Annotated in this window: 48 protein-coding genes and 1 tRNA gene (2 of these 49 only partly in view); 19 read left to right on the top strand and 30 right to left on the bottom strand. The window is 68.8% G+C overall.

All coding sequences use genetic code 11. From position 1 onward, the window contains the following. The 4 genes in view from HRJ34_RS25745 to HRJ34_RS25730 are tightly spaced (at most 55 nt apart) and all read right to left on the bottom strand, a layout consistent with a single transcriptional unit that may run on beyond the window. Positions 1-308, bottom strand: the start of a protein-coding gene (locus HRJ34_RS25745; protein WP_208632844.1) for a PQQ-dependent sugar dehydrogenase. It extends 1,285 nt beyond the left edge of the window; 308 of the gene's 1,593 nt are visible here — the first part of the coding sequence; the start codon lies at positions 306-308; its stop codon lies off the left edge, out of view. Beyond that, positions 305-2,431, bottom strand: a complete 2,127-nt coding sequence (locus HRJ34_RS25740) for an outer membrane protein assembly factor BamB family protein (protein WP_208632843.1) — start codon at positions 2,429-2,431, stop codon at positions 305-307. The genes HRJ34_RS25745 and HRJ34_RS25740 overlap by 4 nt, the downstream gene beginning before the upstream one ends. Next, positions 2,428-3,480 carry an alcohol dehydrogenase family protein gene (locus tag HRJ34_RS25735; RefSeq protein WP_030090383.1) on the bottom strand — a complete coding sequence of 351 codons (1,053 nt, stop codon included), beginning with the start codon at positions 3,478-3,480 and terminating at the stop codon, positions 2,428-2,430. Before HRJ34_RS25735 ends, HRJ34_RS25740 begins: the two co-directional genes overlap by 4 nt. A 55-nt stretch (positions 3,481-3,535) precedes the next feature. Continuing rightward, a complete protein-coding gene (locus HRJ34_RS25730; RefSeq protein ID WP_226948953.1) occupies positions 3,536-6,100 on the bottom strand; it encodes a TonB-dependent receptor in 2,565 nt (854 codons plus the stop codon). A 450-nt stretch (positions 6,101-6,550) separates the two neighbouring features. Here HRJ34_RS25730 and HRJ34_RS25725 point away from each other — a divergent pair, with 450 nt between their 5' ends. Both HRJ34_RS25725 and HRJ34_RS25720 read left to right on the top strand, forming a co-directional pair. Continuing rightward, positions 6,551-7,801, top strand: coding sequence for an LLM class flavin-dependent oxidoreductase (locus HRJ34_RS25725; RefSeq protein ID WP_226948952.1), 1,251 nt, complete (start codon positions 6,551-6,553; stop codon positions 7,799-7,801). Further along, complete coding sequence (locus HRJ34_RS25720; protein ID WP_208632840.1) at positions 7,798-8,586, top strand: alpha/beta fold hydrolase; 789 nt, start codon at positions 7,798-7,800, stop codon at positions 8,584-8,586. Before HRJ34_RS25725 ends, HRJ34_RS25720 begins: the two co-directional genes overlap by 4 nt. A gap of 53 nt (positions 8,587-8,639) precedes the next feature. On the opposite strand, the gene HRJ34_RS25715 is transcribed toward HRJ34_RS25720, so the two are convergent. Beyond that, positions 8,640-9,494 carry a helix-turn-helix transcriptional regulator gene (locus HRJ34_RS25715; protein WP_011952288.1) on the bottom strand — a complete coding sequence of 285 codons (855 nt, stop codon included), beginning with the start codon at positions 9,492-9,494 and terminating at the stop codon, positions 8,640-8,642. A gap of 164 nt (positions 9,495-9,658) precedes the next feature. On the opposite strand from HRJ34_RS25715, the gene HRJ34_RS25710 reads away from it, so the two are divergent. Next, positions 9,659-10,585, top strand: a complete 927-nt coding sequence (locus tag HRJ34_RS25710) for an alpha/beta hydrolase (RefSeq protein WP_208632839.1) — start codon at positions 9,659-9,661, stop codon at positions 10,583-10,585. After that, positions 10,578-12,368 carry an AMP-binding protein gene (locus HRJ34_RS25705; RefSeq protein ID WP_208632838.1) on the top strand — a complete coding sequence of 597 codons (1,791 nt, stop codon included), beginning with the start codon at positions 10,578-10,580 and terminating at the stop codon, positions 12,366-12,368. Before HRJ34_RS25710 ends, HRJ34_RS25705 begins: the two co-directional genes overlap by 8 nt. Here the strand turns inward: HRJ34_RS25705 and paaK are convergent. The 4 genes from paaK to HRJ34_RS25685 form a co-directional block, all read right to left on the bottom strand. Beyond that, positions 12,271-13,560, bottom strand: a complete 1,290-nt coding sequence (gene paaK / locus HRJ34_RS25700; RefSeq protein ID WP_016744773.1) for a phenylacetate--CoA ligase PaaK — start codon at positions 13,558-13,560, stop codon at positions 12,271-12,273. The two genes, HRJ34_RS25705 and paaK, sit on opposite strands and share 98 nt — an antisense overlap. Before the next feature lie 238 nt (positions 13,561-13,798). After that, a complete protein-coding gene (gene dmeF / locus HRJ34_RS25695) occupies positions 13,799-14,761 on the bottom strand; it encodes a CDF family Co(II)/Ni(II) efflux transporter DmeF (protein WP_208632837.1) in 963 nt (320 codons plus the stop codon). 8 nt (positions 14,762-14,769) lie between these two features. Then, positions 14,770-15,015 carry a metal/formaldehyde-sensitive transcriptional repressor gene (locus HRJ34_RS25690; protein ID WP_157783495.1) on the bottom strand — a complete coding sequence of 82 codons (246 nt, stop codon included), beginning with the start codon at positions 15,013-15,015 and terminating at the stop codon, positions 14,770-14,772. Positions 15,016-15,224: 209 nt separating this feature from the next. Then, positions 15,225-15,301 (bottom strand) — tRNA-Pro (locus HRJ34_RS25685). A 132-nt stretch (positions 15,302-15,433) separates the two neighbouring features. Here HRJ34_RS25685 and yajC point away from each other — a divergent pair. From yajC to HRJ34_RS25665, 4 genes are read left to right on the top strand one after another with little or no spacing between them, the layout of a single operon-like run. Further along, positions 15,434-15,772, top strand: coding sequence for a preprotein translocase subunit YajC (gene yajC, locus HRJ34_RS25680; protein WP_011952294.1), 339 nt, complete (start codon positions 15,434-15,436; stop codon positions 15,770-15,772). Between the two features lie 7 nt (positions 15,773-15,779). Continuing rightward, positions 15,780-17,375: a protein translocase subunit SecD gene (gene secD, locus HRJ34_RS25675; RefSeq protein WP_011952295.1), complete on the top strand. Its 1,596-nt coding sequence runs from the start codon at positions 15,780-15,782 to the stop codon at positions 17,373-17,375. Between the two features lie 14 nt (positions 17,376-17,389). Further along, positions 17,390-18,355 (top strand): protein translocase subunit SecF, encoded by a 966-nt coding sequence (gene secF / locus HRJ34_RS25670; protein ID WP_011952296.1) that lies wholly within the window; start codon positions 17,390-17,392, stop codon positions 18,353-18,355. Next, positions 18,355-18,732, top strand: a complete 378-nt coding sequence (locus tag HRJ34_RS25665; RefSeq protein WP_208632836.1) for an Mth938-like domain-containing protein — start codon at positions 18,355-18,357, stop codon at positions 18,730-18,732. Before secF ends, HRJ34_RS25665 begins: the two co-directional genes overlap by 1 nt. 135 nt (positions 18,733-18,867) lie before the next feature. Here HRJ34_RS25665 and HRJ34_RS25660 read toward each other — a convergent pair whose 3' ends face one another. Continuing rightward, a complete protein-coding gene (locus HRJ34_RS25660) occupies positions 18,868-20,043 on the bottom strand; it encodes a glycosyltransferase (protein WP_208632835.1) in 1,176 nt (391 codons plus the stop codon). A 91-nt stretch (positions 20,044-20,134) separates the two neighbouring features. Between HRJ34_RS25660 and HRJ34_RS25655 the strand changes: the two genes are divergently transcribed. From HRJ34_RS25655 to HRJ34_RS25640, 4 genes are all read left to right on the top strand, one after another. Further along, on the top strand, positions 20,135-20,920 hold the full coding sequence (locus HRJ34_RS25655; RefSeq protein WP_011952299.1) for an outer membrane protein assembly factor BamD: 786 nt from the start codon (positions 20,135-20,137) through the stop codon (positions 20,918-20,920). Positions 20,921-21,254: 334 nt separating this feature from the next. Next, positions 21,255-22,250 (top strand): flagellar motor switch protein FliM, encoded by a 996-nt coding sequence (locus tag HRJ34_RS25650; protein ID WP_011952300.1) that lies wholly within the window; start codon positions 21,255-21,257, stop codon positions 22,248-22,250. Further along, positions 22,247-22,570 carry a flagellar motor switch protein FliN gene (gene fliN / locus HRJ34_RS25645; protein ID WP_030090391.1) on the top strand — a complete coding sequence of 108 codons (324 nt, stop codon included), beginning with the start codon at positions 22,247-22,249 and terminating at the stop codon, positions 22,568-22,570. Before HRJ34_RS25650 ends, fliN begins: the two co-directional genes overlap by 4 nt. After that, complete coding sequence (locus HRJ34_RS25640; RefSeq protein ID WP_011952302.1) at positions 22,567-22,854, top strand: flagellar biosynthetic protein FliO; 288 nt, start codon at positions 22,567-22,569, stop codon at positions 22,852-22,854. The genes fliN and HRJ34_RS25640 overlap by 4 nt, the downstream gene beginning before the upstream one ends. 167 nt (positions 22,855-23,021) lie before the next feature. Here the strand turns inward: HRJ34_RS25640 and dxs are convergent, their stop codons facing one another. From dxs to HRJ34_RS25555, 17 genes are all read right to left on the bottom strand, one after another. Beyond that, entirely contained in the window at positions 23,022-24,941 is a 1,920-nt protein-coding gene (gene dxs, locus HRJ34_RS25635; protein WP_208632834.1) for a 1-deoxy-D-xylulose-5-phosphate synthase, read from the bottom strand. 47 nt (positions 24,942-24,988) lie between these two features. Further along, on the bottom strand, positions 24,989-25,465 hold the full coding sequence (locus HRJ34_RS25630; protein WP_011952304.1) for a Fur family transcriptional regulator: 477 nt from the start codon (positions 25,463-25,465) through the stop codon (positions 24,989-24,991). Positions 25,466-25,503: 38 nt separating this feature from the next. Beyond that, positions 25,504-25,881 (bottom strand): MerC domain-containing protein, encoded by a 378-nt coding sequence (locus HRJ34_RS25625; RefSeq protein WP_011952305.1) that lies wholly within the window; start codon positions 25,879-25,881, stop codon positions 25,504-25,506. Positions 25,882-25,961: 80 nt separating this feature from the next. Beyond that, positions 25,962-26,630 carry a response regulator transcription factor gene (locus HRJ34_RS25620; protein WP_029994812.1) on the bottom strand — a complete coding sequence of 223 codons (669 nt, stop codon included), beginning with the start codon at positions 26,628-26,630 and terminating at the stop codon, positions 25,962-25,964. After that, on the bottom strand, positions 26,627-29,314 hold the full coding sequence (locus tag HRJ34_RS25615; RefSeq protein WP_208634426.1) for a sensor histidine kinase: 2,688 nt from the start codon (positions 29,312-29,314) through the stop codon (positions 26,627-26,629). Before HRJ34_RS25615 ends, HRJ34_RS25620 begins: the two co-directional genes overlap by 4 nt. After that, positions 29,311-29,880, bottom strand: a complete 570-nt coding sequence (gene kdpC, locus HRJ34_RS25610) for a potassium-transporting ATPase subunit KdpC (RefSeq protein WP_226948951.1) — start codon at positions 29,878-29,880, stop codon at positions 29,311-29,313. Before kdpC ends, HRJ34_RS25615 begins: the two co-directional genes overlap by 4 nt. A gap of 167 nt (positions 29,881-30,047) precedes the next feature. Beyond that, complete coding sequence (gene kdpB / locus HRJ34_RS25605) at positions 30,048-32,078, bottom strand: potassium-transporting ATPase subunit KdpB (protein ID WP_208632832.1); 2,031 nt, start codon at positions 32,076-32,078, stop codon at positions 30,048-30,050. Between the two features lie 17 nt (positions 32,079-32,095). Next, positions 32,096-33,799, bottom strand: a complete 1,704-nt coding sequence (gene kdpA, locus HRJ34_RS25600) for a potassium-transporting ATPase subunit KdpA (protein ID WP_208632831.1) — start codon at positions 33,797-33,799, stop codon at positions 32,096-32,098. 18 nt (positions 33,800-33,817) lie between these two features. Next, positions 33,818-33,907, bottom strand: a complete 90-nt coding sequence (kdpF, locus tag HRJ34_RS25595) for a K(+)-transporting ATPase subunit F (RefSeq protein WP_016746708.1) — start codon at positions 33,905-33,907, stop codon at positions 33,818-33,820. Between the two features lie 228 nt (positions 33,908-34,135). Next, positions 34,136-35,851: an acyl-CoA dehydrogenase gene (locus tag HRJ34_RS25590; protein ID WP_208632830.1), complete on the bottom strand. Its 1,716-nt coding sequence runs from the start codon at positions 35,849-35,851 to the stop codon at positions 34,136-34,138. 101 nt (positions 35,852-35,952) lie between these two features. Further along, positions 35,953-36,492, bottom strand: coding sequence for a molybdenum cofactor guanylyltransferase (locus HRJ34_RS25585; protein WP_208632829.1), 540 nt, complete (start codon positions 36,490-36,492; stop codon positions 35,953-35,955). Then, positions 36,489-37,274, bottom strand: a complete 786-nt coding sequence (gene fdhD / locus HRJ34_RS25580; RefSeq protein WP_208632828.1) for a formate dehydrogenase accessory sulfurtransferase FdhD — start codon at positions 37,272-37,274, stop codon at positions 36,489-36,491. Before fdhD ends, HRJ34_RS25585 begins: the two co-directional genes overlap by 4 nt. 1 nt (position 37,275) lies before the next feature. Beyond that, on the bottom strand, positions 37,276-37,527 hold the full coding sequence (locus HRJ34_RS25575; protein WP_011952314.1) for a formate dehydrogenase subunit delta: 252 nt from the start codon (positions 37,525-37,527) through the stop codon (positions 37,276-37,278). Continuing rightward, positions 37,524-40,367: a formate dehydrogenase subunit alpha gene (gene fdhF / locus HRJ34_RS25570; RefSeq protein ID WP_030092713.1), complete on the bottom strand. Its 2,844-nt coding sequence runs from the start codon at positions 40,365-40,367 to the stop codon at positions 37,524-37,526. Before fdhF ends, HRJ34_RS25575 begins: the two co-directional genes overlap by 4 nt. 4 nt (positions 40,368-40,371) lie before the next feature. After that, positions 40,372-41,922: an NADH-ubiquinone oxidoreductase-F iron-sulfur binding region domain-containing protein gene (locus HRJ34_RS25565; protein WP_208632827.1), complete on the bottom strand. Its 1,551-nt coding sequence runs from the start codon at positions 41,920-41,922 to the stop codon at positions 40,372-40,374. Continuing rightward, a complete protein-coding gene (locus HRJ34_RS25560; protein ID WP_016746715.1) occupies positions 41,919-42,398 on the bottom strand; it encodes an NAD(P)H-dependent oxidoreductase subunit E in 480 nt (159 codons plus the stop codon). The genes HRJ34_RS25565 and HRJ34_RS25560 overlap by 4 nt, the downstream gene beginning before the upstream one ends. A 69-nt stretch (positions 42,399-42,467) precedes the next feature. Then, a complete protein-coding gene (locus HRJ34_RS25555) occupies positions 42,468-43,370 on the bottom strand; it encodes a LysR family transcriptional regulator (protein WP_016746716.1) in 903 nt (300 codons plus the stop codon). Between the two features lie 205 nt (positions 43,371-43,575). Between HRJ34_RS25555 and HRJ34_RS25550 the strand changes: the two genes are divergently transcribed. Continuing rightward, a complete protein-coding gene (locus HRJ34_RS25550) occupies positions 43,576-46,287 on the top strand; it encodes an adenylate/guanylate cyclase domain-containing protein (protein ID WP_208632826.1) in 2,712 nt (903 codons plus the stop codon). 9 nt (positions 46,288-46,296) lie between these two features. On the opposite strand, the gene HRJ34_RS25545 is transcribed toward HRJ34_RS25550, so the two are convergent. From HRJ34_RS25545 to HRJ34_RS25535, 3 genes are read right to left on the bottom strand one after another with little or no spacing between them, the layout of a single operon-like run. After that, positions 46,297-47,358, bottom strand: a complete 1,062-nt coding sequence (locus HRJ34_RS25545) for a phosphotransferase (protein WP_030092047.1) — start codon at positions 47,356-47,358, stop codon at positions 46,297-46,299. Then, positions 47,355-48,518, bottom strand: coding sequence for an acyl-CoA dehydrogenase family protein (locus HRJ34_RS25540; RefSeq protein ID WP_030092048.1), 1,164 nt, complete (start codon positions 48,516-48,518; stop codon positions 47,355-47,357). The genes HRJ34_RS25545 and HRJ34_RS25540 overlap by 4 nt, the downstream gene beginning before the upstream one ends. 13 nt (positions 48,519-48,531) lie before the next feature. Beyond that, positions 48,532-49,287, bottom strand: coding sequence for an SDR family NAD(P)-dependent oxidoreductase (locus HRJ34_RS25535; protein WP_208632825.1), 756 nt, complete (start codon positions 49,285-49,287; stop codon positions 48,532-48,534). Between the two features lie 68 nt (positions 49,288-49,355). Between HRJ34_RS25535 and HRJ34_RS25530 the strand changes: the two genes are divergently transcribed. From HRJ34_RS25530 to HRJ34_RS25505, 6 genes are all read left to right on the top strand, one after another. Next, positions 49,356-50,039 carry a GntR family transcriptional regulator gene (locus HRJ34_RS25530; RefSeq protein WP_030092050.1) on the top strand — a complete coding sequence of 228 codons (684 nt, stop codon included), beginning with the start codon at positions 49,356-49,358 and terminating at the stop codon, positions 50,037-50,039. Positions 50,040-50,083: 44 nt separating this feature from the next. Then, entirely contained in the window at positions 50,084-50,782 is a 699-nt protein-coding gene (locus HRJ34_RS25525; RefSeq protein ID WP_208632824.1) for a TorF family putative porin, read from the top strand. 12 nt (positions 50,783-50,794) lie between these two features. After that, positions 50,795-51,589, top strand: a complete 795-nt coding sequence (locus tag HRJ34_RS25520) for a hypothetical protein (RefSeq protein WP_011952324.1) — start codon at positions 50,795-50,797, stop codon at positions 51,587-51,589. Between the two features lie 235 nt (positions 51,590-51,824). Further along, a complete protein-coding gene (locus HRJ34_RS25515) occupies positions 51,825-54,158 on the top strand; it encodes a TonB-dependent receptor (RefSeq protein WP_208632823.1) in 2,334 nt (777 codons plus the stop codon). Continuing rightward, on the top strand, positions 54,148-55,620 hold the full coding sequence (locus HRJ34_RS25510; RefSeq protein ID WP_208632822.1) for an esterase-like activity of phytase family protein: 1,473 nt from the start codon (positions 54,148-54,150) through the stop codon (positions 55,618-55,620). Before HRJ34_RS25515 ends, HRJ34_RS25510 begins: the two co-directional genes overlap by 11 nt. Positions 55,621-55,626: 6 nt before the next feature. Next, positions 55,627-57,471, top strand: the 5' portion of a protein-coding gene (locus HRJ34_RS25505) for a hypothetical protein (protein ID WP_208632821.1). Its footprint extends 27 nt past the window's final position; the window shows 1,845 of its 1,872 coding nt (coding positions 1-1,845); it begins with the start codon at positions 55,627-55,629; the stop codon falls past the right edge of the window.

Genomic DNA, 57,471 nt, shown 5'->3' with positions numbered 1-57,471 from the left:
GGCATCCCCTTGTCGGGCACGCCCTCCGCGATCGTCTTCAGGATCGCGGCATCGTCCCCGCCGTGGATCCATGTCGCATCGATCAGCGAGGGGCCGATCCCGCCGGTCATGTCGGCGCCGTGGCAGCCCACGCAGCTCTTCTCGAAGATCTGGCTGGTCAACGGCACCGGCGATCGCGCGTCGAGGCCGTAGACCGCCGCCTGCTCGTCGACCGCCTGCGCGGACAGCAGCGCCGGAACCGCCGCCGCCCCGATCAGCAGCGCGAGGAGGCCCCAGGAACGGGCGGGCCGGGAGGGAGGACGGGTCATCGGGGCGATCTCCGGTCGGATTTGAGCCTGAACGCCCACAGCCGCACCCCGCCCGCGGGCGCGTCGATCTCCGGGGTGAGCGCGCGGGCGGTGACGTCGTTCGGGCTGCCGCCGCCGGTGGTGACGGCGAGATACTGGACGCCCCCGGCCATGAAGCTGATCGGGCTCGCGCTCGGCACCTGGTCGAGCTTCAGCGCCCAGAGCGTGTCGCCCGAGCGGCCGTCGACCACCCGGAAAATACGATCGCGCGCGCCATAGGCGACGATGCCGCCCGCCGTCGCCAGCACCGAGCCCGCCGACGGCGCGCGCTGGCGGCGGACCCATTTCACCTTCATGCCGTCGGGGTCGATCGCGGCGAGGCCGCCCAGATTGCCGTCGTCGGCGCGGGGCGGCGTCATCCCGAACGCGATGTCGAAGCCTTCGCCCTTCCGCCAGGAATAGTGCATGCACGACAGGGTGAAGGGCACGTAGATCAGCCTGCGGCCGGGATCATAGGCGGTCGATGGCCAGTTCCTGACCCCGGTGGCGAAGGGGCAGATGAACCTGGACCGGTCCGGATCGGGATCGAGCGCCGGATCGGTGATCTTCCGGCCGGTGCGGGGATCGATCGCCTTGACCAGATTCTGGAAACCCATGTCGACCGATCCGACATAGGCGCCGGTCTTCGCATCGAGCAGGTCGAGGATTCCGATCTTGCCGATCGTCGCCACCACGCGCCGCTCGCCGGTCCGGGTGCGCAGCGGGATGACCTGCCGCTCGAACGCCCAGTCGAAGTCCCACACCTCGCGCGGCATGTGCTGGTAGAACCAGACGAGCCGGCCCCTGTCGGGATCGAAGGCGAGCGTCGAATTGGTGTAGAGCGCGTCGTTGGTCGTGCCCGCGCGGGCCGGTTTCCGCATCAGCGGGGCGATATGATAGGTCTGGCCGGTCCCGATCAGGATCAGGTCGTCCTCGGCATCATAGGTGGCGGTGGCCCAGATCGACGCGCCGAACCGCTCGGCGCGCGGAGCTCCGTTCCAACTGTCGGGCTCGCCGGTCGCTATCGTGTCGAAGCGCCACAGCTCCTTGCCGGTCTCCGCATCGAGCGCGACGACGAAGCAGCCGTTCGGCTCGCCGACGCCCGCGCAGCCGGCCATGCCCTGGATGATCTTGCCGCGCACCGCCAGCGGCCCCGCGCTGATCATCAGCGTGCCGCTGCTGCTGGCGATCAGATGGTCCCACAGCAGCTTGCCCGATCGCATGTCGAGCGCGAGCATGTGGTTGTCGGAGGTCGGCACGTAGAGCCGGTCGCCATAGATCGCCATGCTGCGCGGCTGGCTGATCGGCAGGCCGGGCGGCGACGGGCGGCTGAAGGTCCACAACGGATCGCCGCTGGCGGCGTCGATCGCGAGGACGGTGCCGGAGCTGTTGACGAACATCACCCCGTCATGGACCAGCGGGGTGATGCCGTTGGTGCCGTTCGGCAACGCCAGGCTCCAGGCGACCTCGAGCTGGGATGCGTTGGCGGCGGTGATCTGCGTCAGCAGGCTTGCGCCGGCGCCGTCATAGCTGCGGCGCCAGTGCAGCCAGTCGCCGGGCGCGGGCGCGCGGAGATCGGCGTCGGACACCGTCCGCAGCGCGGCCAGCGTCTCGCGGCGCTGCCGGACCACCTGCTCATAATAGCGATCGTAATTCGGCTCGGGCTGGTCGAGGTTGCGAACCTCGGTCGCACTGGCATCGGCAGCCTTCGCGGCGCCGGCCTTCGCACCGCCCGCCGGATCGAGGCCATTGGCGCGGGCGATCGACGCGACGATCCCGGCATAGGCGTCCGGCGGCAGCGAGCCGGGATCGCTGGGCGGCATGGTCTCGCTTATGTGGACGGCGAGCCGGTCCATCCGCGACGCCCATTTCGCGACGAAGGACGCGCCCTTCAGCGCCGGGCCGAAACCGCCCTGGAAGTCCTGGCCATGGCAGGCGGCGCAATGGACCGCATAGGCCGATCGCGGCTCGGGCGCGTCGGACGCCCGCGCCCGGCCCGCCGGCGCGACGGCCATGATCGCCCCGGCGGCGATCACGCACAGGGCGGGAAGGACCGCCGGCGCAGCCCGCCGCGCGGCCGGGATGGAGCCGTGACGCACGGTCATCGCGTCGGATCGAAGACCACCTTGCCGATGCCGCCTTCGCGCGCATCGAACCGGGCATAACCCTCGGCGCCTTCGGACAATCCCATGCGATGCGTCACCAGCGCCTCGAGCGCGCCGGTGTCGATCCGGCCCGCCTCGATCGCGCCGAACAGCGCGGGCAATTCGGCCTGGACCGAACAGACGCCGATATGGAAATCGAGATTCTTGAGCATGCTGCCGATGATCGGAAAATCGATCTGCGGGCTTTCGCTCAGCCCGACGACGGACACCCGCCCGCCCTTGCGGACCATGCCGATCGCAAGGCCGATCGTGACGGCGCTTCCGTTCGCATCCAGCACGACATCCGGGCCGTCGCCGCCGGTCAACTCGATCGCCGCCTGCACCACGTCCGCCGCCTCGATCGGCTCCGCGCCCAGCAGGGCCGCCGCCGCCCGCCGGCTCTGCAACAGGTCGATGCCCAGGACGCGTTCGGCGCCCATCGCCTTCGCCGCCATCACCGCCTGCTGGCCGACCGGCCCCAGGCCGATCACCGCGACGACGTCGCCGGGCCGGACCCGCGCGCGGCGGGCGCAGAACCAGGCGGTCGCCAGATTGTCGGTCAGCATGATCCCGACCTCGTCCGACAGGCCCGGCGGCAGCCGCCACAGGTTGCGGTCGGCATTGGGCACCGCCACGGCCTCGGCCTGGCTGCCGCCGATGCCCGGGAAACCCTGCCCGTAGATCATCGGGGCGCTCTGCGTCCGGCACAGATAGACGTCGCCCGCCCGGCAGGGATCGCACCGTCCGCACCCCAATATGGCGGGGAGCAGGACACGGTCGCCGACCCGGAAGTCGCGCACCTCCGATCCGACCTCGACCACCTCGCCGACCGCCTCGTGGCCGATGCAGTAGGAACCATGCGCGGGTGCGCCATGGTAGAGGTGCAGGTCGCTGCCGCACAGGCCGCACATCGTCGTCCTGACGAGCGCGCCCTGCCGGTCGGGCAGGATCGGATCGGGAACCGATTCATAGCCGATCCGCCCCGGCCCCAGATGGATGAGCGCCTTCATGAAATCCTCCAACCGGGCCGCGCGCCCGCGACCGTTCCGTTCCCTGCCCCCCGTTTCACCGAATGCGAACCCGCAGCATCACGCCATAGGTCGCCGGGGCGCCCGCCGTCTGGAAGTTGGTATCGAGCCCGATATTCCTCGCGACGACATAATATTTGTTGAAGACGTTCCGGCCGAAGGCGGTCAGCTTCCAGCTGCCGTCCTCGGCGCCCAGGCCGAGCCGGACGTCGACCGTCTCATAGCCGGGGATCCTGAAATCGCCGGCCAGCAGGATGCGGTTCTCGAAGGTCGCGTTCGATCCGCCCTGATAGCGGATGCCGGCGCCGACGAACGGCTTCAGGCCGCCCGCCGTCCATTCATACTGGACGTCGGCATTGGCGCTGAACTTCGGCGTGAACGGCAGCGCAGATCCCTTGAAGTCGCCGGTATAGCCCTGGTTGTTGTAGACCGGCAGGCCGTCCGCCGTGGTCCGGAAGGTGCCGGACACCCTGGACTTCAGATAGGTCGCGCTGCCGTTGAGGGTCAGGCCGTCGACCGGCTCGGCGAACAGCTCGCCCTCCAGGCCCCAGACATAGGATTTGGGAACGTTGACCAGCTTTTCGAGCAGGCCGAAGATCGGCACCAGCAGCCGGGCGCGGACCTGCTTGTTGGTATAGTCGTAATAGAAGGCCGCGCCGTTGACGCGCAGGCGCCCGTTCAGCAGCGGCGCCTTGAAGCCGGCTTCATAGGCGATCACCTTTTCCTGGACGGCGGGGTCATATTCGTCGGTCACGGTCGCGCCGATCGCCGAGAACAGGCCGGCCTTGTAGCCCTGCTTGATCGTCGCATAGATCAGCGTGCCCTGGTCGAACTTGTAGTTGGCGCCGAGGTGGAACGACCAGTTGTCCTGGTTCAGCTTCAGGTTGAGGCGCGAAATCTGCGGGGCGTTCAGGGTCGTGCCGTTCTGGCCGTCGCCGAGCGGGAGGCAGTCGCCCTGCCGGACCTGCGTCGTGAAGGGCGGCAAGCCGCGCAGCACGTCGGACAACAGGCCGAAGGTCGTGGTGAAATTGGGCGTGGTGACGAAGGACGGCTCGAAATAGCAATAGGACCCGGTCAGCTTGTTCTTCGTATAGCGAAGGCCGGCCTGCACGGTCAGGTTGCCGGCCACCTCATATTCGACATTGCCGAAGGCGGCATAGGTCTTCTGCGAGGTGCGGATGTCGCCCTGGGTATATTCGATCGGCAGGCCGACCGGCGCATTGAGCGTGCCATGGGCGAAATCGTAGAGGAAACCCTGCGACGCCCGGATATTGTCGTAGGTGGCGCCGGCGATCCAGTGGAGGGCGTCGGTCTTGCCGGCCAGCCTCAGCTCCTGGTTGAAGCTGCGGACATTGCCGGTCAGGATCGAATCGATGCCACGCGCGGCGGTCGCATCGAGATCGGCCACATAGTTCATCTTCTGCTTGGCGAGCGCCGAGAGCGAGGTGAGCGCGATATCGTCGGTCAGGTCATAGTCCGCCCGGACGATCCCCTGATAATAGTCGTTATGGTTGCGCCGCAGGAAGCCCGGCGTCCATTCCGCCTGGCGCGCATTGGTGGCGAGCGGCGTGCCCAGCAGCTCGCGCGAGCCCTCCGCCAGATCGGGGATCGACGGGATGGGAGCAACGCCGTTCATCCGCGCGACGATCAACGCCTGGCGGCCCAGGAAGCTGGCGTCATAGTTCGGCGAGCCCGGGGTGGTGATCCCGGCATAGCGCGCCTCGTCGACATAGCCATAGGGGTTGGCCGTCGCCGGGTCGGCATTGGCTGCCGCCAGCGCGGAGGCGCTGTAGATGTTGAAATTGGTGCCGGCATATTGCGACGCGATCGGATCGGAACGATCGCGGACGCCGGTCAGGCTCGCCTGCACCCGCAGCCGGTCGACCGGCTTCCAGTCGATCGAGAAGCGGCCCTGGAGCCTGCGGGTGGCGCCATTCTCGTCGTCGGGCCGGGAGATGCTGCGTTGCCAGGCGCCGCCCTGGACCGCGCCGACCGCCAGCCTGGCCTTGAAGCTGTCGGTCAGCGGGCCGCTGACGAAGCCGCTCGCGCTCATCTTGCCGAAGCGTTCATAGCCCAGATCGCCGCCGGCTTCGAAATGGTCGGTCGGCTTGGCGACGATATAGTTGATCGCGCCGCCGGTCGCGCTCTGCCCGAACAAGGTGCCCTGCGGTCCCTTCAGCACCTCGACCCGCTCGAGGTCGAGGTCGAGCGCGCCCGACATGATCGGGACGTTGCGGGGCACCTCGTCGGTATAGATGGCGACCGCAGGGGCGCCGCCGAAGGCGGATTCGAACAGGCCGATCCCGCGCAGCGTATAGACCGGGGTCGCGTAGATGCCCTCGGTATAGGTGAAGCCCGGCACGATCTTGACGAGATCGGCGGGCCCCTGGACGCCGCGGTCGCTGAGCGTCGCCGCGCTCGCCGCCTGGATGGTCATGCCGACATTGGCCAGCGACTGCTCGCGCTTCTGGGCGGTGACGACGATGTCGCCCAGTTCGGGCCTGTCGGCATGGGCGTCGTCGGAGGTCGGCTGCACGGCCTCGGCCCTGGGCTCGGCCTGGGCCAAGGCGGCGGCCGAAAAGGACAGCGTGACGAGAGACACTGTACAGAATAATACCGATGTCCGCATAAATCCTCCCATTGATATTACGTCTTGCGCCCATTTCCCGAAGTCGTCGATCGGTCGCCGGACAGTCGAGCAAATGGCCGATCATATGGATTGCCTTGGCCGGCCGCATGCGGCGGTCGTGCAATATCGTCTATTCTTGCGACATCCTCCCTCAAAGGGCGCCGGCCGTCTGTCCCCGACATCGGGGACGGTGCCGCCGGCATCGGTCATGCCGCCGGGAAGTCCCCGATAGAGGGGGCATATTCCAGTCCCGGCGTGACTAGGCTGAGGGTCGAGGTTTCCGATTCAGCGGCGGTTCGAACCAATACCGGCGCCGGCACCCTACGACCTTCCGTCATGAAAGGGACGACGCCATGCATGGAACGCAAGACATATGCCGGTGACGTCATCCGTCCTGTCGGAATCCTCAAGGAGGATGTTCTGATGAAAAGTATCTTTTTCCATATGCAGGGGTATCGCGACATGCCCCGTGACTTCGCGCAGCGCTATGAAAGCGTCTGGATCACGCCGCCGAGCGACGAACTCTGCGATCCGGAAACCGCCGGCAAATATTTCCGGTGGAACATGGAGGAACTCGAACTCGCCGACGAGCTGGGCTTCGACGGGCTGGGGATCAACGAGCATCACCAGAACGCCTATGGCTTCCCGGTCTCGCCCAATCTGATGGCGGCGATCCTCGCCCGGCGGGAATCGAACGCGGCGATCATCAACCTCGGCAACACGCTGCCGCTCTACAATCCGCCGATCCGCGTCGCCGAGGAATTCGCGCTGCTCGACTGCCTGAGCGGCGGGCGGCTGGTCGCCGGCATCCCGGTCGGCACGCCGATGGACACCGTCGGCTGCTACGGCCTGCCGCCCACCCAGATCCGCGCCCGCTATTATGAGGCGCACGACCTCATCAAGCAGGCCTGGACCCGGCCGGGGCCCTTCCCGTTCAACGGCCGCTTCACCAAGCTGCGCTACGTCAACCCCTGGCCGAAGCCGATCCAGAAGCCGCACCCGCCGATCTGGCTGGCCGGCGGCGGGTCGATGGAGACCTGGAAATTCGCGACCGACAACAATTATGCCTACAACTTCCTGAGCTTCGGCGGTCCGCTGGCCGCCAAGGCGATGATGCAGGGCTATTGGGACCAGGTCGAACGGGCCGGGCTCGACGACAATCCCTATCGGGCCGGCTTCGCGCAGATGGTCGTGGTGGGCGAGACCGATGCCGAGGCCGAGCGGCTCTACCTCGATCATCTGCGGAACTTCTTCGCGATCTCGATGCACACGCCGCCGCATTTCGCGGGCATCCCCGGCGTGATGACGACCGACAGCATCCGGAATCTCGTCAAGAAGAACGTGAACCTGACCTACAAGCAATATGAGAATCCCTATGAGACGAGCTGGAAGGACATCGTCGAAAGCCGCCGCGTGATCGGCGGAAGCCCGGAGACGGTCGCCGACGTCCTGGAGGAGTCGATCCGCGACCTGCGCGTCGGCCATCTGATGTTCATCCTGCAGATCCAGTCGATGGATCGCGAACTCACGGAATATAATATGCGCCTGTTCGCCGAGAGGGTGATGCCCCGGATCCGTCGCATCTGGGACGACGAGGGCCATGTCGATCACTGGTGGCCGGCCCGCGCCACCGCCCAGCGGAAAAGCGCCGGAACCCTGGAGGTGGTGGCATGACCATGGCGACGATCGAACCGATCGAGATCAATGCGCGCTTCGTGCCCAATCCGGTCCTGGTGAAGGGAGAGGGTCGTCCCCTCGTCTATCTGCACGGCCTGATCGGCCAGGAATGGCCGGACCTGCTCGATCGCCTGTCGGGCCGGTTCAGGGTCCACGCGCCGGCCCATGCCGGCAGCACCGATGCGCGCGACCTGGAATCGCTCGACGGCTTCTCCGACCTCGTCCTCTATTATGACGACCTGTTCGACCGGCTGGGCCTCGACCAGTTCGACCTCGTCGGCCACAGCTTCGGCGGCGCCGTCGCCGCCGAATATGCCGCGACCTTCAACCGCCGCGTCCACAAGCTGGTGCTGATCGACGCGCTCGGGCTGTGGGACGACGATCATCCGGTCGCCGATCACCTGCTGGCGCCGGAAGCGACACGACGCGGCCTGCTCTATCACGATCCGGAGTCGCCGGCGGCGCTGGCCCGCCACAAGCTGCCGGAGGGACAGGAGGAGATGCTGGCCGCGATGATCGGCGACATCACGGCGCTGGCGAGCACCGCGCATTTCTTCCACCCGATCCCCGAGCGCGGCCTCGACCGGCGCCTGCACCGCATCACCGCCGAGACGCTGGTGATCTGGGGCGAGGCCGATCGCCTGGCGCCGCCCTTCTACGGACGCGCCTTCGAAACCGGCCTGCAACGCGCGCGGCTGGCGATCGTCCCGGATGCCGGGCATTCGCCGCACATCGAGCAGGCGGCGCAGGTCGAGGCGCTCATTTCCGACTTCCTTGCCTGAATGACGCCGCCAGCGGTCGATGCCCCTCCAGGCATCGGCCGCCGCCCCTCCGTTCAGTTGCCGGGATGGGCGAGCCGGGCGATCGGGCCGCTGATCGCCTCCAGCCCGGAAATCGACCTTATGTACCACAGGAACAGGTCGTAGCGGTTCGCCAGTCCCAGCCGGCCATAGGCGCGCTTGCGATAGGTGGTGACGGTCTCCAGCCCGACATTGAGGTCCAGCGCGATCCCCTCGACCGAGAGGCCCGCCAGGATGCGGGCGCAGACCTCCACCTCGCGCCGGGGCAGGCCCTCGTCGGCCTGTCGGATATTCTCCTCGATCACCTCCTTGCGGGTCAGCGACCGCAATAGATGGTCGGTCTTGTCGAGCAGCATCGCATGTTTGGCGATCGCCGAGATCAGGCTTGCGCCGACATGGCAGAGATGCGCGACGTCGGCGTCGTGGAACTTGCCCCGGCCGGGCGTCCGGAACAGGCCCAGCAGGATCGGCCTGCTCTGCGCATAGCCCGCGAACAACAGGCGATCGACCACCTCCGACCGATAGATCTCCGTCGCCAGACAGGGGTCCAGCTCGTCGCGCGGCATGTGCAGCAGGATCGGGTCGCTGTTGCCCAGATGGGAATTGGCGATCTTGATGCCGGGATCGATCTTCCAGTGCTGGCCTTCGACATAGGGCGAATAGCCCTCGCGGGCATGACGCTTTCCCTGGAGGCTCGACAGGCCGATGGTCTTCGGCCGCTCGGCCGAAAGCTCGACGAAGATGCAGCTTTCGGCCCCGAAGGCCTGCGCCGTATAGTCCATCAGGATGTCGGTGAAATCATTCGCGCCGACAGCGTCTATCACGGGCGCGAGCGACGCCCCGGCAGAGGCGCCGACCAGGTCCACGGTCCATGAGTCGCGATGGTGCATTGTTGCGTCTCTCCCGAATGTCGGCCTTGGACCGGCCGGCAAAACCCGGATTCGACCTCCCGTCCCAGATGCCGGGGACTTCGGCCGATCCCGCAAGCGACTACCCTGCGCCAGACGAGACACCGACGCCACCCCATCCGATATGGGGCCCGCATGGAGGACATATGGCCCTTGACCCCGAAATCGCCGGCTTCCTGGAACAGATGCAGGCGGCAGGCTTCCCCGCCTTCGGAAGCATAGCCGCGCCGGACCTGCGGCGCTTCCTGAAGGGCCTGGCCGAGATGGCGCCAGCAGGGCCCGCCATGGCGACGGTCCGCGACGTCATGGCCGAAGCCGGCGGACAACCGGTTCCCGTCCGCCTCTACGTCCCACGGACCGCGCCGCGCGCGCTGATCCTCTTCTTTCATGGCGGGGGCTGGACGATCGGCAGCGTCGCGGAAAGCGACGGCTTCGCCCGCCTCCTCGCCAGCAGCCTCGGCTGTGCGGTGGCCAGCGTCGATTATCGGCTGGCGCCCGAGCATCCCTTTCCGGCGGCGGTGGACGACGCCTTCGCCGCGCTGCGCTGGATCGCCGATCATGGCGCGGAACTGCTCGGCCAGCCATGCCCGCTGCTGCTGTTCGGCGACAGCGCCGGCGCCAACCTGGCCGCGGTCGCCACCCTGCTGGCGCGCGATGCGGGCGGGCCGGCGATCGCCGGGCAGGTCCTGCTCAACCCGTCGACCACCGCCGACGCCGACAGCCGCCCGGCCGGCGACATCGACTCCCCCTTCATCACCCGCGACGAGATCGCCTGGCTGTTCGATCAATATGTCCCCGATCCCGCGACGCGGCGGGACCCTCGCTTCGCACCGCTCGGCGCCGCGAGCCACGCCGCCCTGCCCCCCGCCCTCATCCTCACCGCCGAGCACGACCTGCTGCGGACCGACGGCGAGGCCTATGCCGAGACGCTCGCCAGCGCCGGCGTCCGGGTAGTGGCGAAACGCTATCCCGGCGCTATCCATAGCTGGCTCACCCTCAACCCCGCCTTCGCCCTCAGCCAGCAGGCCCTGGCCGACATCGGCCGCTTCGTCGACGAACTGCTCGATGGCTGAGCCGAGCCATGTGCATGGCGCGGCCGAGCCGGCGCTATGGGAGATGACGATCGGCGAAGCGCTGGACGCCGCCGCCCGGCGCTGGCCCGAGCGCGAGGCGCTGGTCGATTGCGGGCAGGCGGTGCGGCTGAGCTGGCGCGATCTCGCGCGCCGCGCCGGGGATTTCGCCGCGGGCCTGCTCGCGCTCGGCCTCGCGCCGGGCGACCGGATCGGCATCTGGTCGCTCAACCGGGTCGAATGGGCGATCACCCAGTTCGCCGCCGCCAAGGCCGGGCTGGTGCTGGTGACGATCAACCCCAACTACCGGCTGTCGGAGCTCGAATATGCGCTCCGCTCGGTCGGCTGCGCGGCGGTGGTGACGGCGTCCGCCTTCAAGTCGAGCGACTATGTCGGCATGCTGCGGACGCTGATGCCGGAAATGGCGGCGGGCCCCGGCTTCGTCGCGGAACGGCTGCCCGCGCTGCGCCACGTCATCCAGATGGACCCCGAGCCGGTCGCGGGGGCCGTGGCCTTCGCGACGGTTGAAGCGCTGGGACGCGACGCCGGACCGGCGCGGCTCCGCGCGCTGGAGGGTGTCCTCGGGTCCCGCGACCCGGTCAACATCCAGTTCACCAGCGGCACCACCGGCCTGCCCAAGGGCGTGACGCTCAGCCATCGCAACATCCTCAACAACGGCTATTTCACCGGCCTGAAGCTCAAACTGACGGCACAGGACCGAATCTGCATCCCGGTACCGCTCTATCATTGCTTCGGCATGGTGATGGGCAATCTCGCGGCCGTCACCCATGGCGCCGCGATGGTCTATCCCGGCGAGGGCTTCGATCCGCTCGCCACCCTCGCCGCCCTGTCCGGCGAGCGCTGCACCGCGCTCTACGGCGTGCCGACCATGTTCATCGCCCAGCTCGAGCATCCCGCCTTCGCGGCGCACGACCTCTCCAGCCTGCGCACCGGCATCATGGCCGGATCGCCCTGCCCGATCGAGGTGATGCGCAAGGCGATCGACCGGATGAACCTGCGCGAGATCACCATCTGCTATGGCATGACCGAGACCAGCCCGGTCAGCTTCCAGAGCGAGACCGACGACCCGGTCGAGCTGCGCGTCGGAACGGTCGGCCGGGTCCACCCGCATCTCGAGGTCAAGATCGTCGATGACGCGGGGGAGACCGTGCCGCGCGGCGTGGCGGGCGAGTTGTGCACCCGCGGCTATTCGGTGATGCTCGGCTATTGGAACGACCCGGAGCAGACCGCCGCCGCGATCGACGATGCGGGCTGGATGCACAGCGGCGACCTCGCGACGATCGACGAGGACGGCTATTGCCGGATCGTCGGCCGGATCAAGGACATGGTGATCCGGGGCGGCGAGAATCTCTACCCGCGCGAGATCGAGGAGTTCCTCCATACCCATCCGGCGATCCGCGACGTCGCGGTCTTCGGCGTCCCCGACCCGCATTATGGCGAGGAGCTATGCGCCTGGATCATCCGCCACGACGGCGCGCCGATCGACGAGACCGAGGTCCGCGCCTTCTGCCGGAGCCACATCTCGCACCAGAAGATTCCCCGCCACATCCGCTTCGTCGACGCCTTCCCCCTCACCGTCACCGGCAAGGTCCAGAAGTTCGTCATGCGCGAACAAATGGTCCGGGATGGCGAGGACGCCTCGACGCGGGGCCGGGAGCCCGATCACGTCACGCCGGCGCGCGATCCCGCAGGTCGCGCACCCGCGCCGCCTTGCCCGACGAACGCGGCAGGGCGCCCGATTCGACGATCCGGGTCCGGGCGCTGATGCCGATCACCTCCTTGACGTAGCCGGCCAGGCGGGCGCCCTCGGCGCTGCCGCGGGTCTCGTCGCAGTCGAGGCGGCGCTCGACGATGATCAGCACCTCGTCCATCCGGCCCGGGCGGGTGATCTCGACCTCGAAATGCGGGGCGAGGCCCTCGCACTTGAGCACCTGCTCCTCGATCTGGGTCGGGAAGACGTTGACGCCGCGGATGATCAGCATGTCGTCGCTGCGGCCGGTGATCTTCGCCATGCGGCGCATCGGCACCTCGATGCCGGGCAGCAGCCGGGTGAGGTCGCGGGTGCGGTAGCGGATGATCGGCAGCGCCTGCTTCGTCAGCGAGGTGAAGACCAGTTCGCCCTCCTCGCCGTCGGGCAGCACCTCGCCGGTCGCGGGGTCGATCACCTCGGGGTAGAAATGGTCTTCCCAGATGGTCGGCCCGGCCTGCGACGCCACGAACTCCTGCGCGACGCCGGGGCCCATCACCTCGGACAGGCCGTAGATGTCGCATGCCTTGATGTCGAACGCCTCCTCGACCTCGCGGCGCATCGCCTCGGTCCAGGGCTCGGCGCCGAAGATGCCGTATTTGAGCGAGCTCGCGCGCGGATCGATGCCCTGGCGGCGGAACTCGTCGAGGATCGCCAGCATGTAGCTCGGCGTCACCATGATGATGTCGGGCTTGAAGTCGCAGATGAGCTGCACCTGCTTCTCGGTCTGGCCGCCCGACATCGGGATGACGGTGCAGCCCAGCGCCTCCGCGCCGTAATGCGCGCCGAGGCCGCCGGTGAACAGGCCGTAGCCGTAGGAGATCTGGGCCTTCATGCCCGGCCGGCCGCCGGCCGCGTGGATCGAGCGCGCGACCAGGCTCGCCCAGGTCTCGATGTCGCGCTTGGTATAGCCGACCACCGTCGGCTTGCCGGTCGTCCCCGACGAGGCGTGGATGCGCGACACCTGCTCCTGCGGCACCGCGAACATCCCGAACGGATAGGTCGCGCGCAGGTCGGCCTTGGTGGTGAAGGGGAAGCGGGCGAGGTCCGCGAGCGTGGTCAGGTCGTCGGGGGTCACCCCGGCCGCGTCGAACGCCTTCGCATAATGGGGCGAGTTGGCATAGGCATGCGCCAGCGTCGATTTCAGCCGCTCGAGCTGGAGCGCCCGCAGTTCCGCCAGATTCGCGGGGCCATAATCGACCTCAGCCATGATCCTCTCCCTCCATTCCTGCGCACGACCCACGGCGGCCGGAGCGATGGCATGGCGCCCATAGTGGACCGTGCCGACGTTCCCGACAACCGGACGAAACCCCGAAGCCGAGCAGGCGTGGATGACGAGAATCGCCTGTCCGCCCACCGCTCCGACGCCCCGCTGATATAATTAAACGTCTGGTCGATCAATATATGAAACGCCCGAAAATCGGGATCGGAATCGAGTTTCGGCCGGATCAGCGGCGCTCGATCGTCAGGTGGACCAGCTCATGGACGGGTTCGAGCCGCTCGCGGATCGCCGCGGCCGGCGCGGCGCCGACGATGTCGACGATCGCGGCATGGGCGCCCGGCCCGACCTGCCAGACATGCAGGTCGACGATCCGCGCATCGCCCGGCCGCTCGACGCAATCGCGGATCTCCGCGACCAGATGTGCGTCGGCGGTGTCGAGCAGGACCCCGGCGGTATCGGCCATCAGCGTCCAGGCCCAGCGCGCGATCACGGCGGCGCCGACCAGCCCCATCAGCGGATCGAGCCACAGCCAGCCGAGATAGCGCCCGGCGAGCAGCGCGACGATCGCCAGCACCGAGGTCAGCGCATCGGCGAGGACATGGACATAGGCGGCCCGCAGATTGTTGTCGCCGCCGCCATGACGGTGGTGATCATGATGCCCGTGGCCATGATCATGCCCATGCCCATGCCCATGCTCATGGCCATGATCGTGGTGATGGTGATGCCCGTGCCCACCCGACAGCAGCAGCGCGCTGACCAGGTTGACGCCCAGCCCCAGCACCGCGACCAGGATCGCCTCGTCGAAGGCGACCTTGGCCGGCTGGGCGAGCCGGACCGCGGATTCGATCGCGATGCCGAGCGCGACGATGCCGAGCACCAGCGCCGAGGCGAAACCCGCGAGATCGCCGACCTTGCCGGTCCCAAAGCTGTAGCGCGGGTTGGCGACGTGCCGCTTGGCATAGCCATAGGCGATCGCGGCGACGCCCAGCGCCCCGGCATGGGTCGCCATGTGGAACCCGTCGGCGAGCAGCGCCATCGATCCGGTCAGATAGCCGGCGACGATCTCGCCGACCATCATCGCCGCGGTGAGCGCCACCACCCAGGCGGTTCGCCGGGCATTGTCGTCATGCGCGGCGCCCAGATAGTCATGGGCGTGCGCCTGGGCTTCGATCTCGAAACGGCTGGCCATGGCGGCTCCTAACGAAAGTGACGGCGCAGGACGGTCGAAAGCTCGTCGGCCCCCGCCTTCCGCTCCTCGTCCGACAACCCCTCGGCGGCGACGTGCTCGCGCAGGTGCTCCTCGACCAGTTCGTCCATCAGCCCGGCGACCGCCCCGCGCACCGCCGCGACGAGATGGAGCGTCTCGCTGCACCCCGCCTCGGCCTGGATCGAGCGTTCGACCGCCCCGACCTGCCCGGCGATCCGCCGTACCCGGGCGATCAACTGATCACGATTCTTTGCGACATGTCCCATAGCATAGGGGGGTACCCTATATCGACGATGGGCGCAATCGATCGCCGACCGCATGATCGCGTTCGATTCGGCGAAGCCGGGATGATGGTGCGGAAGGAGGACGGGCGGCGATCGGCCGCCGCCTTCCGTCCTCGATTTCGCCGGGCCATCTGGGGGAATGGCGTGGTTCCGGCAAGTGATGGTCGGGGCGACAGGATTCGAACCTGCGACCCCTTGACCCCCAGTCAAGTGCGCTACCAGGCTGCGCCACGCCCCGACCAAGGCTGCGCGCTTTAGGGAGGGTTTTGCCGCTTGGCAAGCGCGCGGTTGCCCTTGACCTGCGGAACGTGATAGGCGCGCGCCACTTCGGGGTCCCATCGGGCCCGCTTTTTCCGGGATACCAGATAAGATGTTCGCTTCTCCCGCATACGCACAGGCCGCAGGCGCCGCCGGGTCCTCCTCCGGCAGCACGATCTTCATGCTCGGCCAGTTCGTCCTGATCGGCGTCATCTTCTATTTCCTGCTGATCCGTCCGCAGCAGAAGCGGGCGAAGGAGCATCGCGCGACGATCGACGCGGTCAAGAAGAACGACGTGATCGTCACCGCCGGCGGCATCGTCGCCAAGGTGGTGAAGGTCGACGAGACCGAGGTCGAGGTCGAGATCGCCCCGAACGTCAAGATCAAGATCGTCAAGGCCACGATCGCCGATGTCCGCACCGCGGGCGCCGGCAAGCCCGCGAACGACTGATCCGCACATGCTCGATTTCCCGCGCTGGAAGGTCTGGTCGATCTGTCTGCTGCTGGCGGCGGGCATCCTGCTGTCGCTGCCCAGCTTCATCCCCGAATCGACGATCGAGCGCGCCGGCCTGCATGGCCTGCCGCGCATCAACCTCGGCCTCGACCTTTCGGGCGGCAGCCACCTGATGCTGGAGGCGGACACCACCGACCTCGCCAAGCAGAACATCGCGAAGATGGAGGAGCAGGTCCGCACCGAGATGCGCCGCGCCGATCCGCCGATCGCGATCGGCGACATCTCGACGACGGGCGGCCGCCTCTCCTTCTTCGTGCGCGACGCCAGCCGGATCGACGCCGCGGTCGAGCGGATCCGCACGCTGACCCAGCCGTCGGGCATGACCGGCCAGCGCGACTGGGACGTGCAGGTGGTCGATTCGACCCGCATCGTCCTGACCCCGACCAAGCAGGGCCTGGCCCAGGCGACCGACAGCGCGATGCAGGTCGCGACCGAAGTCGTCCGCAAGCGCATCGACGAGATGGGCACCCGCGAGCCGACGATCATCCGCCAGGGCGCGGAGCGCATCGTCGTGCAGGTGCCCGGCCTCCAGAACCCGGCGGCGCTCAAGGCGCTGCTCGGCCGCACCGCGAAGCTCGAATTCAAGCTGGTCGACCTGACCGCCGATCCCGCCGCCGTCGCGCAAGGGCGCGCGCCGGTGGGCAGCGAGGTCGTCGCCTATGCCGAGCCCGGCCAGGCGCCGATCGCGGTCAAGCGCCGCGCCATGCTGAGCGGCGACGAGCTGATCGACGCCAAGCTGAGCTACAACAGCCAGACCAACGAGCCGGTCGTCTCGATCACCTTCAACAGCGAAGGCGGTCGCAAATTCGCCCGCGTCACGCAGGAGAATGTCGGCAAGCCCTTCGCGATGATCCTCGACGGCAAGGTGCTGTCGGCGCCGAACATCAACGAGCCGATCCTGGGCGGACAGGCGCAGATCTCCGGCCGCTTCACCACCGACAGCGCCAACCAGCTCGCCATCGCGCTGCGCTCGGGCAAGCTGCCGGTCGCGCTCAAGGTGGTCGAGGAACGCACCGTCGGCCCGGATCTCGGCGCCGATTCGATCCGCGCCGGTACCCTCGCCAGCGTGATCGCCGTGGTCGGCGTCGTGATCTTCATGCTCGTCAGCTACGGCCGCTTCGGCTTCTACGCCAACCTCGCCGTGGTGATTAACGTCTTCGTGATCCTCGGCATCATGGCGCTGCTCAACGCGACGCTGACCCTGCCGGGCATCGCCGGCTTCGTGCTGACGATCGGCACCGCGGTCGACGCCAACGTGCTGATCAACGAACGCGTCCGCGAGGAGCTGCGCCGTGGGCGCTCGCCCACCCAGGCGGTCGAGCATGGCTATAAGGAAGCCAGCCGGACGATCTTCGAGGCGAACGTCACCCACGCCATTGCGGGGCTGATCATGTTCGTGCTCGGCTCGGGCCAGGTGAAGGGCTTCGCGGTCGTTCTGCTGATCGGCATCGCGACCTCGGTGTTCACCGCCGTCGTCTTCACCCGCATGCTCGTCGCGCTGTGGCTCCGCCACAAGCGGCCCACCAGCATCCATATCTGATCGGAAACAGAGCCATGCGTCTGCTGAAACTTGTTCCCGACAACACCAATATCGGCTTCGTCCGGGTCCGCTTCATCGCCTTCGTCATCACCGCGCTGCTGACCATAGCGTCGCTCGCGGTGGTCGGCGCGCGCGGCCTCAACATGGGCGTCGACTTCGTCGGCGGCCTGATGATCGAGGCGAAATTCCAGACCGTGCCGCAGCTCGACGCGGTGCGCAGCAACATCGACGGCCTCGGCGTCGGCGTCAGCTCGCTCCAGCAGTTCGGCGATCCCAAGACGGTGTCGATCCGCCTGCCGATCCCCGAGAGCAGCGACGAGGGCGCGACCAACGCCGTCGTCAGCAAGGTCTCGGCCTCGCTGGTCAAGCAGTTCCCCGGCGTCACCTTCACCCGCTACGACACCGTGTCGGGCAAGGTGTCGGAGGAGCTGATCCAGAACGGCGTGCTCGCGGTCATCCTCGCGGTGCTCGGCATCGCGATCTTCTCCTGGCTGCGCTACGAATGGCAGTTCGGCGTGTCGACCTTCGTCGCGATCGTCCACGACGTGCTGATGACGCTGGGCTTCTTCGCGCTGACGCAGCTCGAATTCGACCTCAACATCGTCGCCGCGGTGCTGACGATCATCGGCTATTCGATCAACGACAAGATGGTGATCGACGACCGCATCCGCGAGAACATGCGCAAATATCGCCAGATGGACATGAAGGCGCTGATCGACCTGTCGGTCAACGAGACGCTGCCGCGCACCGTCATGACCTCGGTCACGGTGATGCTGGCGCTCGGCGCGCTGCTGCTGTTCGGCGGCCATGTGCTGCGCGGCTTCGCGGCGGCGATGATGCTCGGCATCGTCGTCGGCACCTATTCGTCGGTCTACGTCTCGTCGTCGCTGCTGATCACCCTCGGGCTCGAGCCGCAGCGCTTCTCCGCCAAGCCCAAGGAAAGCCGGCCCGACGCCGAGCGCGTCGGCCCGCAGCCCTGATGGTCAGCTTCGACCGGGAGGAAGCGCCGGGCGGCCCCACCATCCGGGGCTTTTCCGGCACCGCCTTCCGCGTCGCGGACCGGATCGTGCCCGGCGGGCTGTGGCTGACGCCGGACAATGCGCTCGACTGGGCCCCGCCGGCGTTCGAAACGCTGAGCGTCGACGACGTGGCGGGGCTGGTCGCGATCCAGCCGCCGCCCGAATTCCTGCTGCTCGGTACCGGACCGACGATGCGCCGCCCCTCCCCCGCCTTCGTCGCGGCGATCGAGGCGCTCGGCTTCGGGGTCGAACCGATGGACAGCCGTGCCGCCGCCCGCGCCTGGAACGTACTGCGCGGCGAGGACCGCTGGATCGTCGCGGCGTTCATGCCGTTGTGATCACACGCTGAACCCTAACAGCCGTCATACTTTTTAGCCGTCATGCCAGCGAAGGCTGGCATCCATGTCTGTCTCCTTCTCAGATGCCGTCTGGCTGATGAGAGACATGGGCCCCTGCCTCCGCAGGGGCGACGGTCAGCGGTGCTTCTCCACAAGCCCCGCGAGATGCTCGTACAGCGCCGCGCTGTTCCGCTCCCAACTGAACCGCGCCGCCGCCTCGGCGACCTCGGCCTGCGGGCGCGGATCGGCCAGCACCGCGCGGATGCCCTCGGCGATCGCCGCTGGGGTCCGATCGACCAGCCGTCCGGCAGCGGGGCGGTCGACCACCTCGCGCGCGCCGCCGACGTCGGTGATCACGATCGGCGTGCCGCAGGCGATCGCCTCGACCCAGACATTGGCGAGCCCTTCCGATGCGGAGGGCGCCGCCATCACGTCAGCCGCCGCGAACAGCCCCGGCAACTCGTCATGCGGCAGCGCGCCGAGCAGCCTGACCCGATCGTCGAGCCCGGCCCCGGCGATCCGCGCGGCGAGCGCCTCCCGCTCGGGCCCGCGCCCGGCGATCAGCAGGGTGACGCCGGGCAGCTCCCTCATCGCGTCGACGAGCAGCGCATGGCCCTTGAGCGGGATCAGGTTGCCAGCGCTCGCCACCAGCGGCCCCGTCACGCCCAGCGCGGCCTTCGCCGCCGCCCGGTCGCGCGGGTGGAAGGCCGATGCATCGACGCCGGTATGGTGGACGCGGATGCGCTCCCCCGGCAGGCCGAGCGCGATCATGTCGTCGCGCAGCGCCGCCGACACGGCGAGCATCCCGTCCGCCGCCCGTCCCGCCGCGACGATCTTCGCCCGGCAGGCCGGCTTCGCGCCCCAAAGGTGAATGTCGCTGCCGCGCGCCTTGATCGACACCGGCACGCCGAGCCGCGCGCCCAGCCGCACCGCCGCTGGGCCGTCGGGATAGAAGAATTCGGCATCGATCACGTCGAAGGGGAAGGTCACCCGGATCGAATCGAGCAGCGGCGCCACGCTGCGCGCCAGGCTCCACGGATTGATCCGGCCCCCGATCATCGGCAGCGTCGCGAAGCGCGGACGATGGACCTCCAGCCCGTTCCACATCTCGCGTTCGGGCAGCTCGGCGAGCGCGCGATAGGCCGGATGACGCCGCGCCCAGCGGGTCGGCGGCAGCGCGAAGGGCGCGACCACCCGCACCTCGACGCCGGGCAGCGCCGCCAGCGCGCGGCTCTGCCGCTCGACGAAGCCGCCGAAGCCGGGCCGGGTGCGATCCGGATAGAGGGTGGACAAGGTCAGGACCCGTAACATTGCCCTTACATTAACGTGTTGCCGACGCCGCGCACCCCCTCTCTTCGCGGCCATTGCGGCCGGAAGATTTGCCCCGTAAAGAGGCGATCCTATGCTGCGTAAAGTCTCCCGCCCGATCGCGCTGATGATCGCCGCCGCCACCCTGGTTCCGCTGGCCGGCTGCGCCACCAGCAAGAACAAGGGCGACACCAAATATGTCGCCCGCGACGTGGACACGCTTTACAACGCGGCCAAGGAGCGGCTCGACCGGCACCAGTACAAGCTGGCCGCCGCGCTGTTCGACGAGGTCGAGCGCCAGCACCCCTATTCGGTCTGGGCCCGCCGCGCGCAGCTGATGAGCGCCTTCTCCTATTATCTGGCGCGCCAGTACACCGAATCGATCGCCTCGGCGCAGCGCTTCATCTCGATCCATCCGGGCAACCGCGACGCGCCCTATGCGCTCTACCTGATCGCGATCGACTATTATGAGCAGATCCAGGACGTCACCCGCGACCAAAAGCTGACGCAGAACGCGCTCGACGCGCTCAACGAGCTGATCCGTCGCTATCCGGATTCGCGCTACGCCGCCGACGCGCGCGTCAAAGTCGACCTGGTCAACGACCATCTCGCGGGCAAGGAGATGGAGATCGGCCGCTTCTACCAGCGGCGCGGCGACTGGCTCGCCTCGGTCGTCCGCTTCCGCACCGTCGTCGACAAATACGACACCACCAGCCACACGCCCGAGGCGCTGATGCGGCTGACCGAAAGCTATCTGGAACTGGGCGTCCCCCAGGAGGCCGAACGCGCCGCCGCGGTGCTGGGCGCCAACTATCCGGGCAGCAAATGGTACCAGCACTCCTATGAGCTGCTGCGGAAGAAGGGTATCTCGGCGAGCTGAAGCTTGCTTTTGTTTGAGCCTCAGGCGCCGGCGGTCGCATCCGCGACCTTGGCTATCCTCGCATAAGCTCGGGCGCGCGTTCGCGCTTGCGGAGCCCTCACAGGCTCCGACTACCAGCTCTTGCGATGGAACGGCCCCGCAGGGGCCGCAAGGCCGAACGGCCGCCCGAGCTTATGCGAGGATAGCCAAGCCGGGCGGAGGCCCGCCGCCCGGCGCCTGAGGGCTAAACAAACAAACTCCCTCTCCCCCATCATCAATTCGTTAACCACCTTCGATCTATAGCGAATCCCGCCGGCAGCCCCGGCACGGACCGTTCGGGATATTCGCTGATTCGATGACGCGCGCAGCTTCCAGTCTTTCGGGTGACGAGGTCGCCGCGCTGATGGACGAGCTCAGCGACATCTCCTTCGACCAGGAGGGCGTCGAGCCGCCCAAGGTCCGCCAGGTCCGCGACGTCGAGCCCTATGCGCTCGGCCAGCGCAAGGACCGGCCGGTCGCGCATCTCGCCCATCTCGAGCGGATGAACGAGCGGATCGCGCGCCGCCTGCGCGACGTGATCGAACCGATCGCCCAGACCCGCAGCAAGGTCGATCCGATCCCGCTGGAAACCCGCCGCTTCGACGAGTGGCAGCGCAACCAGGCCGACCATATGAGCCTCAGCCTCTTCCGGGTCCGCCCGGTCAAGGGGATGATGATGGTCGCGGTCGAGCCGAGCTTCGTCACCAACATGGTCGACGCCTTCTATGGCGGCACCGGCAACGGCCTGACCACCAAGGGCGGCGAGTTCACCCCCTCCGAGCAGCGCCTCCAGCGCCGGCTGACCGACGCGATCGTCGAGGTGCTGACCCGCGTGTGGAGCGACACCTTCCCGCTCCAGTTCGATTTCTCGACCCACGAGACCAACGCCGCCTTCGCCAACATGGTCCGCGCCGACGAGCCCGTCGTCGTCCAGAGCTTCACGATCAAGCCCGGCATGTCGCGCTCCACCCGGGTCGAGATCCTCTACCCGCTGTCGCTGCTCCAGCCGATCGAGGACCAGATCGCCGCGCGCACCCAGGCGGGCGCCGACGGCGACGATCCCGAATGGAAGGGCAAGCTGCTCACCGCGCTCGACGCCGTCGCCCTGCCCGTCCGATCGGTGCTGGCGCGGCCGGAGATGAGCGTGGCGCAACTGCTCGCGCTCAAGCCCGGCGACGTCATCCCGGTCAATCTCTCGCAGACGGTTCCCCTTCTCGTCGGCAACCGCCGCTTCGCCGAGGGCACGATCGGCGAGCAGGACGGCCGCGCCGCGCTGATGATCGAAAGCCTCAACAAGGAAGTGCTGAAATGACCGACATGTCCGACGTTCCCGCGGTTCCCGGCGCCGCCGACCTCGCGGGGCGCGACAATCTGCGGCTGCTGGCGGATATCCCGCTGCGCCTGTCGGTCGAGGTCGGCAGCACCTCGCTCCGCCTCGCCGAGCTGATGGACCTCAACGCGGGCAGCGTGGTCGAGCTCGACCGCCAGGCCAATGAATTGCTCGACATCATGGTCAACGGCACCCTCGTCGCGAAAGGCGAGGTAGTGACAGTGAACGGAAAGTTCGGAATAAGGGTGGTCGACATCGTCGCCGCCGACGCGCGGCTACCGGGAATCGAACGCCGCCAATGATGCTGGATTACCTGTTGCGATTGCTGCTGCTCGTCCCGCTGGTCGCGGGGCTCGCTTATGGTTCGCTGTGGCTGTGGCGCAAGCTCCAGCCCGGCATCGCCATCGGCAACAGGAACAGGGCGATCCGCATCGTCGACGCGATCCCGATGGGCGCCACCGGCCGCCTCGCGGTGGTCGAGTTCGCCAACCGCCACATCCTCGTCGCCGTCTCGCGCGGCCGCATCGAGAAGATCGCCGAGGCCCCCGCCGACGGGGCCTTCGTGCTGCCGGACGAGGATATCTAGGCCTCCCCTCCCCTTTTTCGTCATGCTGAACTTGTTTCAGCATCCACCAGAAAGCGGGAACAGGTTCCGAGGCTTCTGCCGCCACGGCCCGATCACCGCCTGTTCTGTCTCCAGCCTCCCGGTGGATGCTGAAACAAGTTCAGCATGACGACGGGAGTGGGAGAGGGTCAGGCGCTCTCTTCGAGGCCCTTGCTGTTCCGGTGCAACGCCGCGAGCACCGTCGCGACGATCGATTCGGCATCCAGACCCGCCTCGGCATATTGCTTCTCGGGCTTGTCATGCTCCTGGAAGGCGTCGGGCAGGCGCATCGTCCGCAGCTTCAGGCCGCCGTCGATCAGGCCGAGGTCCGACGCGAGGGTCAGGACATGCGCGCCGAGGCCGCCGATCGCGCCCTCCTCGATCGTCACCGCCACCTCATGGCTGGTCAGCAGCGTCTGGATCATCGCCTCGTCGAGCGGCTTGGCGAAGCGCAGGTCGGCGACCGTCGTCGACAGGCCCAGCGCATCGAGCTGATCGGCGGCGCGCAGTGCCTCGCCCAGCCGGGTGCCGAGCGACAGGAGCGCGACCGTCTTGCCCTCGCGCACGATCCGGCCCTTGCCGATCGCGAGCCGCTCGGGCGCGGCGGGCAGCGCGACTCCGACGCCGTTGCCGCGCGGATAGCGCAGCGCGATCGGGCCGCTGTCGTGGACGGCGGCGGTGTGGACCATGTGGACCAGCTCCGCCTCGTCGGCCGCCGCCATCACCACCATGTTCGGCAGCGTCGCCAGATAGGTGATGTCGAAGCTGCCGGCATGGGTCGAGCCGTCGGCGCCGACCAGGCCGGCGCGGTCGATCGCGAAGCGCACCGGCAGGTTCTGGATCGCCACGTCGTGGACGACCTGGTCATAGGCGCGCTGCAGGAAGGTCGAATAGATCGCGCAGAAGGGGCGATAGCCCTGCGCGGCGAGGCCGGCGGCGAAGGTCACCGCATGCTGCTCGGCGATGCCGACGTCGAAGCTGCGTTCCGGGAAGGCCTTGCCGAATTTGTCGAGGCCGGTGCCCGAGGGCATCGCCGCGGTGATCGCGCAGATCCGGTCGTCGCGCTTCGCCTCGGCGACCAGGGCGCCGGCGAAGACGCCGGTATAGCTGGGCGGGCCCGGCGGCGCCTTGGCCTGCACCCCGGAGACGACGTCGAACTTCTGGACGCCGTGATATTTGTCGGCCGCCGCCTCGGCCGGGGCATAGCCCTTGCCCTTGTTGGTGACGACGTGGATCAGGATCGGGCCATGGTCGCCGTCGCGGACATTCTCCAGGATCGGCAGCAGATGGTCGAGATTATGGCCGTCGACCGGGCCGACATAATAGAAGCCCAGTTCCTCGAACAGCGTGCCGCCGGTCGCCATGCCGCGGGCATATTCCTCGGACCGCTTGGCGAAGTCGTGGATCGGCCGGGGCAGCTTCTGCGCCACCCGCTTGGCGAAGCCGCGCATCGACAGGAAGGGGCGCGAGGAGACGATCTTGGCGAGATAGGCCGACAGCGCGCCGACCGGCGGGGCGATCGACATGTCGTTGTCGTTGAGGATGACGATCAGCCGGTTGCCCGCCTGCTTGGCGTTGTTCATCGCCTCATAGGCCATGCCCGCCGACATCGCGCCGTCGCCGATCACCGCGATCGCGCGGCCTTCCTTGTTCGCCAGCTTGTTGGCGACGGCGAAGCCGAGCGCGGCCGAGATCGAGGTCGAGCTGTGCGCCGCCCCGAACGGATCATATTCGCTCTCGGACCTCTTGGTGAAGCCCGACAGCCCGCCGCCCTGGCGCAGCGTGCGGATGCGGTCGCGCCGGCCGGTCAGGATCTTGTGAGGATAAGCCTGATGGCCGACGTCCCAGATCAGCACGTCGCGCGGCGTGTCGAAGACATAATGGAGCGCCACCGTCAGCTCGACGACGCCGAGCCCCGCGCCGAGATGTCCGCCGGTCACCGACACCGCCGAAATCATCTCCGCGCGCAGCTCGTCGGCGAGCTGGCGCAAATCCGTCGGCTTGAGGCGCCGCAGGTCTTCGGGCGTGCTGACGGTGTCGAGAAGCGGCGTTGGAGGACGGTCGTTCATCCTGCTCGCCTTAGCCCCATTGAACCCTCGTAGCCAGCGCAGATGCGTCAGGCCGCGTCGCCTTCCGAACATTGCGCGCAGCATCCGCGCACCTCGATCACCGGGCGGAGATTGGTGAAACCGGCCTTCTCCGCCGCGCGCCGAACCGATCCGGTCAGCGCGTCGTCGTCGACATGGCTGGCCTGCCCGCAGCTGTCGCAGACCAGGAAGATGCAGTCATGCTGGCACTCGGGATGGGCGTTGACGATATAGGCGTTGGCGCTTTCCACCCGCCGCGCCAGATTGGCCGCCACGAACACGTCGAGGATGCGATAGACGCTGTTGGCGGCGACCCGCCGGCCGGTCGATCCCGACACCGCCTCGGCCAGGTCGTAGGCGGAAGCGGGCTTGGTCGCGGCGCTCAGCGCGGCGAAGATCTCGGCCCGCATCGGCGTCCACTGCTCGCCCGCGCGCTCGAAAGCGCGCTGCGCGGCATCGGCCAGCGACTGGCCCTCGTGGAGCCGGTGATCATGCGCGGTTGCCATGTCGGTAATCTAGGCCCCGTCAGGGGGGCATACAAGCCTTACCAGGCGTGGGCGCGCCGGTTCAGGAAGTGGGCGCCCGCGACCGCGGCGACGCCGGCCATGGTGAAGGCCGCCTCGATGACGCCGTGCGGCACGGTCAGCGCGGCCGCCATCAGCGTGATCCCCATGGCGCCCAGCATCACCGGAATCGGCCGACGATGCTGGGTGAAGCCCCGGCCGAGGCCGACGATCGCGAGGAGGATCGCCAGCACCAGCCCGCCCTCATGGATCGCGGGATGCAGCAGGAAGCCGCCCGCCGTCGCCAGTACCGCGACCAGCAGCACGCTCGCCGCGCAATGCACGAAGCACAGCGCCGACAGGCCTATGGCCAGTCGGTCGAACAGGTCGCGGGCGGGGGTCGGGCGAGTCACGGACATACTCCTCTCCCGCCGCAAATGGCATGTTCACGCCGAAGATACAATATATCATTGCCATTCGGACGGAGATTTTCTTCCGCTCAGCGCGCGAGGCGGTAGCCGACCCCCGGATCGTTGACGATCAGCGACGGCCGCGCCGCATCCTCCTCCAGCTTCTGCCGCAGGTTGCGAACGACGACGCGCAGATATTCGATGTCCTTCTCGTGCGCGGGGCCCCAGATCGTCCGCAGCAGCTGGCCATGGGTCAGCACCCGGCCGGGATGGGCGGCCAGTTCGGCGAGCAGCGCGAACTCCTTGCGGGTCAGGTGGACCTCCTCCCCGCTCCGCTCGACCCGGCGCGCGGCGAGGTCGATCATGATCTCCCCGGCGCTCAGCCGCTCCTCCCCGCGCCGCCCGGCATGGCGCGCGGCGGTGCGCAGCCGGGCGAGCAGTTCCTCGCTGTCGAACGGCTTGGTGACATAATCGTCGGCGCCGAGGTCGAGCGCGGCGACCTTCTCGTCGGTCGCGTCGCGCGCCGACAGGATGATCAGCGCGGGATCGCCGTCGGTCTTGAGCAGCGGGATCAGCTCGATCCCGTCGCGGTCGGGCAGGCCGAGGTCGAGCAGGATCGCCGCCGGCCGCTCCGTCCGGGCGAGGCGCAGCGCCGATGCGGCGTCGCCGGCCTCGGCCACCTCATGCCCCGCCCGCTTGAGCGCGACGCCGAGCAGGCGGCGGATCTGCGGCTCGTCGTCGACGATCAGGACCTTCATGCCAGCGCCTCCGGATCGATCCGGACGACCAGCCGGTCGGGCCAGGACAGGGTGAAGCGCGCGCCCTGCGGATCGGCGCAGCGCTCCGCCCGGATGTCGACCTCCATCGCCGCGGCGAAGTCGCGCGCGATGGCGAGGCCGAGGCCGGTGCCGCCCCGCGCGCGGTCCGATCCGTCGAAGCGGGTGAAGGTCTCGAACACCGCCGTCTCTTTGCCTTCGGGCAGCCCCGGCCCCTCGTCGCGGATCGCCAGCGACAGGCCGTCGGGCCCGCGCCGCGCGCCGATCCGCAGCGGCGTGCCGGAATGGGCGTAGCGGCCGGCATTGTCGAGCAGGTTGATCAGGACATGGTGGAGCAGCTGCGGGTCGGCGCGGACCATCGGCAGCTCGGGCGGGATGTCGAGCAGGATATCGTGCCCGTCGAGCGTCTTGCGCACGGCATGGACCGCGCTCGCCACCGCATCGGTCAGGTCGATCGGCTCGATCGCCAGGGTGATCGCCCCGGCCTGCGCGCGCGCCATGTCGAGCAGGTTGCCGACGAAGCGGTCGAGCCGCTCCACCTCGCCGTCGAGCGCGTCGACGATCGCCGCATCCGTCGGGGCGAGCGCCGATTGCCCGAGCTCGCCGATCGCCGAGCGGATCGTCGTCAGCGGCGTGCGCAGGTCGTGCCCGACCGAGGAGAGCAAGGCGGCGCGGAGCCGGTCGCGGCTGCGCACCACGTCGAGCTCGCGCATCGCCTCGGCGAGCTGCATCCGGTCCATCGCCAGCGCCGATTGATGGGCGAGGCTGAGCAGCAGCGGCAGCTCGTCGGAGCGGATCGCCGCGCCATCCGGATCGACATGCGCGACCGCCAGCGCGGCGAGGGTCCGGTCGCCCTTGGCGATCGGCTGGAACAGCCAGTCCGACGCGGTCAGCGTGTCGGAGCCGCGCCCGGCGGGCTTGCCCTTCTCCAGCGTCCAGTTGGCGGCGGCGAGGTCAAGCTGGTCCGGCTCATGCCCGGTCGGGACCGCCGCGACCAGCGCCGCGCCGGCCGGCGACGGCATGAACAGCATGGCGTTGACGTTGAACAGCCGGGCGATCTCCCCGCAGATCGCCTGGGCCAGCTCGTCGGGATTGGCGGCGTCGGCAATGCGCTGCGCGAAGCCGGCGAGCGCCGCGTTCTGCCGCGCCGAGCGGTTGGCGAGCTCGGCCTGCGCCCGCATCCGCGCGGCGAGCTGGCTCGTCACCACCGCCACGATCAGCAGCACGAAGAAGGCGATCACGTTCTCGGGATTGCTGATCGACAGCGTGTAGAGCGGCGGCAGCAGGAAGAAGTTGTAGGCGAGCGCCGAGACCAGCCCCGCGAACAGCCCCGGCCGCAGCCCGAAGCGCCCCGCCGCCGCGAGCACCGGCAGCAGGAACAGCATCGCGACATTGTTGAGGTCGAGCAGCTGGCGCAGCCCGACCGCGCTGGCGACCGTCGCCGCGACCATCGCCAGCGACCAGAGGAAGGGACGCGCCTCCAGTCCCTCGCGCCAGGTCCGCCGCGCCGCCAGCCCCGCCCCGGCCTGCCCCGCGATGGGCAGGACATGGACGGCGACCCCTTCGGCGCTGCGCACGATCCGGTCGACCACCGATCCGTGGCGCAGCTCGAACCACCAGCTGCGCGACGACTTGCCGAGCACCAACTGGGTCGCGCGATAGTCGCGCGCATAGCCGGCGAGCCCGCTCACCACGTCGGTCGCCGGCACCGATGCCGTCCCGCCGCCGAGCTGCGCGGCGAGCGCCAGGGTGCGCGCCAGCCGCTCGCGCTCGGCCGCGCCGAAGCCCGACGAGCGGCCGGTCTCGACATGGATCGCGGTCCAGGGCGCGCGCAGCGCGTCGGCCAGCCGCTTGGCGGCGCGGACCAGGGCCTCGGCCTCGGGCCGCTCGCTGACCGCGACCAGCACCCGATCGCCGCCCGCGAAGGTGCCGCCCAGCGCATGGGCGCGCAGATGATCGAGCATCTGCGCATCGACCGCCTGCGCCGCGCGCCGCAAGGCCAGTTCGCGCAGCGCCGACAGGTTCGACTTGGAGAAGAAATGGCTGAGCGCCCGGCTCGCCTCCTCGGGCACATAGACCTTGCCGTCCTTCAGCCGCTCGATCAGCTCGTCGGGCGGGATATCGACGATCTCGATCTCGGCCTGCTCGAGGACGTGATCGGGCACCGTCTCGCGCACCCGGACGCGGGTGAAGGAGGCGACGACGTCGTTGAGGCTCTCGACATGCTGGATATTGATCGTCGAATAGACGTCGATCCCGGCGGCCAGCAATTCCTCGACGTCCTGCCAGCGCTTGGGGTGGCGCGATCCGGGGGCGTTGCTGTGGGCGAGCTCGTCGACCAGCACGAGCTGCGGCGCGCGGGCGAGGATCGCGTCGATGTCCATCTCGCTGAGCGGGCGGCCATGATGCTCGGACACGCGGCGCGGGATGATCTCGAACGGCCGGGTCAGCGCCTCGGTCTCGCGGCGGCCATGCGTCTCGACGACGCCGACGACGACGTCCTCGCCCTCGCGCAGCCGCGCCGCGCCCTCGGACAGCATCTCATAGGTCTTGCCGACCCCCGGCGCCGCGCCGAGGAACAGCTTCAGACGGCCGCGCGCCTCCCGCGCGGCGGCGCGCAGGAGGGCGTCGGGATCGGCTCTGGCAGGTTCGGACGGGTGGATCAGTCGCTCCTCTGGCCATCGAGCCGACGGTTGAGCGCGAGGACGTTGACCCGCGCATCGCCGATGAAGCCTAGCACAGGCCCCCGCGTTTCGGAGGCGATAATCCGCCGCACCGCCGCCGGCGCGATGCCCCGCGCCCTGGCGATCCGGCCGACCTGCCATTCGGCCGCCGCGGGGCTGATGTCGGGATCGAGCCCCGATCCGGAGGCGGTGGCGAGGTCGGCGGGCACCGCTCCGGTACCGAGCGCGGCGACGTCGGCCTTCACCCGGTCGGCCAGCGCCCGCGAGGTCGGGCCGAGGTTCGATCCCGAGGAGGCGAGCCCGTCATAGCCCTTCCCCGCCGCCGATGGCCGGCCGTGGAAATAGCGGTTGGCGGCGAAGGTCTGGCCGATCAGCTCCGACCCGACGACCCGCCCCCGCTCGACCACCAGGCTGCCATTGGCCTGATGCGGGAAGACCGCCTGGCCGACGCCGAGCAGCGCGAAGGGATAGGCCAGTCCGAGCAGCAGCGCGAAGAGCAGCCCCATGACGATCGCGGGGCGGAGGCCGGTGAGAATGTCCTGTGTCATGATCAATCTCTCATTCGTCATGCTGAACTTGTTTCAGCATCCACCGGGAGGCAGGCTCCTGCCTTGCCGGTTCCTGTTGCGAAGTCCCGTTCTCCCACCCGTCCAGCCTGAGCGGCCGGGTGGATGCTGAAACAAGTTCAGCATGACGGGTCGAGATGCGGGCGACCTCACGCCAGCCCCAGCCCGCCGACCGCGAGGTCGATCAGCTTGATGCCGACGAACGGGGCGATCAGCCCGCCGACGCCGTATATCCCCAGGTTGCGGGCGAGCAGCGGCCCCGCGCCGATCGGCCGATAGCGGACGCCCTTGAGCGCCAGCGGAACGAGGCAAGGGATGATCAGCGCGTTGAAGATGATCGCCGACAGGATCGCCGATTGCGGCGTGGTCAGCCCCATGACGTTGAGCACCGCCAGCCCCGGATAGAGCACCGCGAATATCGCCGGGATGATCGCGAAATATTTGGCGACGTCGTTGGCGACCGAGAAGGTGGTGAGGCTGCCGCGCGTCATCAGCAGCTGCTTGCCGAGGCCGACGATCTCGATCAGCTTGGTCGGATCGCTGTCGAGGTCGACCATGTTGCCCGCCTCGCGCGCCGCCTGGGTGCCGGTGTTCATCGCCACGCCGACATCGGCCTGCGCCAGCGCGGGCGCGTCGTTGGTGCCGTCGCCGCACATCGCCACCAGCTTGCCGCCCTGCTGCTCGCGCCGGATCAGCGCCAGCTTGTCCTCTGGCGTCGCCTGGGCGAGGAAATCGTCGACACCGGCCTCGGCCGCGATCGAGGCGGCGGTCAGCGGGTTGTCGCCGGTGATCATCACCGTCCGGATGCCCATGCGGCGCAGCTCGGCGAAGCGCTCGCGCACCCCGGCCTTGACCACGTCCTTGAGGTGGATCGCACCGAGCAGCCGGCCGTCGCGCGCCACCGCCAGCGGGGTGCCGCCGGCGCGGGCGATCTCGTCGGTGACGCGGCGCAGCTCGGCCGCCGCGCCGGTCTCGCCCAGCCCCGGATGGGCGCGCAGGATCGAATCGACCGCGCCCTTCTGGATCAGGCTGCCCCCCGCGCGGACCCCCGACAGGCGGGTCTGTGCGGTGAAGGGGATGATCTCGGCATCGGTCGGCAGCTCGGCCGTCGCGACATGATGCCGCTCCCGCGCGAAGGCGACGATCGAGCGGCCCTCGGGGGTCTCGTCGGCAAGGCTGGCGAGCAGCGCGGCCTCGGCCAGCGCCTCCGCCGAGGCGCCGCCGATCGCGCGGAAGTCGGTCGCCTGGCGGTCGCCGATCGTGATCGTGCCGGTCTTGTCGAGCAGCAGCGTGTCAATGTCGCCCGCCGCCTCGACCGCGCGGCCCGACTTGGCGAGGACGTTGAAGCGCACCAGCCGGTCCATCCCCGCGATGCCGATCGCCGACAGCAACGCCGCGATCGTCGTCGGGATCAGGGTGATCAGCAGCGCGGCGAGCATCGCCATCGGCACCGATCCGCCGGCATAGGCGGCGAACCCCGGTATGGTCGCGACCGCGATCAGGAAGATGATCGTCAACCCGACGAGCAGGATGGTCAGCGCGATCTCGTTCGGGGTCTTCTGGCGCTGCGCGCCCTCGACCAGCGCGATCATCCGGTCGAGGAAGCCCTGCCCCGGCTGCGCGGTGACGCGGACCTTGATCCGGTCGGAGATGACGCGGGTGCCCGCCGTCACCGCCGATCGGTCGCCGCCCGCCTCGCGGATCACCGGCGCGCTTTCGCCGGTGATCGCGGCCTCGTTGACCGATGCGACGCCCTCGATCACCTCGCCGTCGCCGGGGATCAGGTCGCCGGTCTCGACCAGCACGATCTCGCCGGGCTCCAGCCAGCCGGCGGGGACCAGTTCCCAGGTCTCGCCGACGCCCAGCATCCGCTTCGCCTTGAGCTCGGCCTTGGTGGCGCGCAGCGATTCCGCCTGCGCCCGGCCGCGCCCCTCGGCGATCGCCTCGGCGAAGGTGCCGAACAGCACGGTCAGCCACAACCAGGCGATGAGCTGCGCCTCGAACCCCCGGCCCAGGCCGCTGTCGCCGACGGCGAGCAGCAGGGTCAGCAGCGTCGCGACGACCGCCGTGGTGAACATCACCGGGTTGCGGACCAACTCGCGCGGGTCGAGCTTGCGGAAGGCGTTACCGATCGCGGGGATCATCAGATCGGCGGTGAACAGGGATTGGGAACGCGCCATGGGGCGAGCCTTTCGGATCAGAAGAGCTGGCCGCGGATCATCGCGAGATGATCGGCGATCGGGCCGAGCGCGAGGCTGGGCAGGAAGGTCAGGCCGCCGACGATCAGGACGATGCCGACGAGCAGGCCGATCCACAACGGCCCCGTGGTGGGGAAGGAACCGGCGCCGGCCGGGACATATTTCTTGGCGGCGAGCGACCCGGCGATCGCGAGCATCGGGATGATCACGAAGAAGCGGCCGATCCACATCGCGACGCCGAGCAGCCCGTCATACCAGGGGGTGGCGGCGGTCAGGCCGGCGAAGGCCGAACCGTTGTTCGCGACGCCGCTGGTGAAGGCGTAGAGGATCTCCGAGAAGCCGTGCGGCCCCTTGGCGAGCGGCCCGGCGAGGCCGGCGGGCGTCACCGCGCTCAGGGCGGTGAAACCGAGGATGACGAGCGGCAGCACCGCGATCGCCAGCACCGCGAGCTTCACCTCGCGCGCCTCGATCTTCTTGCCGACATATTCGGGGCTGCGGCCGACCATCAGTCCGGCGACGAACACCGCCAGGATCGCGAACAGCAGGAAGCCGTAGACCCCCGCGCCGACGCCGCCGACGACGACCTCGCCGAGCTGCATGTTGATCAGCGGGATCATCCCGCCCAGCGCCGTGAAGCTGTCGTGCATCGCGTTGACCGCGCCGCACGAGGCGGCGGTGGTGACGGCGGCGTAGAGCGCCGAGCCGGCGATGCCGAAGCGGACCTCCTTGCCCTCCATGTTGCCGCCGGGGACGCCGAGGCCGTGGAGCACCGGGTTGCCGGTCGCCTCCTGCCAGTAGACGACGCTCGCGCCGATCAGGAACAGGACCAGCATCGCGGCGAGGATCGCCCAGCCCTGGCGCGGATTGCCGACCGCCTTGCCGAAGGTCCAGGTCAGCCCGACCGCGATCAGGAAGATCGACAGCATCTGGAACAGGTTGGTCAGCGCGGTCGGATTCTCGAAGGGGTGCGCCGAGTTGGCGTTGAAGAAGCCGCCGCCATTGGTGCCGAGCAGCTTGATCGCCTCCTGGCTGGCGACCGGGCCCAGCGCGATCGACTGGCGCGCGCCCTCGACCGTGGTGGCGTCGACCGATCCGGCGAGCGTCTGCGGCACCCCGTTGGCGATCAGGAAGACCGCGAACAGGATCGAGAGCGGCAGCAGCAGATAGAGGGTGATGCGGGTGACATCGGCCCAGAAATTGCCGATCGTCCCCGCCTCGCGCCACGCGAAGCCGCGGAACAGCGCGAAGGCGAGCGCGATGCCGGTGGCGGCGCTGGTGAAATTATGGACGGTGAGCGCGACCATCTGGCTGAGCTGGCTCATCGTCGCCTCGCCGGCATAGCTCTGCCAGTTGGTGTTGGTGGTGAAGCTGACCGCCGTGTTGAACGCCAGGTCGGGCGCGACATTGGGCAGGCCGCGCGGGTTGAACGGCAACCAGGCCTGGGTGCGCAGGATGACGTAGGTCAGCAGCAGCAGGCCCAGGTTGAACAGGATCATGTGGACCGCATAGCGGCGCCAGCCCTGCTCGGCGGCCGGGTCGACGCCCGACAGGCGGTAGAAGCCGGTCTCCACCGGCCCGAGGAGCCGGTGGAGTGGCGTGCGCCGGCCTTCGTAGAGCGCGAACATCCACGCGCCCATCGGTTTGGCCAGCAAGAGGAGGATGGCGATGAAGACGAGGATCAGCGCCCAGCCGGCAAGGCTCATGGCTTCACTCCTTCACAATCAGAAACGTTCGGGACGCGCCAGCACGGCGACGAGGTAGAGGAGCAGGCCCAGCGCGGTGGCGGCCCCTAGCCAGAGATCGATGCCCATGATCGTCAGGCCCGGCCGGCAAGGCCGGCATAGCAAAGGCTGGCGGCGGTCAATCCCGCAACCAGAGCGATCCACAAGACGTCCTGCATCATGACCTCCGAACCGATTGTTCGGAGGCTCAGCTAGGCGTCGGGGCCGTTAGGCCGCCACGGGCAAATGCCGCGGCGCGCATAAGGAAAGCATAAGGAAAGCATAAGGAAAGGCGCCGCAGGCCCGGCGCCCGTCCCGTCAGGCGGCGAATTCGTCCGGTCCGACCGCGTAGAGGATGTCGGCGGGCGCCATCGCCGCGGCGATCAGTCCCATCGCCTCAGGCACGACCTGCTCGACATAGAAGCGCGCGGCGGTCCGCTTCATCGCCAGGAAGGCGCCGTCGCCGTTCGCGGCGATCCGGCCCTGCCGTTCCATCAGCCAGCCGGCGACGGCGGTCGAGAGCATGGTGAGGAAGGGATAGCTCGCCGCCAGCCGGTCGTCGACGTCCGCCGCCGCCAAATGCGCGGCGACCCGCTCGCAGGCGTCGATCAGGGCGCGCAGGCCCGCATCCTCGGCCTCGGCGCGCATGTCGGCAATCAGCCGGGCGAGCGTCCCGCCGCCTTCGAGGCCGAGCTTGCGGCCGACGAGGTCGGCCGCCTGGATGCCGTTGGTGCCCTCGTAGATCGTGGTGATGCGGACATCGCGGAAGAACTGGGCGGCGCCGGTCTCCTCGATATAGCCCATGCCGCCATGGACCTGGATGCCGAGATTCGCGACCTCGCAGCCGAGATCGGTGCCATAGGCCTTGGCGAGCGGGGTCAGCAGTTCGAGCCGGGCCTGCGCCGCCTTGTCGCCCAGGGTCGCGCGGTCGACCATGCCGGCCGAATAATAGAGCAGCGCGCGGGCCGCCTGGGTCAGCGCCTTCATCCGCAGCAGCATGCGGCGGACGTCGGGATGCTCGATGATCGCGACCGGCGCCGGGCTGCCCGATCCGGCGCGCGCCGACTGGATGCGCTCGCGCGCATAGGCGACCGCCTTCTGGGTCGCGGCCTCGGCCGCCTGGACGCCCTGCAGGCCGACGTTGAGGCGGGCGTTGTTCATCATCGTGAACATCGCGCGCATCCCGCCGAACTCGGGCCCGATCAGCTCGCCGACGCATTCGCCACGGTCGCCGAAGGAGAGGACGCAGGTCGGCGACCCGTGCAACCCCATCTTGTGCTCGATCGACACGGTGCGGACATCGTTCTCCGCGCCCGGCGATCCGTCGGCGTTGACGCGATATTTGGGGACGAGGAACAGCGAGATGCCCTTGGTGCCGGCCGGGCCGTCGGGGGTGCGGGCGAGGACGAGGTGGACGATGTTGTCGGCCAGGTCGTGGTCGCCGAACGAGATGAAGATCTTGGTGCCGCTGATCGACCAGGTCCCGTCGCCGCGCGGGGTCGCCTTCGCGCGCAGCGCGCCGACGTCCGATCCGGCCTGTGGCTCGGTCAGGTTCATCGTCCCGGTCCATTCGCCGCTGACCAGCTTGGGCAGATAGAGCGCCTGTTGCGCCTCCGACCCGTGATGGACCAGCGCCTCGATCGCGCCGACCGACAGCAGCGGGCAGAGGGTGAAGGCCATGTTGGCGGTGCCGAGCGTCTCCAGCACCACCGACGCCAGCGCATAGGGCAGCCCCTGCCCGCCATGGGCCTCGGGCGCGCTGATCGTGCCCCAGCCCGCCTCGACATAGGCCTTGTAGGCGGCGGCGAAGCCCTCCGGCATGACCACGCCCTCGGGCGTCCACTTCGCGCCGACCTGATCGCTGACGCGCGCCAACGGCGCCCATTCGCCCTCGGCGAAGCTCCCCACCCCTTCGATCACCGCATCGACCAGGTCGGGCGTCGCCGCCGCGAAACGATCGGTCGCGCCCAACTCGGCCAGACGCGTGACATGTTCGAGCACGAAGCGCTGTTCATCGAGAGGGGGCGTGAACATCGACGGGGCCTTTCATCCTGCATCCATGCCGGCGCCTTGGGGCGCTTCCGGCCTTGCACCGCCTAGCCGACCCACCGGTGGAGTCAATTATTTTTGATCATTCATACCAGTTTTTGACCGGTCAGCGCCGCAAGGTCCTCCGGCCGGTTGACGTTGGGCAGGTCGATGCCCTCGATCATCTCGGCGCCTGCCTCCGCCGCCCAGGCGCGGATCGCATGCTTGCGGTCCTCGGCCAGGAAGGCGTCGAGCCGATCGGCCAGCGCCGCCGGCCAGCGGCCGATCACCGGCAGGCTCGACAGGCAGGCCGCCCCCGGTGCCGCGACGAGCCGGTCGATCAGCGCATCGGGCAGCAGCGGCGTGTCGCATCCGATCGTCAGCACCGCGTCGAAGCCGTTCGCGCGCGCATGGCGGAGCGCGGCGTCGATCCCGCCGAGCGGCCCCATGTCGGGCGCGGGTCGATCGGCGAGCATGGTCAGCCCGCCATGCTCGCGGCCGCAGACCACCAGCGTCGCGACATGCGGGCGCAGCGCATCGGCGGCATGGTCGATCAGCGGCCTGCCCCGCCAGCGCGCCAGGGCCTTGTCCGATGCGAAGCGGCTCGACCGGCCGCCCGCGATCAGCGCCCCGAGCAGGCGGGTCACGGCACCACCAGCATCGCGTCGGGCCGGGCGAGCGCGACCAGCCGCACCCCCGCCTCGCGCGCCCGGTCGACCGCGAGGCCGGTCGGGGCCGAGACGGTGACGAGCGTCGGACAGCCCGCCAGCGCCGCCTTCTCGACCAGCTCATAGGAACAGCGCGAGCTCAGCAGGGCGAAGCCGCCGTCCCAGTCGAGCCCTTGGCGCAGCATCGCGCCGATCAGCTTGTCGAAGGCGTTGTGGCGGCCGACATCCTCGCGCGCCAGCCGGATCGTCCCGTCGCGGCCGCACAAGGCGGCGGCATGGACCCCGCCGGTCGCGGCGTTGAGCGGCTGGTGCGCCGACAGGCCGGACAGTGCGGCGAAGATCGCCGCGTCGGCGGGCGGCGACCCCGCGTCGACCGGCGGCAGCGCGCGGAGCGCCTGTTCGAGATTCTCGATCCCGCACAGCCCGCAGGAGGAATCGGACACGCGGTGGCGGACCCGTTCGGTGACAAGCGCCAGCCGCTCGTCGGCGAGGGTGATGCGCAGCAGCATGCCGCGCTCGGCGCGATGCGTGTCGACGTCGACGATCTGGCCGGCGGCGTCGATCAGCCGCTCGGCCCGGCTGAAGCCGAAGGCCAGGTCCTCCAGGTCGGTCGCGCTGGCCATCAGCACCGCATAGCCGAGGCCGTTATAGTCGATCGCGACCGGGGTCTCGTCGGCGACCGGCCGCTCGACCGGCTCGACCGTCCCGGCCGAGGATATGCGACGGAAGGACTGCCGGCGGACGGACGGCCCTTCGGCCATGTCAGCCCGCGTCCGCGAGGCCGGGCCCGATCCCCGCGCGCAGACGCGACAGCGCACCCGAGGCGACGGGGCTCAGCGTGCCGGCATGTTCCGCCATCAGCATCACGATCCGCGCCTTCATGCGCGGGTCCCAGAATTTGAGCAGATGATCCTCGGTGGCAGCCACGGCGTCGTCATGTCCCAGCGTCCCGAAATTGCGGGCGATCTGGTTCACCATATAGACGAGCTTCTCGTCGTTGGTCATCCCGCTCATTCGGCGGCCTCGACGAGGATGCGGCGGCTCTGCCGCGCCTGTTCGCTATAATCCTCCTGCCATTCGGAGGGGCCGTTGGACAGGCCGACCTGCACGGCCGTGACCTTGTACTCCGGACAGTTGGTCGCCCAGTCGGAATAGTCGGTGGTGATGACATTGGCCTGCGTCACCGGATGGTGGAAGGTGGTGTAGACCACGCCGGGCGCCACCCGCTCGGTCACCGAAGCGCGCAGCGTCGTCTCGCCCGCGCGGCTGCGCAGATAGACCCAGTCGCGATCCTTGATGCCGCGATTCTCGGCGTCGAGCGGGTGTATCTCCAGCAGATCCTCGGGATGCCAGGCGACATTGGCGGTGCGCCGCGTCTGCGCGCCGACATTGTAATGGCTGAGGATGCGACCGGTGGTCAGCAGCAGCGGATAGCGCGGGCCGGTCTTCTCGTCGGTCGCGACATAGTCGGTGACCACGAACTTGCCCTTGCCGCGCGCGAAGCCGCCGATGTGCATCGTCGGCGTGCCGAGCGGGGCCTTCTCGTTGGCGGGCCACTGGATCGACCCATGCTCCGCGATCAGGTCGAAGCTGACTCCGGCGAAGCTCGGCGTAAGGCGGGCGATCTCGTCCATGATCTCGGACGGGTGGTCGTAGGTCCAGTCGAGCCCCATCGCCCTGGCGACGAGCTGGACGATCTCCCAGTCGGCATGGCCGTTGAGCGGCGCCATCACCTTGCGGACGAGCTGGATGCGGCGCTCGGCATTGGTGAAGGTCCCGTCCTTCTCCAGGAAGGTCGAGCCCGGCAGGAAGACATGGGCGTAGTTGGCGGTCTCGTTGAGGAACAGGTCCTGCACCACCACGCATTCCATCGCGGCGAGCCCGGCGGCGACATGGGTCGTGTTGGGATCGGACTGGAGGATGTCCTCGCCCTGGATGAAAAGGCCCTTGAAGACGCCGTCGGTCGCGGCGTCGAGCATGTTGTTGATCCGCAGGCCCGGCTCGGGATCGAGCGGCACGCCCCATGCCGTCTCGAACAGCGCCCGCGTCTCCGGGTCGGAGACGTGGCGATAGCCCGAATATTCGTGCGGGAAGCTGCCCATGTCGCACGAACCCTGGACATTATTCTGTCCGCGCAGCGGATTCACGCCCACGCCCTCGCGGCCGATATTGCCGGTCGCCATGGCGAGGTTGGCGATCGCCATCACCGTCGACGATCCCTGGCTGTGCTCGGTGACGCCGAGGCCGTAATAGATCGCGCCGTTGCCGCCGGTCGCATAGAGCCGGGCGGCGGCGCGCAGCTCGGCGGCCGGGACGCCGGTCAGCGCCTCGGTCGCCTCGGGCGAGCGATGCGGCTCGGCCACGAACGCCGCCCAGTCCTGATACTCGTCCCAGTCGCAACGCTCGCGGATATAGGCCTCGTCCGCCAGCCCTTCCTCGACGATGACATGCGCCATCGCGGTCAGCACCGCGACGTTGGTGCCCGGCTTGAGCGGCAGGTGATGATCGGCGGCGATGCGCGCGCTGCGCACCAGATCGGTGCGGCGCGGATCGACGACGATCAGCCGCGCGCCTTCCCGCAGCCGCCGTTTCATCCGGCTGGCGAAGACCGGGTGGCCGTCGGTCGGGTTGGCGCCGATCACCATGATCACGTCCGCCTGCTGGACGCTGTCGAAATCCTGGGTGCCGGCCGATGTGCCGAAGGTCGTCTTCAGCCCATAGCCGGTCGGCGAATGGCAGACCCGCGCGCAGGTATCGACATTGTTGTTGCCGAAGCCCTGCCGGATCAGCTTCTGGACGAGGAAGGTCTCCTCGTTCGTGCAGCGGCTGGAGGTGATGCCGCCGACCGAACGGGTGCCGTAGGTCGCCTGGATGCGGCGGAACTCGGACGCGACATGGGCGATCGCCTCGTCCCAGCCCACCTCGCGCCAGGGCTGGTCGACCGAGGCGCGGACCATCGGCTTCAGGATGCGCTCGCGGTGCTGGGCATAGCCCCAGGCGAAGCGGCCCTTGACGCAGCTATGCCCGCGATTGGCCTTGCCGTCCTTCCACGGCACCATCCGCACCAGCTCCTCGCCGCGCAGCTCGGCGCGGAAGGCGCAGCCGACCCCGCAATAGGCGCAGGTGGTGACGACGGCGCGGTCGGGGGTGCCCTTCTCGATCACCGACTTCTCGATCAGCGCCGAGGTCGGGCAGGCCTGGACACAGGCGCCGCAGCTCACGCATTCGGAGGAGAGGAAATCCTGATCCTGGCTGGCGGCGATGTGCGACTGGAAGCCGCGCCCGTCGACGGTCAGCGCCAGCGTCCCCTGCACCTCGTCGCAGGCGCGCACGCAGCGCGAGCAGACGATGCACTTGGTGCTGTCGAAGGTGAAATAGGGGTTGGACTCGTCCTTCTCGGCGACGAGGTGGTTCTCCCCCTCATAGCCGTAGCGCACCTCGCGCAGGCCGACCGCGCCGGCCATGTCCTGCAACTCGCAATCGCCATTGGCCGAGCAGGTCAGGCAGTCGAGCGGATGATCGGAGATGTAGAGCTCCATCACCCCGCGCCGCAGTTCCTGGAGCCTCGCGGTCTGGGTGCGGACCACCATGCCCGGCGCCACCGGCGTGGTGCAGGAGGCGGGGTAGCCCGCCCGCCCGTCGATCTCGACCAGGCAGAGCCGGCACGAGCCGAAGCTTTCGAGCATGTCGGTCGCGCACAGCTTGGGGATGGTCGTCCCCATCAGCGCCGCCGCGCGCATGATCGACGTGCCCTCGGGCACCTCGACCCGCTGGTCGTCGATGGTCAGCGCCACCATCGGGCCGGTCACCGGCACCGCCTTGGTGCCGAGGTCGATTTCGCCGATCCACGCCATGGGCCTACTCCGCCGCCGCCGGCATCGCCGACGCGTCACCAAAATCTTCCGGGAAATGGTTCAGCGCGCTCAGCACCGGATAGGGGGTGAAACCACCGAGCGCGCAGAGCGATCCATATTTCATCGTGTCGCACAGGTCGCGCAGCAGGGCGATCTCCTGCTCGACGCTCTTCTGCCGCGCCTTCGCGTTGCGCATCTGCGGCAGCGCCTCGACCCGGTCGCCGCCGCGCCCGCCGGCGATGATCCGGTCGATCGTCTCGACCCCACGGGTCGATCCGATCCGGCAGGGCGTGCATTTGCCGCAGCTCTCGACCGCGCAGAACTCCATCGCGAAGCGGGCCATCTGCGCCATGTCGACCGTGTCGTCGAACACGGTGATCCCGGCATGGCCGATCAGCGCGCCCGCCGCCGCGAAGGATTCATAGTCGAACGGCAGGTCGAACATCGACGGCGGGAGATAGGCGCCGAGCGGCCCGCCCACCTGCACCGCGCGCACCGGCCGGCCCGATGCGGTGCCGCCGCCGACCGTCTCGACCAGCTCGCCCAGGCTGATGCCGAAGCCGATCTCGAACAGGCCGCCGTTGCGGATATTGCCGGCGAGCTGCACCGGCATGGTGCCGCGCGAGCGTCCGAGGCCGACCGCCGCATAGGCCTCCGCCCCCTCGCTCAGGATGAACGGGACGGCGGCGAGGCTGAGCACGTTGTTGATCACGGTCGGCTGGCCGAACAGCCCCTCGATCGCGGGCAGCGGCGGCTTGGCGCGAACCTGTCCGCGCTTGCCCTCGATGCTGTCGAGCAGCGCGGTCTCCTCGCCGCAGACATAGGCTCCCGCCCCCACCCGCACCTCGAGCGTGAAGGGCGCGAGCAACGCCGCCGAGCGCTCGATCGCGCCCTGCATCGCCCGGATCGCGAAGGGATATTCGGAGCGGATATAGACATAGCCGTGATCGGCGCCGACCGCATGCGCCGCGATCGCCATGCCCTCGATCAGGCAATAGGGGTCGCCCTCCATCAGCATCCGGTCGGCGAAGGTGCCGCTGTCGCCCTCGTCGGCGTTGCAGACGACGAACTTCTCGGCGGGCCCGGCGTCGAGCACGGTCTGCCACTTGATGCCGGTCGGGAAGCCCGCCCCGCCCCGGCCGCGCAGGCCCGACGCCTTGATCGCGTCGACCACCGCCTGGGGGGCCATCGCCCGCGCCGCCTCCAGCCCGCGCCAGCCGCCGCTCGCCGCATAGGCGGCGAGGTCGAGCGGATCGTTGATCCCGCAGCGCGCGAAGGTGAAGCGCTGCTGCCGGGCGAAGAAGGGCAGCGCATCGACCGGGCCGAGCCGGCGCGGATGGTCGCCCGACAGGATCGCCGCGACGTCCTCCGGGCCGACCGGGCCATAGCCGATCCGCGCGTCGCCCTCCTGCACCTCGACCAGCGGCTCGATCGCGAACAGGCCGCGGCTACCGGTGCGGACGACGGTACAGCCGGCGCGGGCGAAGGCGTCGGCCAGCGCGTCGGCGCCGAGCGCAACCGAGGCCATGTCGGCGCTGATGAAGACCGTGGTCATGCCGCCACCGTCGCGGCGATCCGCTCGATCGCCGCCGCGTCGTCGATCCGCGCGACCGGCGCGCCGTCGACCAGCGCATTGGGCCCGATCGCGCAGAGGCCGAGGCAATAGACCGGTTCGAGCGTCACCTGCCCGTCGGCGCGGGTCTCGCCCATCGTCACGCGCAGCCGATCGGCCAGCGCCGCCTCGATCGCCACGCCGCCGCGCGAGCGGCAGCTTTCGGCCCGGCAATATTTGACGACGTGCCGGCCGGCCGGCGCCTTGCGGAAATCATGGTAGAAGCTGACGACGCCATGGACCTCGGCCCGGCTGAGGTTCATCGCGGCGGCGACGGCGGCGACCGTCTCCTCGCCGACGAAGCCCAGTTCCTCCTGCAGGTCGTGCAGCAAAGGCAGCAGCGCCCCGCGCCGTTCGCCCTGCGCGGCCAGGAGGCGGGCGACCATCGCCTCGACCGGCTCTCTTCTCTCCATCGTCATGGCCCGGATGTGATCCCGCCGCCCGGCCGGGTCAAATCACTAATCCCAATGATTGATAGAGGCTGTCTATCAAATCTTGAAGCCGTCGGGCAGCGCGACGGCGCGCGCGACCGCCAGCGCCGCCGCCGCGAGCGGCCCGACCGGATGGCGGTTGGGGACGATCACGCCGATCCGGCTGGCCGGGGCGGGATCGTCGAACGGCAGGATGCGGGCCCAGTTCATGCCGGGCAGCAGCGCCAGGTAGCTGTCGGGCATGATCGTCGCGAAGCCGCCCGCCTGCACCATCGCCAGCAGCGCGACATAGCTGTCGGCGGTGGCGCGCGGCCGGATGGCGAGGCCGCGCTCGGCGAGCCGCGTGTCGAGGATGCGGCGGTTCTGCATCCCCGGATGGAGCAGGCAGAGGTCGGAGCCGGCCGCCTCGGCCCAGCCGATCGACGTCCGCCCGTCGAAGTCGCCGCCGGCGCGGGCAAGGAAGATGTAGCGCTCCGCATAGAGCGGCGCGGCCAGCATGTCGGCGGGCGGCTCATGGTCGAGATAGGTGAGCCCGGCGTCGAGGTCGAAGGCGACGAGGCCCCGCTCGATCTCCCGCGAGGTGAGCGAGCGCACCGACAGGGTCGAGGCCGGATGCCCGGCGAGCAGCGCCCGCGCCAGATAGCCGGTCGCCGGCATCGCCGCCGGGATCACGCCCAGCCGGAACTCGCCCTGGATCGGGCCGTCGATCGCCTCCATCGCATGGGCCATGCCGTCATAGACGGCGATGAGCTGCTGCGCCCAGGGCAGCATCGCCTGCCCTTCGGGGCTGAGCCCGATATAGCGCCGCTCGCGCAGCACCAGCCGGTGGCCGAACTGCTCCTCCAGCGTGGCGATCCCGGCCGACAGCGTCGGCTGGGTGACGCCGCACGCCTCGGCCGCGCGGGCGAAATGCCCCTCGCGGGCCAAAGTGGTGAAATAGCGCAACAGGCGAAGCTGCATCGATGCTCCTTTCGATAGACGGGCCCTATCATGCCGCGCGGGCCGGCGCGACAGCCGAGGCCGGGCGGCGAGGCGAAACTTCGCTGGACAAAGGCTCCGCTGCGGCGGCAAACCATCGGCGGGGGGATCTTGCGATGCACGCAGGTCGGGGGACATCGGGGGAGCCGCGCGACAGCATGAGGCCGCCACCCGCCCGAGTCCGGCGATGACCGAGCTCAAGCCGATCGCCGGCCCCGGCGCGGGGGCCCGCGCCGCGCCGCCGCCGGGCGCCCGCGCGCTGTTCTGGCGGCTGGTCTGGCTCTACCAGGGCGGCTGCACCACCGCGATCGTCATCACCATGGCGCTGGTGCTGTTCGGGCTCGAGCTCGACCTGCGCCAATGGCTGATCCTGATCGGCATGACGCCGGTCGTCGTCGCCATCTACAACCTGTCCGACGTCTATCTGATCGTCCGCCACTATCGCCCGATCGACGCGGCGCTGCGCGCGCTCGACGCGGGCGCGCAGCCGCCGCAGCCGGTGATCGTGGCGGCGGTGGTCCGCGCACTCAACCTGCCCTTCTACTCGTTCATGCGCGTCACCTTCCTGCACGGTCCGATCGTCACGGTGATGGTGTGCATGGCGCTGCCCTTCGCCAACTGGGCATTCGACGCCGGCTATCAGGGCTGGCAGGTGCTGGTGTTCGCCGCGACCTGCCTGTTCTTCGCCTCCCCGACCCATGCGATCTTCGAATATTTCGGGGTGGCCCGAGCGCTGGTGCCGACGATCGTGCGGCTGTCGGAGCAGCTCGACGGCGGCCTGCCGCCCGAATATCAGCGGCAGCTCGTCGCGATCCGGCTCAAGAGCAAGCTGCTCTACCTGACGATCTTCGTCGCCGCGCTGCCGCTGATCTTCTTCGCCGCCTCGATCATCTTCAAGGTGCAGCGGATGTTCGTGCTGCAGGGGATCGATCCGACCCCGTCGATGATGCTGCCGCTCTATGTCTGGATCACCGGCGTCGTCTGCGTCTGCATGCTCGGATCGGTGATGATGGCGCTGCTGACCGCGCACGAAGTGTCGCGATCGGCGAGCCGGCTGATCGACAGCATGCGGCTGGTCGAGCGCGGCGACCTCGACGAGGTGAAGCTGGAGGTCGTCTCCACCGACGAATATGCCGACATCTTCCGCGGCTTCCAGCACATGCTGGAGGCGCTGCGCGAGGAGCAGCTCATCCTGGAGGTCAGCAACGACCTGGCGGGCGAGCTGAAGCTGGAGATATTGATCGCGCGGATCATGCGGACGACGACCGAGTTGCTCAACGCCGAGCGGTCGACCCTGTTCGTCTACGACCGCAAGACCGACGAGCTGTTCTCGCTGTTCGCCGAGGGCGACCTGGTCCGCGAGATCCGCCTGCCGTCGAACCGCGGCATCGCCGGCGCGGTGTTCACCAGCGGCGTCGCGGAGACGATCACCGATCCCTATGCCGACCCGCGCTTCAACCCGGAGGTCGACCGCGCGACCGGCTTCGTCACCCGATCGATCCTGTGCCAGCCGATCTTCGACAAGCATGGCGGCCGGATCGGCGTGACCCAGGTGCTCAACAAGCGCGACGCGGCGGCCTTCACCGCCAAGGACGAGGCGCGGCTGCGCGCCTTCTCCGCGCAGATCGCGGTGTGCCTGGAGAATGCGCGGCTGTTCGACGACGTGCTCTACATGAAGAACTATAACGAGGCGATCCTCAAGAGCACCTCCAACGCCGTGATCACTTTCGACGAGGACCGGCGGATCGTCACCAGCAACGAGGCGGCCCGCCGGCTGATGGACGCGCCCGACGGGCTGATCGGCGCCAGCGCGCGCGACGCCTTCACCGGCAGCAACGACTGGATCGCCGAGCGGCTGGAACGCACCGACCGCGACCGGGAGGCCTATCTGGCGGTCGATGCCGAGCTGATCGGCCGCGACGGCAAGGCCGCCTCGATCAACCTCACCGCCGCGCCGCTGGTCGACGCCAACGACGCGGTGATCGGGTCGATGCTGGTGATGGAGGACATCACCAGCGAGAAGCGCGTCCGGTCGACCATGGCGCGCTACATGTCGAAGGAGGTCGCCGACCAGCTATTGGAAGCCGGCGAGAGCGAGCTGACCGGCAAGGACCAGACCGTGTCGATCCTGTTCTCCGACGTGCGCGGCTTCACGACGATCGCCGAGAAGATCGGCGCGCGCGAGACGGTGACGATGCTCAACAGCTATTTCACCGAGATGGTCGACGTGATCTTCGCCCATAAGGGCATCCTCGACAAATATATCGGCGACGCGATCATGGCGCTGTTCGGCGCGCCCTTCGCCGGACCCAACGACGCCGACAACGCGGTGGCGACGGCGAACCAGATGCTGGTCGAACTCGCCGCGCTCAACGCAAAGCGCTCGGCGATGGGAGAAAAGCCGATCGACATCGGGCTGGGCATCAGCACCGGCGACGTGATCGTCGGCAATATCGGCTCGATCAAGCGCATGGAATATACGGTGATCGGCGACAGCGTGAACCTCGCCTCGCGGCTCGAAGGCGCCAACAAGGCCTATGGCTCGAAGATCCTCTTCTCCGAATTCACCCATGCCCGGCTCGCCGATCCCAGGCTGGTGCGCGAGATCGACCTGATCCGGGTGAAGGGCAAGGACTTCCCGGTCGGCGTCCATGAATCGCTCGGCTATCGCGCGGCGGAGATCGACCGCGGGCTCGGCGCGATGCTGGAGCATTACGAAGCGGGCTTCGCCGCCTATCGCGCCATGGCCTGGGACGATGCCGAGCAGGCCTTCCTCGCAGCCCTCCGGGCGATGCCGGGCGACGGCCCCTCGGCCATGTATGTCGAGCGCTGCCGCGCCTTCGCCAAGTCGCCCCCGCCCGCCGACTGGGACGGGGTCTGGACGCTCACCTCCAAATAGGCGCGGCGCCTATCCCACCTGCGCCCAGGCGATCCGCGCCAGTTCGGGGAACATCTCCGCGCGCCGGGCGGCCTGGGCGGAGGCGGCGGTGCCGCGGATGACGCGGCCCTTGATGCCGTGGAAGATCGCCGCCATCCGGAAGAAGTTGAATGCGGTGTAGAAGCGGTAATTGGGGATCGACGCCCGCCCGGTGCGCGCGCAATAGGCGGCGATGTAGCTCTCCTCGTCCGGGATGTTGAGCGCCTTCAGCTCGGCCCCGGCGAGCCCCGCGACGATGTGCGGCGGCATGTGGTACATCATCGCGTGATAGGCGAAGTCGGCGAGCGGATGGCCGAGCGTCGACAATTCCCAGTCGAGCACCGCCAGCACGCGCGGCTCGCTCGGGTGGAAGATCATATTGTCTATACGAAAGTCGCCATGGACGATCGCGGTCTCGTCGCCGGGCGGGATGTTCGCGCGCAGCCAGTCGATCACCCGGTCCATGTCGGGATCGCGGCCGGCGTCGGCGTCGTCGAGATATTGCTGCGACCAGCGGCCGATCTGCCGCTCGAAATAATTGCCTGGCCGGCCATAGTCGCCGAGGCCGACCGCTTCGTAATCGACCTGGTGGAGCGCGGCGATCGTCGCGTTCATCGCGTCATAATAGGCCGGGCGGTCGGCCGCCGCGATGCCGGGCAGGGTCGCGTCCCACAGGATGCGGCCCTCGACCATGTCCATGATGTAGAACCAGGTGCCGATGACCGCGTCGTCGGTGCACAAAGCATGGACATGGGCGACGGGGAAGCCCGCCTTCTCCAGCCCGGTCAGCACCTTCGCCTCGCGCTCGACCGCATGCGCGCCCTTGAGGAGCTGGCCCGACGGCTTGCGGCGCAGCACATAGGACCGCCCCGGCGTCACCAGCTTGTAGGTCGGGTTGGACTGGCCGCCCTTGAACTGCTCGACCGTCAGCGGCCCTTCGTAGCCGGGCACATGATCGGCCATCCAGCGCGCCAGCCCCGCCTCGTCGAAGGCAAAGCCGGCACGGACCGGGGTGGTGCCGCTATTCTCGTCCTGGCCGATCCCCCCGCTCATGCCGCATGGGCCCTGGCATGGTCGCGCTTGAGCTTCTTGGCGAGCGACCATTTGTGGACCTCGGTCGGGCCGTCATAGATGCGGAAGGCGCGGATCTCGCGGAAGATCTGCTCGACCACGGTGTCGCGCGACACGCCCATGCCGCCCATCACCTGGATGCAGCGATCGGCGACCCGGTAGAGCGCCTCCGACACCTGCACCTTCGCCATCGAGCTTTCGACCGTGCCGAGCGAGCCGTCGTCGAGCACCCCGGCGCACCAGTCGATCATCAGCTCGGCCTGCTGCAGGTCGATCATGTTCTCGGCCAGCATGAAGCCGACGCCCTCATGGTCGATCAGCTTCTTGCCGAACCCCTCGCGCCGGCAGGCATAGTCGACCGCGATCTCCTGCGCCCGCGTCGCGCAGCCGAGCCAGCGCATGCAATGCGACAGCCGCGCCGGGGAGAGGCGCACCTGGGCATATTTGAACCCCTCGCCGCTCGCGCCCAGCATCTGGCTCTCATGCACGCGGAGGTCGTCGATCAGCACGACCGAATGGCCGCCCGGCATCGAGCTGTCGATCGTCTCCAGCACCCGCTCGATGCGGATCGCCGGATCGGGCAGGTCGACCAGGAACATGCAGGCGCCGTCCTCCGACTTCGCCATGACGATGCCGACCTTCGCTCCGTCGGCGCCGGTGATGAAAGCCTTGCGGCCGTTGATCACCCAATGATCGCCGTCGCGGTGGCACAGCGTCTGCATCATCGACGGGTCGGAACCCGCCCCGCCCTCCAGTGCCGGCTCGGTCATGAAGAAGGCCGAGCGGCTCTCCCCCGACACGAGCTGGTCGAGGAAGCGCGCCTTGAGTTCGGGCGTGCCGATCTTGCCGATCAGGTACATGTTGCCCTCGTCGGGCGCCATGGTGTTGACCGCAAGCGGCCCGAGCGGCGACAGCCCCGACGCCTTGAGCACGATCGCGGTCTCGCGCTGGGTGAGGTGCGATCCGTCGGGCAGGATGTGCGGGGTGAGGACGCCCGCCGCCCGCGCCTTGACGCGCATCTCCTGGACCAGCGCGTCGCTGGGGCCATGGTCGCCGCAGCGCGGGTCCTTCTCATAGGGGATGACGGTTTCGCGGACGAAGGCCTCGACGCGGGCGGCGATCGCAAGGGCGCGTTCGGTCATGGATGATCTTCCTTCAAAGCGAGCTGACGAGGTGGCCGCCATCGGCGACGAGCGCCGATCCGGTCATGTAGGTGGAGGCGTCGGACGCGAGCAGCAGCAGCGGCCCGTCGAGTTCGTGCGCATCGCCGAGGCGGCGCTGCGGTATGCGCTGGATCATCCGCTTGCCGCCCTCCGTCTCCCAGGCGGACCGGTTGAGGTCGGTCTCGATATAGCCGGGGCAGAGCGCGTTCACGCGGATGCCGAAGCGCGCCAGTTCGAGCGCGGCCGACTTGGTGAGCTGGATCGCCGCCGCCTTGGAGATCGCATAGGTCGACACATGGGCGCCCTGCCGCAGGCCCAGGATCGAGGCGATGTTGATGATCGACCCGCCCTTGCCGCGCGCCTTCATCGCCCGCGCCGCCGCCTGGGTGAGCAGGAACATGCCCTTGGCGTTGGTGCCGACCACCCGGTCCCAATCCTCCTCGCTCTGGTCGAGGAAGGGCTTCTCCACCACCACCCCGGCATTGTTGACGAAGATGTCGACGTCGGCGAGCAACGGCTCGATCGCGGCGATGCTGGCGGAATCCGCCACGTCGAGCGCCGCCGTCTCGCACCGCCCGCCCGCCGCCTCGATCCCGGCCGCCACCTCGGCCAGCGCCTCCCGGCGCCGCGCGGCGATGATCAGGGTGGCGCCGGCGCGCGCCAGCACCTGCGCGAAATGGGCGCCGAGCCCGCCCGAGGCGCCGGTGACGAAGGCGGTCTTCCCGCTCAGATCGTGAAGGTCAGGCATCTGGGCTCCTTGCGACTCCATGCGATTGTCTCTCGACTATGGAACAAGATTGTGGAACAATCAATGCCATGACGACCGATGCCGGATCATCGCCCGCCCTCCACTGGCCTGGACCCGAGCCCGCCGGCGCGGCGCGGCGGGTCTATCTCGGCATCCTCCAGGACCTCGAAAGCGGGCGGATGGTGCCCGGCCAGCGGCTGATCGAGACCGACCTCGCCGCCCGGTTCGAGGTCGGCCGCAACGCGGTGCGCGAGGCGATGCAGCATCTGGCGGTGCGCGGGGTGGTCGACCTCAGCCCCAACCGATCGCCCGCGATCCGGCGGCTCGACCTCGCCGAGACCTTCGAGGTGCTCGACGTCGCCGAGGCGATGACCCGGCTCGTCGCGCGCGCCGCCGCGAAGGGGTTCCGCGACGAGCATGGCGCGCTGCTCTCGACGGCGCTCGACGAGCTGGTCGAGGCAGCGCCGGGCGGCGAGGCGGCGGCGTTCAGCCGGGCGCGGCGCGGCTTCTATCGCGCGCTGCTGCTGATCGGCGGCAATCGCGAGGCGCAGCGGCTGTTCCCGGCGATCGGCATCCACATCATCCACGCGCAATATCCGTCGCCCCGGCTGCGCGGCATCCGGCTGGCCGACTATCAGGCGATCGCCCGCGCGATCGCCGCGCGAGACGCCGACGCCGCCGAGCGCGCCGCGACCGGACATGTCGACAATGTCCGCGCCGTGATCCGCGAACTGACGACCGCCCATCCGTAATAAAGCCTGTTTACGGCCGGCGCCGGGACAGTCATGATCGGGCCATGCGGGGGCACATCATCAACATCTTGCTGGCGGGCGCGCTGCTGCTGCCTTCGGTGGCCCGGGCGCAGGACGGGGCCGAGACGCCGGCGGTATCGATCGCCTATAATGCCGCGCTCGTCTCCGACTATCGCTTCCGCGGGATCAGCTACACGACGCGCCATCCCGCCGTGCAGGTGGGCGCGGACCTGACCACCCGATCGGGCTGGTTCCTCGGCACCTGGTGGACCAATGTCTCCGACTACGGCACCTCGAACCTGGAGATCGACCTCTATGGCGGCTATGGCGGCTCGGTCGCGGGGTTCGACTATTCGGCGACGCTCTACACCTATGTCTATCCGGGTGGGGTGAACACCGATTATTACGAGCTGCAGGGGACGATCGCGCGGACGATCGGGCCGGTCACCTCGACCCTGACGCTCGCCTACACGCCCAACCAGTGGAACACCGATCGCGACAATCTCTACGTCGCGCTCGGCAGCGACGTGGCGCTGGGGCAGCTGCCGCTGACCGTGTCGTTCAGCGTCGGCCGCGAGAATGGCAGCTACGACCATAAGTGGGACTGGTCGGCGGGCCTGACCTACAAGCTCGACGCGCTCGACCTGTCGGCCACCTATGTCGACAGCAATTACAAGGGCGCGCTCGAAGCCGGCAAGAACGCCCGCGCCGGCGTCGTCCTGTCGGCCAAGGCCAGTTTCTAGGGACCTGCGGCGATGGTACGGCTCTTCCTCTCGGTCGACATGGCCGGATCGACCCAGTTCAAGGCCCGCTTCACCGACGGCGGAAGCTGGCTCGACACCTTCCGGACCTTCTTCACCAACTTCCCGCTGATGCTCGCCGGGCAGGTCGGCTTCGCCTTCCTGGAGGAAGGGGAGACGCCATCTGTCGAGGTGTGGAAGGTGATGGGCGACGAGGTGATCTTCGTCGCCACCCCGACCAGCGCGGAGGAGCTGGTCAACCTGCTGCTCGCGCTGCTGCGGACGATGAACGCTTATGAAGAGCGCTATCTGGAGGACCTGCCGCTCCGGCTGAAGGGAACCGCCTGGCTCGCCGACTTCGCGGGGCCGAACATCGAGCTGGAGATTCCCGAGCTGTCGGGCGGCGAGAGCGTCCGCGCGATCGACTTCATCGGGCCCGACCTCGACCTCGGCTTCCGCGTCACCAAATTCGCGCGGCCCGCCTGCCTCACCCTGTCGCTCGACGTCGCCGACCTGGTGCTGACCGCCGGCAATGCCGATCAGGTCGCTCTCCACCTGATCGGGGCGGAGGAGCTGAAAGGGGTGATGTTCGGCCGGCCCTATCCGATCCTCTGGATGCTGGAGGCCGGCGAGGACTTCAACTTCATGCCATGGGAGGTGGAGCAGTGCCCGCACATGGCACGAGCCACCGGCATGCCGCCGACGCCCGCCTCCGACATCGAACGGGCGATCGCCAATATCCGCCTCTACCTGCGCAAGATGCACGGGGTGCAGCGGCCCCGGCTGGAGCTCGGCCCGCCCGCCGCCTGAGCGAAACCGACGCGCCGCCTTGCCCCGGCAAGGCGCGCCGATGTCGGGAATGGTGGTGAGGTCGCGCGGCAACGACAGACCCTTCCTCGCGCCGCCGCAGCCAATATTGCCCTATGTTGCCGGATCATTGCCCCGTGTAGCGAAAACGTCACCAACGCGTGGAATAGGCCCGTTCCAGATCACATGCGGCGCCGCGGAAAAATCCTTGCGACGCCTCTTCGACAAGGGGCCCTAAATGTTGAGAAAATCCGCTTTCGCGCTGGCGCTTGCCACCTGCTTCACGTTTTCCGCACAAGCGAAGGCGGCGGATGTGCCGCCCGCGGAGGCGGACAGCGGCGACCTTGAAGGCATCATCGTCATCGGCCGCGGCGAGACCCGCTCGGTCTCGACCCTCGTACCGTCGAACCTCGACGTGCTGCCGCCCGGTACCAGCGTGCAGAAGGCGTTGAACTTCCTGCCGGGCGTCAGCGCGCAGTCGATCGACGCGCTGGGCGTCAACGAACAGTCGCTGTCCCTCCAGGTGCGCGGCTTCAACACCACGCACCTCGGCTACACGCTCGACGGGATGCCGCTCGGCGACGGCGCCTACAACAACTATAACGGCCTCACCATCAGCCGCGCGCTGATCTCGGAGAATCTCGGTCGCGCCGATCTCGCGACGGGCATCGCCGGCCTCGGCATCCCCTCGACCAGCAACCTCGGCGGCGCGTTGACCTATTTCAGCAGCGACCCGGGCAAGGAGCTGGGCCTCAAGGTCAACGGCACCATCGGCAGCGAGAGCAGCAAGCGCGTCTTCGCGCGCCTCGACACCGGCGAGCATGGCGGCTTCTCGGCCTATCTCTCCGGGCAGTACAGCGAACAGGATCTGTTCGTGAACCAGGGTGCCTACAAGAAGTCCACCGGCAAGCAGTTCAACGGCAAGGCGCAGTACGAATTCGAAGGCGGCAAGATCACCGCCTTCGTCGATCTTTCGCGCACCAACCAGGCCGACGACACCTATCTGTCGAAGGACATGCTCGGCCGCCTGGGCTGGGATTGGGCCGGCTATGCGCCGGACTGGCAGTCCTACATCGGCGTCGCCGCTTGTTCCGTGAAGGTCCCGTCGGTCGCCTGCGCCGCCGCGCCGGCACCGCAGAAGAACGCCGACGTCACCTTCACCAACGGCCAGATCCTGCGCAACGACGACCTGTTCTACCTCGCCGGGGATTTCGACCTCACCGAGTCCATCGAGCTGCACGTTCAGGGCTATCACCACGAGGACAAGGGCGCGGGCAACAATTTCATCACCGGCCTGTCGAACCAGGGCACGGCGTCCACCGCCGACGATCTTCCGGTCCAGATCCGCGACACGCGCTACACGATCGATCGCACGGGCGGGCTCGGAAGCCTGAGCTGGACCGTCGGCTTCAACCAGTTCCAGGCAGGCTTCTGGCTGGAGGAGAACACCAGCAGCGCCGCTCGCTACATCCGAACCGACGTCACCGGGCCGTTCAGCCTGGCGAAGTTCCTGAAGGGCCAGCCGTCCACCGCCCAGTGGGTCCAGGAGACCAAGTGGAAGACGCGGCAATTCTACCTTCAGGACACGGTCGCGCTATTCGACGACGCGCTGAGCGTCGAATTCGGCTTCAAGGGCACCTATTCGAAGTCGGATGCCCGGGCGATCGACGGCATCGCCGCGACGCCGCCGCCGACCTCCAGCCAGTTCGCGACCGGCACGCTGGTGGCCAAGGACTATTTCCTGCCGCAGGCCGGCCTGCGCTGGAAGATCGCGCCCGAGCACGAGGTCTATGCCAGCTATTCCGAGAACATGGCGATGTACCAGGGCGGCTTCAAGCTCGGCCCGCAGTCGGTGTCGCAGGCGGTCTGGGACCTGCAGGGCAAGACGCTGAAGCCCGAGACCTCGAAGAGCTTCGACGGCGGCTATCGCTATGTGAGCGGCCCGCTGCAGGTTTCGCTGGCCGCCTATTGGGTGAAGTTCGACAACCGCCTGCTGCAGTACAATCCCTGCCCGACCAACCAGCAGCAGAACCCGGGCTGCGGCAATTCCTTCCACAACGCCGGCAGCGTCACGAGCAGGGGCGTGGAACTCGGGGTGCTGTGGAACCCGCTGCCGTGGCTGAGCTGGTACAACTCGGCCTCGTACAACAAGTCCACCTATGACGACGACCTCAACTTCTGCACGGCCACCTGCGTGCTCAAGGCCACGGCCGGCAAGCAGCAGGTCGACACGCCGAAGAAGATGGCCGCGAGCACGCTGAGCCTCAAATATGCCGGCTTCTCCGCCTCGGTGCAGGGCAAATATACCGGCCGCCGCTATTATACCTACACCAACGACCAGAGCTTCGGCGGCTATGTCACCGTTGACCTCGGCCTTGGCTACAGCTTTGGCGACGTCGGCCCGCTGAAGGGCGCGAAGCTGTCGCTGAACGTCACCAACCTGACCAACAAGCGCTACGCGTCGAACTTCGACAGCAGCGTGTTCGCGCCGGATGACGCGGCGGGCACCATCCTGGTGTTCCACTCGTCGGCGCCGCGGCAGGTCTTCGGCACGATCGGCTTTGACTTCTAAGCGCCTGCGCGCCGCGCTGATCCTGGCGTGGCTCCTCCCCGCCCTCCCCGCCCTGGCGGGCGGGGAGGAGCCCATCACCCGGCCGCATCTCGATCGGACCATCGGCCCGCGCAGCGTCTCGCTGCGCGGGCGGACCTTCGTCGACCACGGGCTGGTCGGCACCGGCCGGCTACCGGCGGGCACCGTCGATTTCCTCGGCGACACGCTCGGTTCCTTCTCCTCGCTGCAAATCCAGCCCGGTAGCTGGAAGAGCGTCGGCGACCATTATGAAGCCATCCTCTGGACGCTGCCGGACCGGGGCCGCAACGATCCCGCGGCGAAGCTGTTCTTCGACTATCCGGCGCGGCTGGAACGCCTGCGCATCCGCTTCACACCGGGCAACGGCCGGCTCGATCTCATTCCTGACGGCGGCCTCAAGCTGCGCGACTTTCGCGGCAGGCCGTTCACCGGCGCCGATCCGGACACGGGCACGCTGACGGAACGCGGCATGCTGCTGCCCGCCCCGGCCGGCGGCATCGGCGGCGGCAAGGTGTCGCTCGACGCCGAGGCGTTGCAGTTCAGGCGCGACGGCGGTTTCTACGTCGGCGACGAATATACGGCCAACATCTACCATTTCGACCGGCGCGGCCGTTTGCGCGGCGTGATACGACCACCGGCGGCGATCGCTCCCCGCCGCGACGGGCGGCCCGCCTTCGGTTCGCTGCGAACGCCCGATACCGGCCGGCGCAACAACCAGGGGCCGGAAGGCATGTCGCTGTCGCCCGATGGCCGCACCTTGTTCGTGGCCTTGCAGAGCGCGCTGATGCAGGACAGCGCCGCCGGCAACGCGGCCGGCCGCACCGACATACGCGTGCTGGTCTACGATGTGAGCCGCACGCCGACGCCGGCGCGGCCCGTCGCGCATCATGTGATGCAGCTTCCGGCCTATAGCGCGGCCGGCAACGGCGGAGCACCCGATCGCACCGCCGCGCAGAGCGAGATCCGCGCGCTCGACGACCACAGCTTCCTGATGCTCGCCCGCGATGGCGCGGGTCGTGGCGCGGCCGGTGGGGCGCCCATCGTCTACAAGAGCGTCCTGCTGGTCGACGTCGCCGGCGCGACCAACCTCGCCGGCACGGACTATGAGACCGGCACCGCGTCCCTGCTGCGGGACAAGGCGGGCACGGCGCTGCGGCCGGACATCGTCCCGGCCAACTGGGCCGAACTAGTGAACATGCTCAATCCCGTACAGCTCGCGCACTTCGGACTCGACGTCGAAGCGCTGTCCGAAAAATGGGAAGCGATGGATCTCGCGCCCGTGCTGGAGCCGGATCATCCGGCCGACTATTTCCTGTTCGTCGGCAACGACAACGACTTCATCGCGCGCCGCTGCCGGATGTCCGGCCAGTCCTGCGACGCGGCTTTCGACAATGACAGCCGGATACTCGTCTATCGGATAAGCCTGCCGACACCGTTGCGGTAGCCGGCCATGGCCAGGATGGCGGACCGCCCCCCGCGCTTGGGGGCGATCGATTTCCATGATAGCCTCGCCGGATTGTCTTTGTTCGCCTTTGGGGAAAGGAGAACGGCGGTGCCCCATCTTCTCAAAGCCGCCGCGCTCGCCGGTGTCGGCTTCTCGCTCGCCAGCTTCATGCCTCCGCCGGTCTTCTCGGCCGCATCGCTCGACGCGCTCGATCCCAGCCGGATCGCCGCCTCGCTCTGCGGCGGAGGGCGGACGGGCGCGCCGCTGGCCCGGGCGCTGCTGATCGCCGCCACGGTCGCCGCGCCGGCCAGCGAAGCGCTGCCGATCCCGCTCTACCCCGACCTCGCCGCCTCGCCCTTCCCGGTCTCGACGCGCGATCCCCAGGCCCGGCGCTATTTCAGCCAGGGCCTGTTGCTCAGCTACGGCTTCAACCATGCCGGCGCGGTCCGCTCCTTCCGCGAAGCGCAGCGCCTCGATCCCGACTGCGCGATGTGCTGGTGGGGCGAGGCGATGGCGCTCGGCCCCAACATCAACGCCCCGATGGATGAGCGCGATCGCGACGCGGCCCTCCGCGCGATGGACCGGGCGATGGCGCTGCGCGGCGGCGCATCGCCGATGGAACAGGCGCTGATCGAGGCGATCGCCCGGCGCTATGCGCGCGATCCCCAGGCGGACCGCGCCGCGCTCGACGCCGCCTATGCCGACGCGATGCTCGATGCCGCGCGGCGCTTCCCGGCCGACGACGACGTCGCGGTGCTCGCCGCCGAAGCCGCGATGGACACCACCCCATGGAACTACTGGGAGGCCGACAGGAAGACGCCGGTCGGCCGCAGCGGCGACGCCGTCCGGCTGATCGAGGCCGTCCTCCGGCGCAACCCGTCGCAGGCCCAGGCGGCCCATCTCTACATCCACCTGCTGGAGGCCAGCGATCCCGAGCGGGCCGAGGCCGCGGCGGACCGGCTGGCGGCGCCCCTCCTCCCCAGCGCCGCGCATCTCGTCCACATGCCGGGCCATATCTACCAGTTGCGCGGCCGCCACGCGGATTCGATCCGGGTCAACGTCGCCGCCGCGCGCGCCGACGAGGCGTTCATCCGCAGCGCCGGCGATCACGGCATGGTCCGCTACGGCTATTATCCGCACAACATCCATTTCATCGTGACCAGCGCGCAGATGGCCGGGGACATGCCGACGGCGATCCGCGAGGCGCGGCGGCTCAGGACCGTGCTCGATCCGGAAACCTCGGCGCGGATGGCCTGGATACAGGCGATCGACGCCGCGCCCTATTTCGCCATGGCGCAGTTCGCCGAGCCGGCGGCGATCCTCGCTTTGCCCGCCCCCGATCCGCGCCTGTCCTATCCGGCGGCGATGCGCCATTATGCGCGCGGCATCGCCTATGCCCAGCGCCGCGACAAGGCCGGCTTCGACCGCGAGATCGCGGCGATGGCCCGGCTCGGAACGTCGGACGGAATGAAGGCGATGGTCGACCAGGGGGTCCCCGCGCCCGATCTGGTGCGGCTGGCCGAACTGGTCGCGCGCGGGCGCTTCGCCACTGCGAGCGGCGCCTATGACGAGGCGATCGACTTCTATCACCAGGCCGCCGCGATCGAGGCGACCATTCCCTATCAGGAGCCCGCCTACTGGTATTATCCGGTGCGGCAGTCGCTGGGCGCGGCACTGTTCCTGGCGGGCCGGCACGATGCCGCGAGCGATGCCTTCCGCGCCGCGCTCGCCCAGACCCCGAACAATGGCTGGGCGCTCTACGGCCTCGCCCGCAGCGAAGCGGCACAGGGCCGCAAGCTCGAGGCCGCGGCGGCGCGAAAGGCCTGGTCGAAAGCCTGGCTGGGCGATCCG

This window comes from Rhizorhabdus wittichii (assembly GCF_017607425.1).
GTDB classification, from domain to species: Bacteria; Pseudomonadota; Alphaproteobacteria; order Sphingomonadales; family Sphingomonadaceae; genus Rhizorhabdus; species Rhizorhabdus wittichii.
The sequence above is the reverse complement of the archived record's forward strand: the minus strand, read 5'-3'. Positions and strand labels throughout refer to the sequence as shown.

Excerpts from the sequence above, each read along its gene's own strand:
- HRJ34_RS25655 (WP_011952299.1), top strand. The coding sequence starts at position 20,135 with ATGCTGCGTAAAGTCTCCCGCCCGATCGCGCTGATGATCGCCGCCGCC.
- HRJ34_RS25540 (WP_030092048.1), bottom strand. The coding sequence starts at position 48,518 with ATGACCGAACGCGCCCTTGCGATCGCCGCCCGCGTCGAGGCCTTCGTC.
- kdpA (WP_208632831.1), bottom strand. The coding sequence starts at position 33,799 with ATGAGCCTTGCCGGCTGGGCGCTGATCCTCGTCTTCATCGCCATCCTC.
- HRJ34_RS25550 (WP_208632826.1), top strand. The coding sequence starts at position 43,576 with ATGACCGAGCTCAAGCCGATCGCCGGCCCCGGCGCGGGGGCCCGCGCC.
- kdpF (WP_016746708.1), bottom strand. The coding sequence starts at position 33,907 with ATGGGCATCGATCTCTGGCTAGGGGCCGCCACCGCGCTGGGCCTGCTC.
- HRJ34_RS25650 (WP_011952300.1), top strand. The coding sequence starts at position 21,255 with ATGACGCGCGCAGCTTCCAGTCTTTCGGGTGACGAGGTCGCCGCGCTG.
- fdhF (WP_030092713.1), bottom strand. The coding sequence starts at position 40,367 with ATGGCGTGGATCGGCGAAATCGACCTCGGCACCAAGGCGGTGCCGGTG.
- HRJ34_RS25715 (WP_011952288.1), bottom strand. The coding sequence starts at position 9,494 with ATGCACCATCGCGACTCATGGACCGTGGACCTGGTCGGCGCCTCTGCC.
- HRJ34_RS25555 (WP_016746716.1), bottom strand. The coding sequence starts at position 43,370 with ATGCAGCTTCGCCTGTTGCGCTATTTCACCACTTTGGCCCGCGAGGGG.
- HRJ34_RS25525 (WP_208632824.1), top strand. The coding sequence starts at position 50,084 with ATGCGGGGGCACATCATCAACATCTTGCTGGCGGGCGCGCTGCTGCTG.
- HRJ34_RS25575 (WP_011952314.1), bottom strand. The coding sequence starts at position 37,527 with ATGAGCGGGATGACCAACGACGAGAAGCTCGTCTATATGGTGAACCAG.
- HRJ34_RS25560 (WP_016746715.1), bottom strand. The coding sequence starts at position 42,398 with ATGACGATGGAGAGAAGAGAGCCGGTCGAGGCGATGGTCGCCCGCCTC.
- HRJ34_RS25705 (WP_208632838.1), top strand. The coding sequence starts at position 10,578 with ATGGCTGAGCCGAGCCATGTGCATGGCGCGGCCGAGCCGGCGCTATGG.
- HRJ34_RS25660 (WP_208632835.1), bottom strand. The coding sequence starts at position 20,043 with ATGTTACGGGTCCTGACCTTGTCCACCCTCTATCCGGATCGCACCCGG.
- kdpB (WP_208632832.1), bottom strand. The coding sequence starts at position 32,078 with ATGGCGCGTTCCCAATCCCTGTTCACCGCCGATCTGATGATCCCCGCG.
- yajC (WP_011952294.1), top strand. The coding sequence starts at position 15,434 with ATGTTCGCTTCTCCCGCATACGCACAGGCCGCAGGCGCCGCCGGGTCC.
- HRJ34_RS25515 (WP_208632823.1), top strand. The coding sequence starts at position 51,825 with ATGTTGAGAAAATCCGCTTTCGCGCTGGCGCTTGCCACCTGCTTCACG.
- fdhD (WP_208632828.1), bottom strand. The coding sequence starts at position 37,274 with ATGGCCGAAGGGCCGTCCGTCCGCCGGCAGTCCTTCCGTCGCATATCC.
- HRJ34_RS25740 (WP_208632843.1), bottom strand. The coding sequence starts at position 2,431 with ATGACCGTGCGTCACGGCTCCATCCCGGCCGCGCGGCGGGCTGCGCCG.
- HRJ34_RS25590 (WP_208632830.1), bottom strand. The coding sequence starts at position 35,851 with ATGTTCACGCCCCCTCTCGATGAACAGCGCTTCGTGCTCGAACATGTC.
- dmeF (WP_208632837.1), bottom strand. The coding sequence starts at position 14,761 with ATGGCCAGCCGTTTCGAGATCGAAGCCCAGGCGCACGCCCATGACTAT.
- HRJ34_RS25735 (WP_030090383.1), bottom strand. The coding sequence starts at position 3,480 with ATGAAGGCGCTCATCCATCTGGGGCCGGGGCGGATCGGCTATGAATCG.
- paaK (WP_016744773.1), bottom strand. The coding sequence starts at position 13,560 with ATGGCTGAGGTCGATTATGGCCCCGCGAATCTGGCGGAACTGCGGGCG.
- HRJ34_RS25665 (WP_208632836.1), top strand. The coding sequence starts at position 18,355 with ATGGTCAGCTTCGACCGGGAGGAAGCGCCGGGCGGCCCCACCATCCGG.
- kdpC (WP_226948951.1), bottom strand. The coding sequence starts at position 29,880 with ATGACACAGGACATTCTCACCGGCCTCCGCCCCGCGATCGTCATGGGG.
- HRJ34_RS25720 (WP_208632840.1), top strand. The coding sequence starts at position 7,798 with ATGACCATGGCGACGATCGAACCGATCGAGATCAATGCGCGCTTCGTG.
- HRJ34_RS25640 (WP_011952302.1), top strand. The coding sequence starts at position 22,567 with ATGATGCTGGATTACCTGTTGCGATTGCTGCTGCTCGTCCCGCTGGTC.
- HRJ34_RS25620 (WP_029994812.1), bottom strand. The coding sequence starts at position 26,630 with ATGAAGGTCCTGATCGTCGACGACGAGCCGCAGATCCGCCGCCTGCTC.
- HRJ34_RS25535 (WP_208632825.1), bottom strand. The coding sequence starts at position 49,287 with ATGCCTGACCTTCACGATCTGAGCGGGAAGACCGCCTTCGTCACCGGC.
- HRJ34_RS25710 (WP_208632839.1), top strand. The coding sequence starts at position 9,659 with ATGGCCCTTGACCCCGAAATCGCCGGCTTCCTGGAACAGATGCAGGCG.
- HRJ34_RS25530 (WP_030092050.1), top strand. The coding sequence starts at position 49,356 with ATGACGACCGATGCCGGATCATCGCCCGCCCTCCACTGGCCTGGACCC.
- HRJ34_RS25630 (WP_011952304.1), bottom strand. The coding sequence starts at position 25,465 with ATGGCAACCGCGCATGATCACCGGCTCCACGAGGGCCAGTCGCTGGCC.
- HRJ34_RS25725 (WP_226948952.1), top strand. The coding sequence starts at position 6,551 with ATGAAAAGTATCTTTTTCCATATGCAGGGGTATCGCGACATGCCCCGT.
- HRJ34_RS25545 (WP_030092047.1), bottom strand. The coding sequence starts at position 47,358 with ATGAGCGGGGGGATCGGCCAGGACGAGAATAGCGGCACCACCCCGGTC.
- secD (WP_011952295.1), top strand. The coding sequence starts at position 15,780 with ATGCTCGATTTCCCGCGCTGGAAGGTCTGGTCGATCTGTCTGCTGCTG.
- HRJ34_RS25565 (WP_208632827.1), bottom strand. The coding sequence starts at position 41,922 with ATGACCACGGTCTTCATCAGCGCCGACATGGCCTCGGTTGCGCTCGGC.
- fliN (WP_030090391.1), top strand. The coding sequence starts at position 22,247 with ATGACCGACATGTCCGACGTTCCCGCGGTTCCCGGCGCCGCCGACCTC.
- HRJ34_RS25625 (WP_011952305.1), bottom strand. The coding sequence starts at position 25,881 with ATGTCCGTGACTCGCCCGACCCCCGCCCGCGACCTGTTCGACCGACTG.
- dxs (WP_208632834.1), bottom strand. The coding sequence starts at position 24,941 with ATGAACGACCGTCCTCCAACGCCGCTTCTCGACACCGTCAGCACGCCC.
- HRJ34_RS25520 (WP_011952324.1), top strand. The coding sequence starts at position 50,795 with ATGGTACGGCTCTTCCTCTCGGTCGACATGGCCGGATCGACCCAGTTC.
- secF (WP_011952296.1), top strand. The coding sequence starts at position 17,390 with ATGCGTCTGCTGAAACTTGTTCCCGACAACACCAATATCGGCTTCGTC.